Source organism: Virgibacillus dakarensis, from assembly GCF_900155625.1.
GTDB lineage: Bacteria > Bacillota > Bacilli > Bacillales > Amphibacillaceae > Lentibacillus_C > Lentibacillus_C populi.
The window spans coordinates 1,671,682-1,729,352 of the sequence record NZ_LT732554.1; the positions used below are offsets into that span (position 1 = coordinate 1,671,682).

Annotated in this window: 55 protein-coding genes, 2 pseudogenes and 1 riboswitch (2 of these 58 only partly in view); of the genes and pseudogenes, 43 read left to right on the forward strand and 14 right to left on the reverse strand. The window is 36.0% G+C overall.

What is annotated here, in order from left to right:
- The 15 genes from CZ382_RS17745 to CZ382_RS17815 all read left to right on the forward strand — a co-directional run.
- Positions 1 to 668, forward strand: the 3' portion of a protein-coding gene (locus CZ382_RS17745; RefSeq protein WP_088053533.1) for a nucleoside-diphosphate sugar epimerase/dehydratase. The gene continues 370 nt to the left of window position 1, outside the view; 668 of the gene's 1,038 nt are visible here — the last part of the coding sequence; its start codon lies beyond the left edge, outside the window; the stop codon is at positions 666 to 668.
- Positions 669 to 683: 15 nt separating this feature from the next.
- Positions 684 to 1,793, forward strand: coding sequence for a capsular polysaccharide biosynthesis protein CapF (locus tag CZ382_RS17750; RefSeq protein WP_088052514.1), 1,110 nt, complete (start codon positions 684 to 686; stop codon positions 1,791 to 1,793).
- Positions 1,794 to 1,796: 3 nt separating this feature from the next.
- Positions 1,797 to 2,927, forward strand: coding sequence for a non-hydrolyzing UDP-N-acetylglucosamine 2-epimerase (gene wecB / locus CZ382_RS17755; RefSeq protein WP_088052515.1), 1,131 nt, complete (start codon positions 1,797 to 1,799; stop codon positions 2,925 to 2,927).
- On the forward strand, positions 2,924 to 4,135 hold the full coding sequence (locus CZ382_RS17760) for a glycosyltransferase (RefSeq protein WP_088052516.1): 1,212 nt from the start codon (positions 2,924 to 2,926) through the stop codon (positions 4,133 to 4,135). The genes wecB and CZ382_RS17760 overlap by 4 nt, the downstream gene beginning before the upstream one ends.
- Before the next feature lie 66 nt (positions 4,136 to 4,201).
- Positions 4,202 to 5,347 (forward strand): glycosyltransferase, encoded by a 1,146-nt coding sequence (locus CZ382_RS17765; RefSeq protein ID WP_088052517.1) that lies wholly within the window; start codon positions 4,202 to 4,204, stop codon positions 5,345 to 5,347.
- Between the two features lie 102 nt (positions 5,348 to 5,449).
- Positions 5,450 to 6,676, forward strand: a complete 1,227-nt coding sequence (locus CZ382_RS17770; protein ID WP_088052518.1) for an O-antigen ligase family protein — start codon at positions 5,450 to 5,452, stop codon at positions 6,674 to 6,676.
- A 31-nt stretch (positions 6,677 to 6,707) separates the two neighbouring features.
- Complete coding sequence (locus CZ382_RS17775) at positions 6,708 to 7,916, forward strand: polysaccharide biosynthesis protein (protein WP_088052519.1); 1,209 nt, start codon at positions 6,708 to 6,710, stop codon at positions 7,914 to 7,916.
- 59 nt (positions 7,917 to 7,975) lie between these two features.
- Positions 7,976 to 9,298 (forward strand): nucleotide sugar dehydrogenase, encoded by a 1,323-nt coding sequence (locus CZ382_RS17780; RefSeq protein WP_088052520.1) that lies wholly within the window; start codon positions 7,976 to 7,978, stop codon positions 9,296 to 9,298.
- A gap of 12 nt (positions 9,299 to 9,310) precedes the next feature.
- Positions 9,311 to 10,396 carry a Gfo/Idh/MocA family protein gene (locus CZ382_RS17785; RefSeq protein WP_088052521.1) on the forward strand — a complete coding sequence of 362 codons (1,086 nt, stop codon included), beginning with the start codon at positions 9,311 to 9,313 and terminating at the stop codon, positions 10,394 to 10,396.
- Between the two features lie 48 nt (positions 10,397 to 10,444).
- On the forward strand, positions 10,445 to 11,341 hold the full coding sequence (locus CZ382_RS17790; RefSeq protein ID WP_088052522.1) for an LbetaH domain-containing protein: 897 nt from the start codon (positions 10,445 to 10,447) through the stop codon (positions 11,339 to 11,341).
- Positions 11,342 to 11,377: 36 nt separating this feature from the next.
- The gene (locus tag CZ382_RS17795; protein WP_088052523.1) at positions 11,378 to 12,505 is read left to right on the forward strand and encodes a DegT/DnrJ/EryC1/StrS family aminotransferase; all 1,128 of its coding nucleotides are present in this window, start codon (positions 11,378 to 11,380) and stop codon (positions 12,503 to 12,505) included.
- Between the two features lie 202 nt (positions 12,506 to 12,707).
- Positions 12,708 to 13,694, forward strand: a complete 987-nt coding sequence (locus tag CZ382_RS17800) for a GDP-mannose 4,6-dehydratase (protein WP_088052524.1) — start codon at positions 12,708 to 12,710, stop codon at positions 13,692 to 13,694.
- 297 nt (positions 13,695 to 13,991) lie between these two features.
- Positions 13,992 to 14,876 (forward strand): ParA family protein, encoded by an 885-nt coding sequence (locus CZ382_RS17805; protein WP_088052525.1) that lies wholly within the window; start codon positions 13,992 to 13,994, stop codon positions 14,874 to 14,876.
- Positions 14,873 to 15,247, forward strand: a complete 375-nt coding sequence (locus CZ382_RS17810) for a hypothetical protein (RefSeq protein WP_088052526.1) — start codon at positions 14,873 to 14,875, stop codon at positions 15,245 to 15,247. The genes CZ382_RS17805 and CZ382_RS17810 overlap by 4 nt, the downstream gene beginning before the upstream one ends.
- Entirely contained in the window at positions 15,234 to 15,908 is a 675-nt protein-coding gene (locus CZ382_RS17815) for a hypothetical protein (RefSeq protein ID WP_088052527.1), read from the forward strand. Before CZ382_RS17810 ends, CZ382_RS17815 begins: the two co-directional genes overlap by 14 nt.
- Positions 15,909 to 16,288: 380 nt before the next feature.
- On the opposite strand, the pseudogene CZ382_RS17820 reads toward CZ382_RS17815, so the two are convergent.
- The 3 genes and pseudogenes from CZ382_RS17820 to CZ382_RS17830 form a co-directional block, all read right to left on the reverse strand.
- Positions 16,289 to 16,450: pseudogene (locus tag CZ382_RS17820) on the reverse strand (transposase domain-containing protein); the annotation flags it as partial.
- Positions 16,451 to 16,927: 477 nt separating this feature from the next.
- Entirely contained in the window at positions 16,928 to 18,301 is a 1,374-nt protein-coding gene (locus CZ382_RS17825) for an IS4 family transposase (RefSeq protein ID WP_159457808.1), read from the reverse strand.
- 296 nt (positions 18,302 to 18,597) lie between these two features.
- Positions 18,598 to 18,855, reverse strand: a pseudogene (locus CZ382_RS17830) (IS66 family transposase); the annotation flags it as partial.
- A 247-nt stretch (positions 18,856 to 19,102) separates the two neighbouring features.
- Here CZ382_RS17830 and CZ382_RS17835 point away from each other — a divergent pair.
- The 9 genes from CZ382_RS17835 to CZ382_RS17875 all read left to right on the forward strand — a co-directional run bounded on the left by CZ382_RS17835 (position 19,103) and on the right by CZ382_RS17875 (position 29,795).
- Positions 19,103 to 19,780 carry a GntR family transcriptional regulator gene (locus CZ382_RS17835; RefSeq protein ID WP_088052530.1) on the forward strand — a complete coding sequence of 226 codons (678 nt, stop codon included), beginning with the start codon at positions 19,103 to 19,105 and terminating at the stop codon, positions 19,778 to 19,780.
- 599 nt (positions 19,781 to 20,379) lie between these two features.
- Positions 20,380 to 21,510 (forward strand): N-methyl-L-tryptophan oxidase, encoded by a 1,131-nt coding sequence (gene solA / locus CZ382_RS17840; RefSeq protein ID WP_088052531.1) that lies wholly within the window; start codon positions 20,380 to 20,382, stop codon positions 21,508 to 21,510.
- Positions 21,511 to 21,575: 65 nt separating this feature from the next.
- Entirely contained in the window at positions 21,576 to 22,925 is a 1,350-nt protein-coding gene (locus tag CZ382_RS17845) for a M20/M25/M40 family metallo-hydrolase (protein WP_088052532.1), read from the forward strand.
- Between the two features lie 53 nt (positions 22,926 to 22,978).
- Positions 22,979 to 24,526: an ABC transporter substrate-binding protein gene (locus CZ382_RS17850; RefSeq protein ID WP_088052533.1), complete on the forward strand. Its 1,548-nt coding sequence runs from the start codon at positions 22,979 to 22,981 to the stop codon at positions 24,524 to 24,526.
- 122 nt (positions 24,527 to 24,648) lie between these two features.
- Complete coding sequence (locus CZ382_RS17855) at positions 24,649 to 25,572, forward strand: ABC transporter permease (RefSeq protein WP_088052534.1); 924 nt, start codon at positions 24,649 to 24,651, stop codon at positions 25,570 to 25,572.
- A 2-nt stretch (positions 25,573 to 25,574) separates the two neighbouring features.
- Positions 25,575 to 26,495: an ABC transporter permease gene (locus tag CZ382_RS17860; RefSeq protein ID WP_407701330.1), complete on the forward strand. Its 921-nt coding sequence runs from the start codon at positions 25,575 to 25,577 to the stop codon at positions 26,493 to 26,495.
- A gap of 24 nt (positions 26,496 to 26,519) precedes the next feature.
- A complete protein-coding gene (locus CZ382_RS17865) occupies positions 26,520 to 27,506 on the forward strand; it encodes an ABC transporter ATP-binding protein (RefSeq protein ID WP_088052535.1) in 987 nt (328 codons plus the stop codon).
- 1 nt (position 27,507) lies between these two features.
- On the forward strand, positions 27,508 to 28,542 hold the full coding sequence (locus tag CZ382_RS17870) for an ABC transporter ATP-binding protein (RefSeq protein ID WP_088052536.1): 1,035 nt from the start codon (positions 27,508 to 27,510) through the stop codon (positions 28,540 to 28,542).
- Between the two features lie 95 nt (positions 28,543 to 28,637).
- Positions 28,638 to 29,795, forward strand: a complete 1,158-nt coding sequence (locus tag CZ382_RS17875) for an FAD-dependent oxidoreductase (protein ID WP_088052537.1) — start codon at positions 28,638 to 28,640, stop codon at positions 29,793 to 29,795.
- Between the two features lie 338 nt (positions 29,796 to 30,133).
- Here CZ382_RS17875 and CZ382_RS17880 read toward each other — a convergent pair whose 3' ends face one another.
- Entirely contained in the window at positions 30,134 to 30,982 is an 849-nt protein-coding gene (locus tag CZ382_RS17880) for a MurR/RpiR family transcriptional regulator (RefSeq protein WP_159457830.1), read from the reverse strand.
- 828 nt (positions 30,983 to 31,810) lie between these two features.
- Here CZ382_RS17880 and CZ382_RS17885 point away from each other — a divergent pair.
- Positions 31,811 to 32,761, forward strand: a complete 951-nt coding sequence (locus CZ382_RS17885) for an ornithine cyclodeaminase family protein (protein ID WP_407701331.1) — start codon at positions 31,811 to 31,813, stop codon at positions 32,759 to 32,761.
- A gap of 56 nt (positions 32,762 to 32,817) precedes the next feature.
- Entirely contained in the window at positions 32,818 to 33,705 is an 888-nt protein-coding gene (locus CZ382_RS17890) for a sodium/glutamate symporter (RefSeq protein WP_088052540.1), read from the forward strand.
- A gap of 38 nt (positions 33,706 to 33,743) precedes the next feature.
- Here the strand turns inward: CZ382_RS17890 and CZ382_RS17895 are convergent, their stop codons facing one another.
- From CZ382_RS17895 to istA, 3 genes are read right to left on the reverse strand one after another with little or no spacing between them, the layout of a single operon-like run.
- A complete protein-coding gene (locus tag CZ382_RS17895; protein WP_088051617.1) occupies positions 33,744 to 34,070 on the reverse strand; it encodes a hypothetical protein in 327 nt (108 codons plus the stop codon).
- 36 nt (positions 34,071 to 34,106) lie between these two features.
- A complete protein-coding gene (gene istB / locus CZ382_RS17900) occupies positions 34,107 to 34,886 on the reverse strand; it encodes an IS21-like element helper ATPase IstB (RefSeq protein WP_088050154.1) in 780 nt (259 codons plus the stop codon).
- Positions 34,883 to 36,433: an IS21 family transposase gene (gene istA, locus CZ382_RS17905; protein WP_088050155.1), complete on the reverse strand. Its 1,551-nt coding sequence runs from the start codon at positions 36,431 to 36,433 to the stop codon at positions 34,883 to 34,885. The genes istB and istA overlap by 4 nt, the downstream gene beginning before the upstream one ends.
- A 147-nt stretch (positions 36,434 to 36,580) precedes the next feature.
- On the opposite strand from istA, the gene CZ382_RS17910 reads away from it, so the two are divergent.
- Positions 36,581 to 37,204 carry a sodium/glutamate symporter family protein gene (locus CZ382_RS17910; RefSeq protein WP_088052541.1) on the forward strand — a complete coding sequence of 208 codons (624 nt, stop codon included), beginning with the start codon at positions 36,581 to 36,583 and terminating at the stop codon, positions 37,202 to 37,204.
- 397 nt (positions 37,205 to 37,601) lie between these two features.
- Here the strand turns inward: CZ382_RS17910 and CZ382_RS17915 are convergent, their stop codons facing one another.
- Positions 37,602 to 37,826 carry a helix-turn-helix domain-containing protein gene (locus tag CZ382_RS17915; RefSeq protein ID WP_088052542.1) on the reverse strand — a complete coding sequence of 75 codons (225 nt, stop codon included), beginning with the start codon at positions 37,824 to 37,826 and terminating at the stop codon, positions 37,602 to 37,604.
- Between the two features lie 117 nt (positions 37,827 to 37,943).
- Here CZ382_RS17915 and CZ382_RS17920 point away from each other — a divergent pair, with 117 nt between their 5' ends.
- Entirely contained in the window at positions 37,944 to 38,177 is a 234-nt protein-coding gene (locus tag CZ382_RS17920) for a hypothetical protein (protein ID WP_088052543.1), read from the forward strand.
- A 118-nt stretch (positions 38,178 to 38,295) separates the two neighbouring features.
- On the opposite strand, the gene CZ382_RS17925 is transcribed toward CZ382_RS17920, so the two are convergent.
- The 3 genes from CZ382_RS17925 to CZ382_RS17930 form a co-directional block, all read right to left on the reverse strand.
- Entirely contained in the window at positions 38,296 to 38,853 is a 558-nt protein-coding gene (locus CZ382_RS17925; RefSeq protein WP_159457831.1) for a DnaD domain-containing protein, read from the reverse strand.
- Positions 38,834 to 39,268: a hypothetical protein gene (locus tag CZ382_RS23825; RefSeq protein ID WP_159457832.1), complete on the reverse strand. Its 435-nt coding sequence runs from the start codon at positions 39,266 to 39,268 to the stop codon at positions 38,834 to 38,836. Before CZ382_RS23825 ends, CZ382_RS17925 begins: the two co-directional genes overlap by 20 nt.
- Before the next feature lie 244 nt (positions 39,269 to 39,512).
- Positions 39,513 to 40,061, reverse strand: coding sequence for a sigma-70 family RNA polymerase sigma factor (locus tag CZ382_RS17930; RefSeq protein WP_088052545.1), 549 nt, complete (start codon positions 40,059 to 40,061; stop codon positions 39,513 to 39,515).
- 84 nt (positions 40,062 to 40,145) lie between these two features.
- Between CZ382_RS17930 and CZ382_RS17935 the strand changes: the two genes are divergently transcribed.
- Positions 40,146 to 40,442, forward strand: coding sequence for a hypothetical protein (locus CZ382_RS17935; protein ID WP_140392751.1), 297 nt, complete (start codon positions 40,146 to 40,148; stop codon positions 40,440 to 40,442).
- Here the strand turns inward: CZ382_RS17935 and CZ382_RS17940 are convergent.
- Positions 40,439 to 40,696 (reverse strand): helix-turn-helix domain-containing protein, encoded by a 258-nt coding sequence (locus CZ382_RS17940; RefSeq protein ID WP_088052547.1) that lies wholly within the window; start codon positions 40,694 to 40,696, stop codon positions 40,439 to 40,441. The genes CZ382_RS17935 and CZ382_RS17940 overlap by 4 nt on opposite strands.
- Before the next feature lie 343 nt (positions 40,697 to 41,039).
- Between CZ382_RS17940 and CZ382_RS17945 the strand changes: the two genes are divergently transcribed.
- The 7 genes from CZ382_RS17945 to CZ382_RS17980 all read left to right on the forward strand — a co-directional run bounded on the left by CZ382_RS17945 (position 41,040) and on the right by CZ382_RS17980 (position 47,777).
- A complete protein-coding gene (locus CZ382_RS17945; RefSeq protein WP_088052548.1) occupies positions 41,040 to 41,288 on the forward strand; it encodes a hypothetical protein in 249 nt (82 codons plus the stop codon).
- 156 nt (positions 41,289 to 41,444) lie between these two features.
- The gene (locus CZ382_RS17950) at positions 41,445 to 42,239 is read left to right on the forward strand and encodes a DeoR/GlpR family DNA-binding transcription regulator (RefSeq protein WP_088052549.1); all 795 of its coding nucleotides are present in this window, start codon (positions 41,445 to 41,447) and stop codon (positions 42,237 to 42,239) included.
- Complete coding sequence (locus tag CZ382_RS17955) at positions 42,214 to 43,500, forward strand: four-carbon acid sugar kinase family protein (RefSeq protein WP_088052550.1); 1,287 nt, start codon at positions 42,214 to 42,216, stop codon at positions 43,498 to 43,500. The genes CZ382_RS17950 and CZ382_RS17955 overlap by 26 nt, the downstream gene beginning before the upstream one ends.
- A 12-nt stretch (positions 43,501 to 43,512) precedes the next feature.
- Positions 43,513 to 44,526, forward strand: a complete 1,014-nt coding sequence (gene pdxA / locus CZ382_RS17960) for a 4-hydroxythreonine-4-phosphate dehydrogenase PdxA (RefSeq protein ID WP_088052551.1) — start codon at positions 43,513 to 43,515, stop codon at positions 44,524 to 44,526.
- 102 nt (positions 44,527 to 44,628) lie between these two features.
- Complete coding sequence (locus CZ382_RS17965) at positions 44,629 to 46,005, forward strand: GntP family permease (RefSeq protein ID WP_088052552.1); 1,377 nt, start codon at positions 44,629 to 44,631, stop codon at positions 46,003 to 46,005.
- Between the two features lie 969 nt (positions 46,006 to 46,974).
- The gene (locus CZ382_RS17975; RefSeq protein ID WP_088052554.1) at positions 46,975 to 47,532 is read left to right on the forward strand and encodes a DUF3990 domain-containing protein; all 558 of its coding nucleotides are present in this window, start codon (positions 46,975 to 46,977) and stop codon (positions 47,530 to 47,532) included.
- On the forward strand, positions 47,526 to 47,777 hold the full coding sequence (locus CZ382_RS17980; RefSeq protein WP_088052555.1) for a hypothetical protein: 252 nt from the start codon (positions 47,526 to 47,528) through the stop codon (positions 47,775 to 47,777). Before CZ382_RS17975 ends, CZ382_RS17980 begins: the two co-directional genes overlap by 7 nt.
- A 325-nt stretch (positions 47,778 to 48,102) precedes the next feature.
- Here CZ382_RS17980 and CZ382_RS17985 read toward each other — a convergent pair whose 3' ends face one another.
- Positions 48,103 to 48,456: a SpoIIAA family protein gene (locus CZ382_RS17985; protein WP_088052556.1), complete on the reverse strand. Its 354-nt coding sequence runs from the start codon at positions 48,454 to 48,456 to the stop codon at positions 48,103 to 48,105.
- 335 nt (positions 48,457 to 48,791) lie between these two features.
- Between CZ382_RS17985 and CZ382_RS17990 the strand changes: the two genes are divergently transcribed.
- A complete protein-coding gene (locus CZ382_RS17990; protein ID WP_088052557.1) occupies positions 48,792 to 49,160 on the forward strand; it encodes a VanZ family protein in 369 nt (122 codons plus the stop codon).
- Positions 49,161 to 49,391: 231 nt separating this feature from the next.
- Here the strand turns inward: CZ382_RS17990 and CZ382_RS17995 are convergent, their stop codons facing one another.
- Positions 49,392 to 51,815, reverse strand: a complete 2,424-nt coding sequence (locus CZ382_RS17995) for a transglycosylase domain-containing protein (RefSeq protein ID WP_088052558.1) — start codon at positions 51,813 to 51,815, stop codon at positions 49,392 to 49,394.
- A 720-nt stretch (positions 51,816 to 52,535) separates the two neighbouring features.
- Between CZ382_RS17995 and CZ382_RS18000 the strand changes: the two genes are divergently transcribed.
- The 6 genes from CZ382_RS18000 (at position 52,536) to CZ382_RS18025 (ending at position 57,479) form a co-directional block, all read left to right on the forward strand.
- Entirely contained in the window at positions 52,536 to 53,234 is a 699-nt protein-coding gene (locus CZ382_RS18000; protein WP_088052559.1) for a Crp/Fnr family transcriptional regulator, read from the forward strand.
- 332 nt (positions 53,235 to 53,566) lie between these two features.
- Positions 53,567 to 54,175, forward strand: coding sequence for an ECF transporter S component (locus CZ382_RS18005; protein WP_088052560.1), 609 nt, complete (start codon positions 53,567 to 53,569; stop codon positions 54,173 to 54,175).
- Positions 54,168 to 54,908: an energy-coupling factor transporter transmembrane component T gene (locus tag CZ382_RS18010; RefSeq protein WP_088052561.1), complete on the forward strand. Its 741-nt coding sequence runs from the start codon at positions 54,168 to 54,170 to the stop codon at positions 54,906 to 54,908. The genes CZ382_RS18005 and CZ382_RS18010 overlap by 8 nt, the downstream gene beginning before the upstream one ends.
- Positions 54,905 to 55,759, forward strand: a complete 855-nt coding sequence (locus tag CZ382_RS18015) for an energy-coupling factor ABC transporter ATP-binding protein (protein ID WP_088052562.1) — start codon at positions 54,905 to 54,907, stop codon at positions 55,757 to 55,759. Before CZ382_RS18010 ends, CZ382_RS18015 begins: the two co-directional genes overlap by 4 nt.
- Positions 55,760 to 56,572: an energy-coupling factor ABC transporter ATP-binding protein gene (locus CZ382_RS18020; protein ID WP_088052563.1), complete on the forward strand. Its 813-nt coding sequence runs from the start codon at positions 55,760 to 55,762 to the stop codon at positions 56,570 to 56,572. It begins immediately after the preceding gene.
- Positions 56,553 to 57,479 (forward strand): nucleoside hydrolase, encoded by a 927-nt coding sequence (locus CZ382_RS18025; protein WP_088052564.1) that lies wholly within the window; start codon positions 56,553 to 56,555, stop codon positions 57,477 to 57,479. Before CZ382_RS18020 ends, CZ382_RS18025 begins: the two co-directional genes overlap by 20 nt.
- A 172-nt stretch (positions 57,480 to 57,651) precedes the next feature.
- Positions 57,652 to 57,671: riboswitch (SAM riboswitch) on the forward strand; it runs 78 nt beyond the window's last position.

Below are 57,671 nucleotides of genomic sequence, written 5' to 3' on the forward strand. Positions count from 1 at the left end.
CTGATAAGGCTGCGTATCCAATTAATGCAATGGGAATATCAAAAGCTATGATGGAAAAGGTCTTTGTTGCAAAATCAAAAAAGGTTTTGCCAGAACGGACATTAATCACTGGCACAAGATATGGAAATGTCATGGCCTCACGTGGTTCGGTAATTCCATTATTTATTGAACAAATTAAAAATGGAGACCCTCTAACTGTAACAGATCCAAGTATGACAAGATTTCTTATGAGTCTTGAAGAGGCAGTTGAATTAGTCATATTTGCTTTCCAAAATGCTGAGGCTGGAGACATTATGGTACAGAAATCTCCTTCAAGTACCATCGGTGACCTTGCCCAAGCGGTAAAAGAATTATTTAACGCCGATAACGAAATTAAAATCATTGGGACTCGGCATGGGGAAAAGAAATACGAAACCCTTCTGACTAAAGAAGAATATGTTAAGGCGGAAGATTTAGGAGGTTTCTTTAGAGTGCCCGCAGATCAAAGGGATCTTAACTATGATAAATATTTTGCGGATGGAGACCAAAAGCTTACTACTGTAGCGGAATACAATTCCGACAATACACAGATTCTCAATATTGAACAGATTAAAGAAAAGCTACTTGAATTAGACTATGTTCAAAATGAATTAAAGGAATGGAATACTAAAAATCATGTAATGAACTAAAGGACGGTTTAATTAATGAATATTCTTGTGACCGGCGCAAAAGGATTTGTTGGGAAAAACCTCATTGCCGAACTAAAAAATAAAGGATATAACAATATATTAGAATTTAGTAGAGAAAGTGATCCTGCATTGCTTGAGGAATATGCTGAAAGATGTGATTTTGTGTTTCATCTTGCAGGGGTAAATAGACCAAAGGATGAAAGTGAATTTATGAAAGGTAATTACGATTTTACATCTACATTACTAGATTTACTAAAAAAATATAAAAATAAAGCTCCAGTGCTTATTACATCATCTATTCAGGCATTAAGGGACAATCCTTATGGTAGAAGCAAAAGAGCAGGGGAACAATTATTATTTAATTATGACAAGAAGACTGATGCAAAGGTTTATGTGTATAGACTGCCTAACCTATTTGGTAAGTGGAGTAAACCTAATTATAATTCAGTTGTAGCCACATTCTGTCATAATGTAGCTAGAGATATGGATATACAAATTAATAATTCCGATGCGGAACTTAACCTCTGCTATATAGATGATGTATTAGAAGAGTTTGTTAGAGCATTGGAAGATAATCCAACCGTAGACAATGGTTATTGTGTTGTACCTATAACGCATTGTATTAGACTTGGTGAACTAGCTAATCTCATTAAAAGCTTCAAAGATAGTAGATCAAACTTAAGTGTTCCGAACATGGATGATGCATTGACTAAAAAGCTTTACAGTACTTATTTAAGCTTTTTACCAGAGGATAAATTCTCTTATGATCTTAAAATGAATGTTGATAATAGAGGTTCTTTTACAGAATTTATGAGAACACCTGAAAGAGGACAGGTCTCTGTTAATGTTTCAAAACCGGGCATAACAAAGGGCAACCATTGGCATCATACAAAAAATGAAAAGTTTTTAGTTGTAAGTGGAGAAGGTCTAATTAGATTTCGGAAGATAGACTCTGATGAGATCATTGAATATAGAGTAAGCGGAAAAAAGTTGCAGATTGTGGATATACCAACCGGTTATACGCACTCTATTGTTAATGTTGGAGAAAGAGACCTTGTAACAGTAATGTGGGCGAATGAATGCTTTGATCCGGATAAGCCTGACACGTACTTCTTGGAGGTATAATTAATGAAGAGATTAAAAGTCATGACAGTCGTTGGGACTAGACCAGAGATTATAAGATTGTCGGCTGTTATAAACAAATTAGATGAATCAAATGCGATTGAACATACACTTGTCCATACGGGACAAAACTATGATTATGAATTAAACGAAGTCTTCTTTAAAGATTTTAATTTAAAAAGGCCGGACTATTTCCTTAATGCTGCTATTGGATCAGCGGTTGAAACTATTGGTAATATCTTAGTTAAAATAGATCCCGTCATGGAACAAGTAAGGCCGGATGCTTTTTTAGTGTTGGGGGATACCAATAGTTGTTTATGTGCAATAGCGGCTAAGCGAAGACAAATACCTATTTTCCATATGGAAGCAGGAAATAGATGTTTTGATCAAAGAGTACCGGAGGAAACGAATAGAAAGATTGTTGATCATACCGCTGATATTAATTTAACTTATAGCGATATCGCAAGGGAATACCTTCTTAGAGAGGGATTTCCAACGGATAGAATTATTAAAACGGGAAGTCCAATGTTTGAAGTTTTAAATTCTAGAAAAGATGACATTGGGAACTCAGATGTACTAGACAGATTGGATCTGGTAGCTGGAAACTATTTTGTAGTATCAGCTCATAGAGAAGAAAATATTAATTCAGAAGTTAATTTTCGAGATCTAGTTGACAGTATAAATCATATTGTAGAAGAATATAGCATGCCTATGATTGTAAGTACGCATCCACGAACTCAAAATATGATTAATGCTAATGGGATAGAATTTAACCCTTTAGTTAAAACGATGAAGCCTTTAGGATTTAATGATTATGTGAAATTGCAAACCAAAGCAAGAGCGGTACTTAGTGATAGTGGTACTATTAGTGAAGAATCTTCTATTCTTGGATTTAAGGCTCTGAATATCAGACAGGCCCATGAAAGGCCAGAGGCGATGGAAGAAGCATCGGTTATGATGGTGGGGTTAAAAAAGGAGAGGATTTTACAAGGGTTGAAAGTTTTGGAAACACAAGAGGAAAAATCTTTAAGGGCTGTTGGGGATTATAGTATGCCCAATGTGTCAGAAAAAGTATTGAGGGTCATATTATCATATACAGATTATGTGAATAGGGTTGTTTGGAGGAAACGTTGGTGAGAGTTTTACAAATAAATTCTGTTTGTGGCATTGGTAGTACGGGAAGAATTGCCACTGATATCCATGCAATTTTAAAAGAGCAAGGACATGAAAGTTATATTGCGTATGGAAGGGATAATCCAATAAATTGTGAAACTGCTATAAGAATAGGGAATAAAATTGATAATTATACACATGTAGCTAAAACAAGAATATTTGATAAACATGGTTTTGGATCAATAAAGGCTACAAAGAGATTTATTTCTAAGATTAAGGAACTTAATCCCGATGTTATTCATTTGCATAATATTCATGGGTATTATATAAATGTAGAAATTTTATTTGATTATCTGAAGGAAGCTAATAAACCAGTGGTTTGGACTTTACATGATTGTTGGGCATTTACGGGTCATTGTGCATACTTTGACTATGCGGGATGCGATTGCTGGAAAATAGATGGTGATCACAAATGTATTCAAAAAAGAAGTTATCCTGCAAGCTTATTTAAAAATAATTCCAGAAAAAATTATAAAAGAAAAAGGAATTCCTTTATTGGAGTTAAGAATTTAACAATTGTCACTCCATCAAGGTGGTTAGCTCAACTCGTAAAACAGTCCTTTTTGGGTGGATATCCAATAAAGGTAATTAATAATGGTATCGACTTAGATCTATTTAAGCCAACCCAGAGTGCGTTCAGGGAAAGGCAAAACTTAAATAATAAGTTTATTATCCTAGGCGTAGCAAATGTTTGGGATGAAAGAAAGGGGAAAAACTATTTCAAAGAGTTGTCTCAGCGTATAAGGGGAGACGAAATTATCATATTGGTCGGTCTCACTGAGAAACAACTAAAAGTTCTACCAAATAATATAATCGGTGTTACACAAACAGATAGTGTGAGAGAATTGGTAGATATATACTGCTCAGCTGATGTCTTTGTGAATCCAACACTTGAAGAGGTTATGGGTTTAACTAATGTCGAAGCATTAGCATGTGGAGTTCCGGTTATTACTTTTAATACAGGTGGAAGTGTTGAATGTGTAGATAAAAAGACAGGAATTATTGTAAAAAAAGGGAACTTAGAGGAAATAATTGATGGAATAAAAAAGGTGAGGGAAAATGGAAAATCTTCTTATTCAGCACACTGTATAGATCGTACAAATAAATTATATAATAAAAACCATAGATATAACGAATATACAAAAATATACAGCAAGGTATTCCAACAATAAGTGAACTAAACCCTATAAGAAAAGATCGCCTATTGAGTCAGTGTAAGATGTAAAGGTGGAAATGTTGTGAAGATAATACTAGTTGGCTTAGCTACAAGGTTTACAGAAGGAATGACTTATCAAGATAACCTATTGGCAAATCAGTTAAGAACCGATGGAAATGAAGTAATAGTAATCTCGGATTGTTATAAATATGACAATGGTTCAGTTGTAAAAACAGAAGAAGAAGATAGGATACTAGACAATGGAATTCGACTGATAAGAATGGAATATAGAAATATTCTAGGTGGATTTATTTCGAATAAAGTAAGAGCGGTAAATGGTCTATATGAGTTTTTGGAAAAAGAAAAACCCGATATTGTGTTTCACCATGGTGTACAGTCGTATGAGCTTTTAACAGTTGCAAATTACAAAAAAGATCACCCTAAGGTTAAATTTTTCGTCGATAACCATGCTGATTTCCATAACTCTGCTACTAACTTTTTTTCAAAGTATATATTACACAAAACCTTTTATAGATATATAATACAAATATCCTTACCTTATATCGACAAGGTATTCTACATTGGTTATGATGGGCCTGTTTTTTTAAAAAAAATATATAATGTTCCTAATGATATGATGGAATTCTATCCGTTAGGTGGTATAGTACCAACAGAAAAGGAGAGAAGAGAAAAAAGACAAGAAATACGAAATAGTTTAAGGCTAAAAGAAGATGAGGTATTACTAGTTCATACTGGAAAGATGGATAAGCTTAAACGAACAGTAGAAATTTTAGAAACCTTTATTCAGGTGCCAAGTGAAAGATTAAGACTTGTCCTTATAGGTTCTTTAAGTGACGATATAAAGGAAACTGTAGAAAACCTCGTTTTGTCTGATAAAAGAATTAGTTTTTTAGGCTGGAAAAATGCCAATCAGTTATTTAAGTATTTGTGTGCCAGTGACTTATATTTACAGCCCGGAAGTAAATCTGCAACTATGCAAAATGCTCTTTGTTGTGGAAGTGCGGTGGCAATATATCCATATCAAAGCTATGAATATTATCTTAATAAGGAAACTGTGTTTTACATTAGGACTACTAACGATATGAAGGATGTTTTTGAGAGTATATCTATAGACCCAAGGCAGCTCGATGGAAAAAGGAAAGCATCGGGTAAAATAGTTCGTGAAACTCTTGATTATAAGGTTTTAGCTTCAAGACTATATAGATAAACCGAATCTTCAATTATTGTTTTGGGAGAATCATCACAAGTAATCATAATAGTGTTCTCTCTACGCAAAATAGAGTGGCTTTTAAAGGAGTTATAAAATTGTATGTTACATTTTAAGGAAAAAGTATTTAATTATGGCTCTTTAAATTCGGATAAGCTTGATAAGAAGATTAGTTTTGCTATAGTATTTCAATTATGTATCCTAATTACAAATTATACGATTAAGGAGGTTTTTGGGGTATACAATTCCTCCTTTCGCGAAATTATTAGCCTCTTATTTATGATATTGGTTGGTTTGGTTTTCCTAAAAAATTTACCAATCATATTTAATAGAATAGGTAAAATCTTCTTATTTACGTATATTATATGTATCATTATTTTTTTAATCAATATATTACTTTATTTTCAAAATTTAAATTATATAATCAGTGTCTCTTTCTGGTTTTTTCTTATATGTCTACCTACAGGATTATTTTATATTGCAATTAAAAATAAAACTATATTCCTTAATATGTTAATTAAATCAGCTTATTATCAAATTGTTATGGGATTAGCCTTTATATTAAGTTCTCTTACTAAAGATCCCAGTTATGATATGGTCTTTTCTTATTTAATTTTATTACCTTTAATTGTTCTCGTTTATAAGAGCTTTTACAAATTTCTAATAGTAGATTTTATTTTAATATTATCTGGTTTGATTTCAATAATTATAATTGGATCAAGAGGGCCGCTTCTTTCACTTGCAGTTTTTTTTGTTATATTACTAAGTAACCGTTTATTTAGAGATCGAAAAAAAATTAAGGATATATTTGTATTCCTGTTAACTTGCTTAAGCTTAATCCTTTTGTTTGTTTTTTATGACTCATTTTTATTAAGGTTCGGAAATATATTAGGAAATTATGGTATAAGTAGTAGAACTCTATTTTTGTTCACAAATGACAATGCGAATTTTTTAACGGGTAGGTCCGATTTATATAATACAACTATACAAAAAATAACTGAAAAACCTTTTTTGGGATATGGAATAGCTGGAGACAGAATTTTTTTAAATGGAACTTACCCTCATAATCTAATTTTAGAATTATTATCTCAGTTTGGGGTAATATTAGGTGCTTTTATTATTATTTTATTATTATTTTATTGGATCAATGGTATTTTAAATAAAAATAGAATAGAAAGAGACATAGCAATAATCTTTTTGGGGATTGGTTTAATCCAATTGTTTATATCAGGTTCATATTTAACATCTAGTAACTTTTGGCTATTTATGGCAGTATGTATCTCTGCTTTACACTTTAATGACAAAAAATACATGAAGGACACAGTTTAATGGGTATGATTAATCTAGAAAGGTAATTTTTATGAAAAAAAAAATAATATCGGATGTATTACTTAACATACTGGCATCTGTATTTCCAATATTTATACTTCAGTTTATACTTTTACCATTGGTTGCTTCGGATATAGATGCTAATTCATATGGGTATCTCATAACAATAATTGCATGGATAAATTTGTCAGCATTGACTTTAGGAAGTGTCTTGAATAATTCTAGATTAATTTACAATTCTACTTACGAAGAGTTAAATTTTAAAGGTGATTATAATATATTATTATTATCGTTTTTATTAATAAATATTTTAATTACCCCTATAGGAGTTTGGTATTTTGAAAAAGAATTTAATTTAATTAACATTGTTTTAATGCTTTTCATTTCAATTTTTATGTTTGTTAGAGGGTATGCGATAGTCGAATTTAGAATCAAATTAAACTATAAGTATATTTTGTTGGACAGTGTTTATGTGATGGTAGGTTATGGTGTAGGGTATGTACTGTTCATAATTAGTGATTATTGGCAACTAATTTATTTGTGTGGCTTTGTCTTTAGCTTTTTGTTTGTGGTAAATAAGACCAATATATTAAGAGAACCGTTTAATAGGACACCTCTTTTTAAAAAAACAAGTTTAAGAACATTTACGCTATTGGTCTCAGCCCTTTTAAATGGGGTTACCGTATATTTGGATAAGTTACTTTTATTTCCATTATTAGGGGGCTTAAGTGTATCAATTTATTACACGGCGACCATACTGGGGAAAACAATTACATTGGTGATTGGTCCGACAACGGGAGTGTTTCTTAGCTATTTAGCCCGTTTAAAAAAAATAGAGAATAAAAGCTTTTTAATATTACTTGTTTCATCTTTTATAGTTGGGGTAATCGGTTACTTCTTCGTAATACTTATTAGTAAACCACTGTTGGGATTTCTATATCCACAATTTGTGAGTGAGGCCTTAAATTATATTTATATTACCACATTGTCTATAATAATTACGATTACAAGTAACATATTAAATCCAGTCATTTTAAAATTTTGTGGAGTAAAATGGCAGGTGATAATAAACTTTATCTACCTAATTAATTATACAGGTTTATCGTTAATTTTGCTTAATTACTATGGTTTAATGGGTTTTTGTATTGGTATTTTAATAGCAAGCATTATAAAGTTATTTTCTATTATTATAGTTTATTTCCTAACCTTTTCGAAAAAAAGAGGAACCATCAGATGTTAAGTGTAAAGATTAAATTATTTTAGGAAAAAATTTAAGTTTAAAAAAAGGAGCCCTTATTCATGAAAAATACTGTATCGCATACATTAAAGAAAAAAATTGAAAACAAAACTGCCACACTGGGTGTTATAGGTCTCGGCTATGTTGGATTACCTCTTGCGGTTGAAAAAGCAAAAGCCGGGTACAAAACCATTGGCTTTGATGTACAAGAAAATAAAGTTGAGATGGTAAATGCAGGAGAGAATTACATTGGTGATGTTGTCAATGAAGACCTTCAAAATATAGTAAAGTCAGGATTCCTAACAGCTACAACGGATTTTGCACAGGTAGCTGAGGCGGATTGTGTGAGTGTTTGCGTCCCGACACCACTTGATAAGCACCAGCAACCGGATATTAGTTATGTTAAAGCATCTGCTGAAAGTATCGTATCCTACATGCATAAAGATATGCTAATTGTCTTAGAATCAACCACATACCCGGGTACTACTGAAGAGGTTCTAAAGCCTATTCTTGAAACTTCGGGGCTAGAATGTGGTAAGGACTTTTATCTAGCTTTTTCTCCTGAACGTGTTGATCCTGGTAATTTGATATATAAGACTAAAAATACACCGAAAGTAGTTGGAGGAATTACGTCTGAGTGTACAGATGTAGCTGCTGCACTTTATGAAAATATATTAGAAGCACCTATCCACCGTGTTTCATCGCCAGCTATAGCGGAGATGGAGAAGATCCTGGAAAACACGTATAGAAATGTAAACATTGGTCTTGTTAATGAACTTGCTATTTTAAGCGATAAGATGGGTATTAATTTCTGGGAAGTTGTGGATGCTGCTAAATCTAAGCCATATGGTTTTCGTGCATTTTATCCAGGCCCAGGGCTTGGGGGACATTGTATTCCACTTGATCCTTACTATCTTTCCTGGAAGGCACGTGAATATGGGTTCCACACATCAATGATTGAATCCTCTATGATGGTTAATGACCGAATGCCTGAATACTGTGTTGGGAGATCCAGTAAAATTCTAAATAGGTCTAAGAAGGCTATGAATGGATCAAAGATTCTTGTTCTTGGTGTCGCATATAAACAGGATATCGATGATTATAGAGAGAGCCCCGCCCTTAAGGTTATCGAAGAGCTTGAAAAAGAGGGGGCGGAGGTTGTTTACTATGACCCTTATGTACAAGAGTATTTTAGGAATGGAAAGGTTAAAAAAGGTGAACCCGAGTTAACGGTGGAACTCATTGAAAGTAATGATTTAGTAATTGTAACAACTGCACATACAACGGTTGACTACTCTTTTATACAGCAACATGCAAAGGCTATATTTGATACTAAAAATGCAATGAAAGATTTAAATAACAGAGAAAATATTGAGTTATTATAGGGGGCGATAGTCATGAGTTTAAGATATGCAATAATTGGTTGTGGAAGAATTTCATCAAATCATATAGCCGCTGCTATAGATAATGAACTTGAAATTGTTGCCTTATGTGATATTACACCTGAGAAAATGGAGGATAAAGTTTTAAAATTTAACCTTCCTAAATCAACTCACCAATACAATGACTATAAGGAATTAATTGAAAAGGAAAAACCTGATTTAGTAGCAATATGTACTGAAAGTGGTATACATGGTCAAATTGCATTGGATTGTATTCAAGCAGGGGCTAATCTAATAATTGAGAAGCCAATAGCTCTTTCATTAGAAGAAGCGGATGCAATTATTGAAAAAGCTAAAGAAAAAAATGTTAAGGTGAGTGCTTGTCACCAAAATCGATTTAATAAATCGGTTCAAAAAATAAGACAAGCAATAGAAGAAGGACGCTTTGGAAGATTACTCCATGGTACTGCTCATATTCGTTGGAATAGGGGAGAAGATTATTATAAACAAGCACCTTGGCGAGGTACTTGGGAACAAGATGGTGGAGCATTGATGAACCAATGCATTCATAATATTGATCTATTGCGATGGATGATGGGGAACAAAGTAGTAGAAGTATTCGGAATGACCGATAATATGAAACATAATTTTATTGAAGCTGAAGACTTAGGTATGGCACTTATTAAGTTTTCTAATGGAAGTTATGGGGTTGTAGAAGGAACAACTAATATTTATCCAAATAATCTTGAGGAAACCTTATATATATTTGGGGATAAAGGTACAGTTAAAGCTGGCGGAAAGTCTGTAAACATTATTGAAGAATGGCAGTTCGCTGATATGCTGGATGATCCAGATGAAGTCAAAACAAATTATCAAGAAAATCCACCAAGTGTATATGGATTTGGTCATAATCCACTCTATGCTGATGTAATTGATGCTATTCACAATGATCGAGATCCTTATGTTACTGCTCAAGATGGAAGAAGAGCATTAGAACTTGTGCTTGCCATTTATAAATCATCAGCAGAAGGTAAAAGTGTAAAGTTACCTTTGGATAAATGCAGTACGAAAGATTTTAAGGGGAGATTTAAAACGGTTTAATTATTTATGATGGCAAATAATTAAACTTCCCAAAATAGGAGTTGACAAATGAAATTATCCGAAATTGAATTTATAAATGGGAATTTTCAAATTAAATCTGATTGTGAGTTTGATGCCTTGGGATTAGCCACGTCACACTACGAAAAGAAAAAAGTTTTAAGCTTTTTAACTGATATTAAATATTTAGATTCTGTTATTAATAATAAAGAAATAACAGGATTAATATGCACAATGGAAATATATAACAATATTAAAGCCACTAGAAAGTTTGGCTTCATGATTTCTGAGAACCCTAAAGTTGCATTTTTCAATCTTCATAACCACTTAGTGGAACGGAATTTTTATGGGGAGGGCTTTGATAATAACATTTCAATGGATACAAAAATTTCTAAACATGCAATTATTGGTGATAATAGCATAAAGATTGGAAAAAACACCATAATAGAAGCAGGTGTGGTTATACACCCTGGTAGTATTATAGGTAACAATGTAATTATTCGTTCAGGTTCCCAAATAGGTACAACGGGCTTTCAATTTATTAAAGATAAGGGAAAAGTAATCCCTGTTAAATCCTCAGGGAGGGTTATTATTAAGGATAATGTTGAAGTACAACACAATTGTTGTATTGATAAAGGTGTTTTAGGCGGAGACACTATACTTGAAAAAGATGTAAAGGTAAGTAATGCGGTAAATGTAGGTCATGATAATGTAATAGGCGAGAGAACATTTATAACTGCGGGGGTAGTGCTTGGAGGAAGGGTTGCCATAGGTAGGGATTGTTGGATTGGGATTAATGCAACGGTATCTAATGGTATAAAAATAGGGGGTAACAGCAAAGTTTCCCTAGGGGCTGTAGTAACCAAAAATGTTGAAGCAAATAGTACAGTATCAGGTAATTTTGCAATTAACCATGATAAATTTCTTAGATTTATAAAATCTATATGATAAGCAAGCGAGACTTCAATGAGAAGGGGGATAACAGTGCAGTTTAGAGATTTAAAAGCACAATATAAAAAACATAAACTGGAAATTGATACGGCAATACAGGAAGTAATTACTAATGCAAATTTTATTGGTGGAAAAGAAGTAATTGAGCTTGAAAAAGAGTTATCGGAATTTGTTGGGGCAAAATACTGTGTTACTTGTGCTAACGGGACAGAAGCGATGACTTTGGCTATGATGGCGTGGGATATTAAAGAAGGAGATGCGGTATTTATACCTGATTTTACATTCTTTTCAACAGGTGAAGTTGTTTCATTAAAAGGCGCGACGCCTGTTTTTGTTGATGTAGACAGGGAAACATTTAATATTGATACGGTTAAATTAGAAACGACAATTATAAAAACAATTGAAGAGGGAAAATTAACTCCTAAGGTTATTATTCCTGTAGATCTGTTTGGTCTTCCATCAAATTATTTTGAAATTAATAGAATTGCAAAAAAATATGATTTATTCGTGTTAGAAGATAGTGCACAGGGTTTTGGGGGTAATATTAATGGTAAGAGTGCATGTAGCTTCGGCGATGTAGCGACTACTTCTTTCTTCCCTGCTAAACCTCTAGGATGCTACGGAGATGGGGGTGCCATTTTTACAAATGACGACCGTATAGCGGAGTTAATTAAATCTTTTAGGGTTCATGGTAAGGGAATTAATAAATATGACAATGTAAGAATTGGAGTTAATTCAAGACTTGATACTATCCAGGCTGCAATATTAAAAGTTAAATTAAGGGCATTTATTGAACATGAATTAGAAGACGTAAACCGTGTATACCAATTATATAATGAAAGATTAGCTGGAATTGTAGAAATTCCATTTATACCGGAGGGTTACTATTCAAGTTTTGCCCAGTACACCATCAAGCTTAAGAATAAAGAACAGCGTAAAATTTTACAGACGAAACTGAAAGAGAATGGAATTCCTAGCATGATATATTATGTTAAGCCAATGCATAAGCAGGAAGCCTTTTCGTATTTGGAGTTTGATGAGAGGGACTTTGTAATAACTAATGAGCTTTGCGATAAAGTATTGTCATTACCTATGCATCCATATTTAAGTGAAGAGGAAATAAACACAGTGTGTGATGTGATAATAGGGTTTATTGAATAACTAATACCAATATGCCTTAGTTTGGCTACTTGCATTTCCTTATCACTTTCCGAGTCTTGTTAAACAGTTTATCTTGTCGAGGGATGGGCAGCCTTATACTAGGTGTATGTTTAGTCGAAATAGGCCTTCGAGTAACCTGTGTAGGAATTGAGGAGCATTCTTTGGAAATTAGGACGGTAGATCTCCCAGTAAAGTATACCTCATTACAGGAGCATCAGGTTTTATTGGTTATTACTTATCTAAAAGACTCCTTCAACAGGGCTGCACAGTTGTGGATATTGATAATATCAATGATTACTATGATGTAAACCTTAAATATACTCGCTTGGAACAACTAAAACCTTATGAGAATTTTACTTTTATCAAAGGTGATATTTCTAATAAGGAGATGGTTACTAAAACCTTTGAAGAATACAAGCCAAATGTTGTGGTAAATCTGGCTGCACAAGCCGGAGTGCGCTATTCGATTGAGAATCCGGATGTTTATATTCAAAGCAATATCATTGGGTTTTATAATATTCTTGAGGCTTGCAGATATAACCCGGTAGATCACCTGGTTTATGCTTTATCAAGTTCTGTCTATGGAGCAAATAAGAAGGTTCCCTTTGAAGAATCCGATTTTGTGGACAATCCGGTGTCTTTTTATGCCTCTACTAAGAAGTCAAATGAGTTGATGGCACACACCTATAGCCATTTATATAAGATCCCAGCAACAGGACTAAGTTTCTTTACTGTTTACGGTCCAATGGGCAGACCAGATATGGCGTACTTTGGATTTACGGATAAGTATTTTGCTGGTGAGCCGATTAAGATATTTAATAATGGCGATTTTGATAATGATCTATATCGTGATTTCACTTATATAGATGATATTGTTGAGGGGATTGTACGACTTATCGGGTTACCACCTGTAGAGAGTGTTCCCCATAAGGTGTATAATGTTGGGAACAATAGCCCAGAGAAATTGATGGTATTTATTCAAGCATTGGAAAAAGCTTTGAGTAGTGCTTTGGAAAAGAACGTGGAGTTTAACAAGGTTTATGAGCCTATTAAGCCGGGGGATGTTCCTGCAACTTATGCTTCGACTGATTTGCTGCAGAAGGCTGTTGGATTTAAGCCGGAGACTTCGATTGAGGATGGATTGAGGAAATTTGCGGAGTGGTATGTGGGGTATTATGGGATGAGGTAATGGGACCGGAAGGCTTGCTTACCACTAACCAAAACACTGCAAATTTAAATAGGCCAATAATATTTCAGTCTCAGAAATTGTATGCGCCTTCAACTAGGGCTTTATTGGTAGAAATTGTTCATTGCAGGAGGAACGTAGGGACAAGACATCATTTGATGGAAGATTATTCATGAACCTAAATAAAGGTTATGCTGAAGTGACGGTTACCATGCCTTTTCTTGACAGTACTAGCTTCCCCGCCGTTAACAACTAGCATTTTTTAAAGTGAAAGTATAACAAGAATTGGAGCGATTAATTATGAACGGACATATAGAATTACCAAGCGATAATGAAAAAAATGGTAAAATAATATCTTTTATTAATATGAAAGGGGGAGTTGGTAAAACAACTTTAAGTGTTGGGATTGCTGATTTCCTAACACATTACAGGGAGGAATCAAATCTAAAAGTCTTATTAATAGATGCAGATCCTCAATTTAATGCTACGCAAGCTTTATTAGATAGTTACTTTGATGGTGATTATTTTGAAGATATCTTGCCTAACGAAAAAACTATCAATAAATTATTCAAGCCTCAAGTTCAATTTTCTCAACAATATAAATCTCCTTTTCCTGATGAAATGATTGTTGAGCTATCAGATAACTTACATATTGTTTGTGGAGATTTGAATTTGGTCTTAGCAAATAAATCAAGCGATTATACACATGTGAAAAGGTTGAAAAGGTTTATTAAAGATAATAGTCTTAGGGAAATTTATGATTTGATTATTATTGATTGTCCCCCCACCCTAACAATCTATACTGATAGTGCGTTAATGGCATCTGATTATTATCTTGTCCCAAATCGAATTGATCGATATTCAATCATAGGTATCTCATCTCTTCAGAAAGCTATAAATAATTTAACGGGAGAGGAAGATATAGATTTGGAATGTTTAGGCTTAATTTATACTATACTTGATGATGAATTGACTCTTAAACAGCAGGAAATGAAATCTAACTTTGAATCAAAGGAAGAAGTTCAACAAATATATATATTTACTGGTTATACTAGTAATGTGAAGGATATTCAAATAGGAAAACAAGGTCCAATCCCAACTAGGTATAAAAAATCCAGAACCGACCTTGCAGACATTTGTGCAGAACTATTAGATAGAATTCAACAAGGAGATAATATAGTATGAGTACCAGACTAAATTATTATAGAAGTGAGCTTAAATCCAAAAATGTTGCAAAGTATAAATTAATAGGTATCAACTCCGAACTTATCTTAAACACAACTATTTTCCCTAGAAATAAGGATATAGTAGCTTTCTTGAAGACTATTTATAATCTTACTTATAGAATATACATTATCAAGTCAAGAACATTGATATTAGCTAGAACTACTAGAGATATTTACGAAATGGACAGTAAGGAATATGAAATTTCAAGAAAGAAACTGTTGGATTTTGTAAATGGATACCTGGAGCTTTCAGCTAAAAATAAAGAAAGTATAACAACAAATAATGACTTTAGTAAGTGGATGGATGGAATCAAAGATGCTGACAGTTGATTTTACTTTTAAAGAATTGGATTCTATAAAGTCTGAGATTAATAGTTTCATAGAAGTTGAATTTAACATACTCGACGAATTAGAAAGAAACAATTTAAGGTTTGTACTAAAAAAGCTTGTCTTTCTAAAATATTTAGTTAGGCAATCGGATGGGGATTTCAGATATCAGGCATTAATCTCGGATATTATGTATTTAATTAGCTCTATAAAAAAGGGTGAAACAAGATACTATTATTTTAATTTGAGATCAATAATTGAACAAGCACTTCGAATTATTAATAATATTAATTCAACTGATACTATAACTAATTCCGATATAATGGAAAAGACAAAGGAGTTAATAGAAGCAAATAAATTAGTTATTAATCTAGATATAATTAAAGATGAATATAAGACATCTTGCCTTTATGTACACGGAAGTGAAAATGCGAACATGAACTTAGCAGAGTTTTACGATAGTTGTATCAATCATAATAATCAACTTGAAAATATACATCAAAAACTAACGGTACTTATAAAGCTTTTGAAAAAGTTATTTGATCTAATATTAATAATTCAAAATCCTATAGTGGATGCAGCCTTTCACAGAAGAAAATCCATATTAAAGTTTTTGGTCGGCGATCAATCATACTCAAACTTTAGACAATTTAAGGCGGTATAAACAATGTTTGGGTGCTGTCACTTCCTGAATTTTTTCGAATGAAACCAATGGAATCGATGAGATTTGCCCAATGTTTCGTAAAAATGTTCCCGCAACAAGTATTACTGTCGCCTGCAATAAGATTGATACACTTACCAAGAAATTGCTTTAGGATAAGAACAGTGATTATTTATTTAGAAATGCACTGAAAAAGACAAAGAATAATACCACGCTTGCCATCTTTCCAAGCTATTTGCATGGTTTTGGGGTCAGCCCCCGCTACGTTAATGCGTTAACGTAATAAAGTGTATTAAATTAATAATATTTGAGGAAAGCCGTGTGATCTATTGCATCTTGTAGCGTAAAATAATCCCACCTTCAGATGGGGATTTCATGATGCTTTATTTAGATTTATGTTGGACGCGACATCCTTCTGGGAGTGTCTGGGACCAAGGAAGAAGTTGATCTATTTTATTTGCATCTGTTGTATCCATATTGGGAAGCTCCTCAAATAAGTAGCTAAGATAGTTAAATGGGTTCAATCCATTTTCTTTGGCTGTCTGATTATTTCACATAAACAGATCCACCAATATCCATATCGAGTCCATTGGTTTTTCCAATTAGGTTTATCTGAACTAAAATTGAATATACACATGGAGTCCGCTGTTTCATGATTCAAGTCCATTTAACAGCTGAAATAAAATAAGCCCATTGTTTCAGCATAGGAATGGAGCAACGTCGCCACCACCCTTGACCATTGTTTGTGTCCGTGGCGGTGAATTTATGACGGATGGAAAAAGCAAGCCTTTAAGGCTCCTTCCGCATCAATAGCGTACCACGGACAATCCATTCTAAGTTCCGCTGGCGGGGCCCCCACCCCATAGCCATCAAGTTAATAAAAATGAAACCGTGCAAAGACCCTTCTTTTGCAGCTTTCCGTACAAGCTTCATAGTGTGTCTCTAAAATAACGCATGCCAAACTAAGCCCTATAAAAAGGGCTTAGTTTTAGAAATATTTGCAAGGTTTTAGTTTCATAACTTTATGCTGTAGGGGATATACTTTGTTTATATGCAATATGAAGAATGTCAAACACGGTTTTCTTTTGTTTTTTATGACACTTCCTTCCGTTCATGCGTATACTTTTGTATATTCGTTTGAGCACCTCGACAAGACTCCTGCCCTTGTCGATCATTCCTTGCTGTGATACAGTCAGGCTCTCCTTTGCGATATCAATAGATTTGTATTCACTTACCTCCATATGGTACTGCTGATAAAGCATCCTACGACACTGGAAGGCTACGGTTGAACATATAAGCAGTTGGATGAGTGTGCCGTATAAATGGCATTCGAAACGTTCTTTTTTCATTTTCTTTACTTTTTGTATCTCGAATAATGATTTCCATGTCTTAAAAAGAATTTCAATTTGCCACCTTAAGGAATAAAGTGGGTATATTTCTTCCTTTTTCACCTGTTCCTGTGGTATATTGGTGGCAAATATATTTACAGATATATTTTTCTGAGCAGAGAGGGATTTTTTCCTTCTCTTCTTTTTTTGGTTTAAATGCTCCTGCCGCTTTTCTTTTTGTTCTTCGGTTAGTTTTGTAACAACTATCCGTGCCAAAAGTGGATCCTTGGTTTTCGCACCAACTCGTACCTGGGTTAACTCGATTACCTCTCCCGGTTGTAATGGTTCCATCATTTTGGTTACATTTATCTTTTGCCATTGTCCATCATCGTTTTTTTGATAAAGGTTCGTTTGATTCCTTATTCTAGAAACGTAATAACCGCCTTTTTTGTCAATGGCCAATAAATTATCTTGAGAAAAATAGCCTAAATCACGTAAGCATAAATCTCCTGGTTGAATATCATCTTGAATGCTTTTTGCATAGCTAATGTCACTTTCTTTTCCGTTTTGTATCTGAAGGTGACGGAACACTCCTTCATATAATTCATACTCAAGTTGAATCTTCACTCCCGTACCATTTGGCCCATCGTATCCTGTATAATCGGAAGGCAAATCAAATGAGGAGGAATCCAAAATTCGAATCCGCTTAAACAGATGCCTTTCCACAAAAGGGAGGGATCCGGATACCTGATTCAACCATAAAGATTGGAAGATTCGTCTCATGAATTCTACTGATTCCTCATTGAAGCGCTGATTTAACCCTTCTGCTGAAATTTCTAAATTAAAATATGAACAAAGCTGCGCACAAAGCTGAGTGAGACTCTTATTCCCAAACGATTCACCCAAAATAGAACACAGTTGACAAAAATATTCTGGTTTCAACTTTGTACTCCTTTGCATGAAATCCACTTCTTTTGCCAATTGACGAATTTGCTCACTAGATAGTTTACGCTCCATCTCCCGAGCAAACAGTTCGAATTCGTTTTCTACATTTACTTTGGTAGACATCAAAATGCTCCTCTCAGGTTTTTTATCTCTTAAGAGGATCATAAGAAAAAATTGGCTTATATACCAAATATTGTGCTTAACTTGATGGCTATGGGCCCCCACCCCTTCCAGCGGTCACTAAGAATTGGCACAATGGTAAAGGGCAAGCAGCTAAAGCTGTGGTTAAAAATTGCTATACTCCAGTAAAATAAATCATTATTGTCATAAGTGGACTTCAATTGAGAATTAATGGACTCCTATTGAATATTAGAGGATCTCTTCTTGTGAATCCATGGACTTATTCTTGTGAAATAATCAGCTGTCTCCACAATACTATAAGTCATCGCACTGGACTCTGCTTCCTTTGCGGTGTTGCTAAAGAGCCAATTCTTTCTGCCGATCACGAAAGGTTTAATCGAGCGCTCAGCACGGTTGTTATCTATCTCCAAACGTCCATCCTGTAAAAATCCACTCAGTCGCTCCCATTGGTTACGACAGTATTTGATTGCTTCTCCAAGCGCGCTTTTGGGCAGCACACGTGGTGTTTGTTCAACGATTTGTGATTTGAATTCGGGTGTATATCTTTTTCGTTTCATATACTACCTTAACATCTCCTTTTTTCGTATCTAAAATCTTGGGTCCATTATAGTGACAAATCAGCCTGCCATAATACGTTAACTCTATCATAGCGTTTGCGTTCCTTTTCCGGATGAAAACTTATATGATTTCTGCTCTTAACAAATTTTTATTTACTTTTCGAATTTTTGTTGTTATAATAATTGTATACAATTATTATAATATACAAACAGGGGTGATAAGAACATGCCAACGAGTAAACAATCAAGGCGGTCAGTGGCAGATATTGCTTATAATGAGCTGAAAGATAAAATTATTAAATGTGAATTTACCCCGGGTCAACCAATTGTCGAGGATGAATTAACGAGTGACTTGGAAGTAAGTCGGACCCCATTAAGGGAGGCTTTGAAGCGACTCGAATTAGAAGAGTTGGTAATTCGTGCTTCTAATGGTAGGTTACGTGTCACGGCAATATCTGAAAAGGAAGTTCGAGAACTTTTCACCGTTAGGAGCCACCTAGAGTCTATAATAATTTCCGAGGCAATCGATAACATTAATGAAGAGGAAATCAAGCATTTATCCTACCTGGTCCGGATGGTGAAAATGACATCACGAATCGAGGATGTAGAGGAAGTCAATTTCTTTGGTAGTGAATTTCACAACTTTTTATACAGCATAAGCAAGAACAACACGGTCACCAAAATCCTCAGACAACTCAATGATCGGATCACCAGATATCGACGACTGGCATATATCCATATTACTGACACGAAAAAGTCATCCGATGAACATGAAGTTATACTCGATTTCATTATAAAAAAGGATAAAAAAAAAGCCGAACTTACGATAAGAAAACATGTCCTAGACTCAATGGAACAAGCATTAAAAGCAGTGAGGCAATACAAGAAAATTACTGGGATTTAAATCATTCTGAAAATGATAATCTAAATTACATCTTACGATTTAACCTACGATCAAACGCCAATCCCGACAAAGCCCAGGAAAGAAAGGGCCTACATCGCAGTCTACTATGGAAGTACTAAACAAATCATAAAACGGTCAATCATCAACAGGAATTACATCCAAATAAACATGTAACTTACTCATATTACACATCATTAACAACTTGTTGAACATACAACACAATTACTCGACAAAAACAACCAGTTATAGAACTCGAGTACTATCACTCTTAAGAATATTCGTTTTTATAGGATAATAGTGCCGTTATAAACATGAATACTACCCGTTTACATACCGGAAGAAGGGAACAGCATGAAGTATACAGTTTTTGTGGCTGGTTATATAAGGATATAATTAATAATCTATTTAAAATTATATAATAATACATTTTATCCTAAATATATTTTCGAATAAAACTACTCAGCTATAATGAAATCTAACTATTAGATTTATATATAAAAAGATGTATCTTTAAACATTTTTATTTAAATTAATATTAGGTAAATGTCATCAATCAGGTAATTATTTTAATTAATATAATTTTTGTTAGGAGGGATTTTATGGATGCAGATGTTGCTGTAATTGGAGTTGGAACGATGGGAAGTATGGCGGTTTGGCATCTAGTCCGCAAAGGTGTTTCAGTCTTAGGTTTTGAACAGTTTGGGATTGGTCATGATCGTTCTGCAGTTGGAGGGGGATCAAGGATTTTTAGAACTGCTTACTTAGAAGGACATGAATACGTTCCAATTCTGAAGGAGTCTTATCGTCAATGGCGAATGCTGGAAAAAGAAAGTAACCAAGAATTATTAACGATTAATGGTGGTTTAATGATAGGAGATAGCAATCTAGGTCCAATGAAAGCTTTGATGGAAAGTATAGATAAATATAACCTAGAACATGAAGTTTTAAACGAAGAGGATGCTAAAGAGCGTTATCCACAGCATCGCCTGTTGACTGGAGAAAAAATGGTTCTGGATAAAAACGCTGGCTTCCTTAGACCAGAACTATCAGTAATTTCTGCTGTTAATCTAGCTGAAAACTTAGGTGCAAAAGTATTTAGCTATACTAAAGTAACTAACATAGCCTATGATGGTACGGGTGTAACGATTACTACAAATGATAATGAGTATAGAGTAGGAAAGGTAATCATAACTACAGGACCTTGGGTAAAAAATATTGTTCCAGAATTTAATGATGTAATAAAAATTCGCCGATTAATAATGGCGTGGTTTGCACCTAAAGATGTTTTCCAATTTGAACCCGAAAATTTCCCTGTGTTTGCTAGAAGGAGTAGAAATGAAGTAATTACAGGTGCACCAGTAATAGATGGTAATATGGTGAGGATTTCCAATAATACTACTCTTGCTAACGTAGATAAACCAGAATTATTTGATAAGAATATACCGATTGAAGACGTGTTACCTATTAGAAATGCGGTTCAAGATTATTTTTCAGGTCTTCATCCAGATCCTGTAAGAGTCAATGCATTTATGGAGGGGTATACAGAGGACAAACATCCAATAGTAGGTAAAATGCCAGGGAAAGACAATACAATAATACTATGTGGTTTTTCAGGCCATGGTTTTAAGATGTCACCAGTTATGGGGGAAATTGCAGCCAATTTTGCTTTAGACATTGAATCTCCTTTTTCGGTAGATTTTTTATCTCCCACTAGATACGCAAATGCTTAGCGACAAATGGTTACTATTAAACAATTCACATTGGAATGTAAAAGAATGAGAGGGGATAAATACTAATGGAAAAAGTTTTTCAATATATTGAGGAAAATCAGGAAATGTATGTTGAATGGCTTCAGAAATTATGCCAGCAGCCAAGTGTATCAACGCAAAATCGAGGGATGGAGGAAACGGTTCGATTAGTCAAGGAATTTCTAGAGATAACCAATTCCAACATTGAGATAATTGAAACGAAGGGATATCCAGTTGTTTATGGTGAATTAAAAAAGCCAAATTCTAAAACATTATCATTTTATAATCACTATGATGTTCAACCAGAAGACCCAATTGACCAATGGGATGATGACCCTTTTTCGGCAGTCATTAAAGATGGAAAAATGATTGCTAGAGGTGTAGCTGATAATAAGGGCAGTCTATTGTCTAGGATTTGTGCAGTACATGCGTATCAGCAAGTTAAAGGGGAATTACCAGGTAATATTAAGTTTATATTTGAAGGGGAAGAAGAAATCGGTAGTCCAAATATAGAAGAATTTAAAGAAAAATATCCCGAAAAAATTAAAACGGATGGTTTCATATGGGAAGGTGGAGGAGTTAGAGAAGATGATGGTACGATGCAAGTAGCTTTAGGAGTAAAGGGGACTTGCTATGTAGAATTGAAAGCAAAAGGTGCCAAAACAGATATTCATTCCTCTGAAGCGGCAATAGTTGAAAACCCTGTATGGAGATTAATATGGGCATTAAATACGATTAAAAATGAACAGGAAGAAATTCTAATTGACGGTTTTTACGACCAAGTAAAGAAACCAAGTGAAACTGATTTGAAACTTATCGAAGAAATGCAATTAGACGAGAATGGAAAATTAGCCGGTCTGGGATTAGACAGCTTCTTATTAAATTTAGAAGGGACCGACTTGAAGGAAAAGTATTATTTTAAGCCAACCGGTACAATTTGCGGCATCCAAGCGGGATATACTGGGGAAGGAACGAAAACGGTGTTGCCATCAGAGGCATTTGCAAAAATTGACTTTCGTTTAGTACACAACCAGGAACCGAATGAAATCACACGGTTATTGCGAAAACACTTAGATAAACATGGATTTGAAGATATTGAAGTGGAGTTATTAACGGGAATCCAACCGTTCAAAACCGATCCGGATACGGAGTTAGCACAAATAGTTATGAACAATATCGAAGAAATTTATGGGAAACCTCCAAAGGTATTGCCGGTTCTTGCAGGTTCCAGTTCTATATATAAACTATGTAAGGATGATAACATACCAGCTATATTAGTTGGGGTTGGAAATGTGAATTCCAATTTTCATGGTCCAAACGAAAATATTTATATCAGAGATTATATTGATGGGATTAAGCTTACAGCATCAGTGATTAATGACTTTTTAAATACTTAATAATAATTTCAATCTTTAACAAAAATAACGGGAGATTCAAGGAGGGAATATGAATGAGAAAGATATCCTTTTTATTAATACTTTTAGTGTTAATGCTGTTTGGCTGTAGTAGTGCTGATGATGGTAAGGCAGAGGGGGAGACCACAAAAGATGATAATAGATTAACGATAGCACAAGGTGCAGACTTATTATCTTTTGATACCGCCAACAATAGGCATACACCATCTGATGTGATTTTAAGAAACATGTTTAATCGTTTGTTTAAAAGAGAAAATCCAGAAACAATGAAAATAGTTCCTGAATTAGTTGAGGAATATGAAATGGTAAGCGACGATACATGGAACTTTAAACTAAAAGAAGGAGTAACTTTTCATAACGGGGATCCACTAACAGCTGAGGATGTAGCATTTACTCTTAATAGGGTAGCAAGTGATGATCAAGTATCGGAAAATGTTTATTTTGGTCCAGTAATTGATAGTGTCAATGTAATTGATGACTATGAGTTCGAAATAATTACAAATGGACCATCACCAACATTACTGACTTTACTATCAAAAAGCGGTAGTGACATCTTACCAAAAAATTATATTGATGAAGTTGGAATGGAAGAGTTTCAAAAAAATCCAGTAGGTTCTGGACCGTATAAATATGTAGATTGGATAAAAGATGACCGTGTTATTTTGGAGGCAAATGAAGACTATTTTGAAGGAGTAGTAACTTGGGATGAAGTTGTCATTCGCTCCATTCCTGAGGATTCTACTAGAGTATCTGAGTTATTAACTGGTGGCGTAGATATTATCATGAATGTACCTCCAAGTGAATGGGATAGAGTCAATGATAATGAAGATTTGAGTATTGTGAACTCCAATACTTCCAGAGTGATGACCTTAATTCTTCGTTTAGGAGAAGATTATATTACAAGTGATCCAAAGGTTCGTGAAGCAATCGATTTGGCTATTGATAAGGAAGTATTGGTAGATGAAATATTACAAGGATCTGGAACCCCGCTTAGGACACGTGTTATAGATGCGTCATTTGGTGCAAATCCTGATTTACAAAATACTTCAGTATATGACCCGGGTCGTGCGAAGCAGCTTTTAGAAGAGTCTGCATACTCTGAAGATGAACTAACACTAACCTTACAAGCACCACAAGGAAGATATTTAATGGATAGTGAAGTTGCTGAGATGATTGCCAATATGTTAACAGAAGTAGGATTTACAGTTGATTTGCAATTGATGGAGTCTAGTAGTTTCTCTAATGTCTATTCCTCTGCTGAAAATGAAGAAATATTGCTTGTTGGGTTAGGTGATCCAATGATGGATGCCTCTTATTCACTAAACCATTTTCACTCGGATAATGCAGTTCGTTTAATGGATTATAAGAACGAAGAAGTAGATGAACTGTTTGAGGCTGCTGGTTCTAATATGGATCCGGAAAAACGTGCAAAACAATATCATAGAATTCAAGAGATTATAGCTGAGGAAAGACCACAAATAACGCTATATTCAGAAGCGGCTAATTATGGTGTTAACAATTCAGTTTCTCTAACTCCTTTTATGAATGATGAAATAAGATTTAATGAAATTGATAAAAAGTAAAGTCTAGTTATAAGAAAGATAGGAAGGTAGATTCTAAATAACACTCTGGTTGATTTTGTATAGCTGTTGTCTTTCTACCTTTCTACTCCATTTTTTAACATACATTGGTGGTGAAATCATTTATGAAGGGTTTTTTATTAAAAAAGGTATTTGAAATAGTATTAGTCCTCTTTATAGTATCATCAGTTGTTTTTGTGTTAGTATTTATTGCTGGTGACCCTGTAGCTTTAATGTTGCCAGATGGTGCAACACAACAGGATATTGATGCATTAAGAACAGCTTTAGGTTTAAATGATCCTTTCATTGTGCAATATTTTAGGTACCTCAGTGACCTCCTGCAGGGGAGCTTTGGTGAGTCATGGAGATATAATGCAGGGGCTCTTCCAATTGTTTTAGAACGATTACCAGCAACTTTTGAATTGGCGTTTTACTCCTTACTAGTGGCTATATTTATTTCCATTCCATTGGGAATCTGGTCAGCTACGAAACGTAATTCAATTATAGATATTTTTATAACTGGTGGTTCAGTACTTGGGAAAGCGATGCCTAATTTCTGGCTTGGTATCATGTTGATTTTGTTTTTCTCTGTTACATATCAAATCTTCCCGGTATCAGGAAGGGGATCATTTGCTCATATCGTACTTCCGGCTATTACCATGGGGACAGGAATGGCATCGGAGATGACTAGATTGCTGAGGTCTAAGATGATTGAAATTTTAAGCCAAGATTACATTAGAACTGCAAAAAGTAAAGGACTTAAGAAATATGTTGTTATTTATAAACATGCACTGAAAAATGGCCTTAATCCCGTGATAACCATCTTGGCTTTGCAAACGTCAACAGTAATTGGTGGTGCCCTTATTACGGAAACGGTTTTTGCCTGGCCGGGGCTAGGGCAGCTATTAGTTCAGGCAGTGTATCAAAGGGATATGGCAATTGTGCAGGCAGCGGTGTTTGTGGTTGCATTTTTAGTTATTATCATGAACCTCTTAGCAGACATTATTTATAGAGTTATTGATCCAACAATTAAGTATTCAAGGGAGTGACTATTTTGCTTTCATCAAACACTCAAACTGAGGTTAAAGGAGAATTAAGCAATCCTAACGTAAAATCTTATAAGAGATGGTTATATCAACTCTATAAGAGTAAAACAGGAACACTAGGGTTAATCATAGTATTTTGCATTATTATGACAGCTATACTTGCTCCCTTATTATCTCCACATGACCCTACTCAAACCTATACATCTAAGATATTAACGCCGCCAATTTGGAATGAGGATGGAAGTGCAGAACATATACTGGGTACAGATAATCTTGGCAGAGATGTCCTAAGTAGAATCATTTATGGAACAAGAATCTCGTTATTAGTAGGTTTGTTTTCGGTCTTTGTGGCTGGAATAATCGGGATAATAATTGGGTTGATTGCAGGTTATTACGGTGGGTTAATCGATAAAATACTTATGCGCTTGGTCGACTCATTTTTATCTATTCCAAATATATTGTTCATAATTGTGATATTAACGGTCTTTACTCCTGGTGTTCTAACTTTAATATTTGTAATTGGTGCTACTACTTGGGTGCAATATGCACGGATTATTCGTGGAGAAGTACTGAGTATCAGGGAAAGGGATTATGTAAAAGCAGCAAAGTCTATCGGAGTAAAAACACATTTAATATTAATGAAACATATAATTCCAAATGTTTTCTCCACATTTATCGTTATCGCAACGTTAAATGTTGCAACTACAATTATATTGGAAGCTTCTTTAAGCTTTTTAGGAATTGGTATTCAACCACCTGATATATCTTGGGGCATGATGTTAAACGATGGTAGGGATTATCTTGCTACTTCATGGTGGCTAGCAACATTTCCGGGGATTGCAATCACGGTAACAGTATTAGGAATTATCTTCTTAGGTGATTGGTTGCGAGATGTACTTGATCCTAAATTTTACAATGAAAAATAAATGAAGGAAGGGGACGTTAGTATTATGAGTGATATTTTATTAGATATACAAAATCTGAAAACTTCCTTTTACTCTCAAAAAGGAGAAATCCCTTCTGTAAATGGTGTCAGTTTTACTATTAAAAAAGGAGAAACTGTAGCTCTTGTTGGGGAGTCAGGTTCAGGTAAAAGTGTTACCTCTTTGTCTATAATGAGGCTTTTAGAATCACCAGGTAGAGTAAAGAGTGGAGGAATATTATTTGAAGGAAAAGACTTATTAGGTATTCCCGAGAGTGAGATGCTCAAAATTCGAGGGAATGATATATCCATGATTTTCCAGGAGCCATTATCTTCTTTAAATCCTGTTTTTACGGTTGGTAATCAAGTAAATGAATCGATTCTGGCCCATCAAAATATAAGCAAGAAGGAAGCAAAAGCAAGAACAATCATGCAGTTAGGTAAAGTTGGAATACCAAATCCGGAAAAAGTATTTAATATGTATCCCCATTCTTTAAGTGGTGGGATGAGGCAAAGGGTTATGATAGCAATGGCTTTATCCTGTAATCCTAAATTATTAATTGCTGATGAACCTACGACAGCATTAGATGTAACTATACAAGCTCAAATATTGAAATTAATGAAAGCCTTAATAAAGGAATACGATACTTCTATATTAATGATTACACATGATATAGGGGTTGTAGCAGAAATAGCGGATCGTGTATTAGTTATGTATGCTGGAAAGTTAGTCGAGGAAGGGGATGTTTATTCTATATTTAAGAATCCAAAACATCCTTATACAAAAGGTCTATTAAATAGTACTCCAAACATTAACTTGGTAACTGATAAATTAGAATCTATCAAAGGGACTGTCCCTCCGCCGAACCAATTGCCAAGTGGATGTGCTTTTCATCCTAGATGTGAATTTGCTACAGAGGAATGCAAAACCCATGAACCCCCAATGTTTCATATAGATGAAAATTATTTAGTAAAATGTTGGCTGCACAAAGAAATAGAGAAGGGAGTGAAATAATGTGACGAAAATTGATGAACAAGACAAAACCATACTCGAAATTAAAGGAATAAAAAAATATTACGATGTATCGAACAGTTGGCTTAAATCTAAAAAACAATACTTACAAGCTGTTGATGGGGTAGACCTAACAGTTAAAGAAGGCGAAACATTAGGTGTTGTAGGAGAATCAGGCTGTGGGAAATCAACTTTAGGAAATATTATTATGTCATTGCTTAAACCTACTGAAGGGAAAGTGGTTTTTGATGGTATTGATTTATCAAGTTTAAAAGAAAAAGAGATACGAGAAATGAGAAAAAATATACAAATGATATTTCAAGACCCAGTTTCTTCCCTAAATCCAAGAATGAAAGTCTTTGATATTATTGCTGAACCATTAATTACACATAGTAATTTATCAAAAAAAGAATTAGAGATTAAAGTATTGGATTTATTAGAAAAGGTCGGTTTGGATAAATCCTACGCTCAAAGATATCCACATGAATTCAGTGGTGGACAAAAGCAAAGGATTGGTATTGCAAGAGCAATTGCTCTTGAGCCCAAAATTATTGTTTGTGATGAGCCTGTATCTGCACTGGATGTATCAGTTCAGGCGCAAATCTTAAATCTTCTTTCAGAGCTACAAAAGGAATATAATCTAACGTATATCTTTATAGCACATGGAATACCAGCAGTAAAACATATAAGTGATCGTATAGCAGTTATGTACTTGGGTAAAATTGTAGAAATGACTACAAAAGAGAAGCTGAATACAGAACCAAAACACCCTTATACAGAGGGGTTAATTAATGCAGTACCAATACCAGATCCGACTCAACGGGACAAAAGAGAAATTATAATCTTAGACGGGGATAATCCAAGTCCTATTAATATACCAGAAGGTTGTCGTTTCCAAAAAAGATGTCCTTACGCTCAAGAGATTTGTAAAGTAAAGGATCCGACTTTGCAGGATATCGATAAAAACCATCAAGTTGCCTGTCATTTCCCGTTAACTAGTAATTTACAAACTATTAAACAACTACAGGAAAACTATTAATGAAAGAAATGGTAGAGCAGCTCACATTTTAGGACCAATAGTAATATTTAGGTAATCTTGTAAACAATAAAAATACGGAGAAGGGGCGAGATATAATGGATGCTGATGTGGCTGTTATTGGATTAGGAACAATGGGGAGTATGGCAATATGGCAACTTGCAGGCCAAGGTGTATCTGTATTAGGGTTTGAACAATATGGAATAGGTCATGACCGCTCTGCTTATGGTGGTGAGTCAAGACGTTTTAGAATTGCTTCTCCTTTAGTAGGAGAAACTCCATTCATAAAGGCTTCGTATCGTAAGTTTAGGGAACTTGAACAAGATACAGGAAAGCAACTCTTATCTGATAGTGGAGCTTTGACAATAGGAGATCCTAATACGGGACGAATGAAAAATGTAATGATTAGTATTGAAAAATATGATCTGGATCATAAAATTTTTGAGGGAAACGAAGCCATGTCACGTTATCCACAGCATCCATTACTACCTGGTGAGGTCATAATCTGGGATGATTTAGGTGGCATTCTTCGTCCAGAGCAAATTGTGATTTCTGCTGTTAATCGTGCAAAATCATTGGGTGCTAAAATACATTCATATACTCCAGTAGTTGATATCCAAGCTGATTCCAATGGTGTTACTATTCATACCAATGATTCTACTTATAGAGTAGGAAAAGTTGTCGTAACAACGGGGCCATGGGCAAATAAATTAGTTCCAAGTTTGAATAATGTTTTCTCTGTACATCGTTTATTGATGACATGGTTTATGCCTGAAGATCCAGAACTATTTAAAGAAAGTAAGTTTCCTAACTTTTCAAGATTGAGTGATGGCGTACATATACAAGGCACTCCAGCATTGGATGGAAGAATGGTTAGAGTAAGTGATAATTCAATAAAAGCAGAAGTGAAAGATGCAAACTTTTTTGATAAGAATGTTGCAGTAGAGGATATTCTAGGAGTAAGAGAGTCTGTTAAAAAATTGTTACCAAACCTAAATCCTGATCCCATGCGTATTAGCGCATTTATGGAAGGCTTTACTTCTGATGGGCTACCAATTGTGGGGAGCTTACAAGAAAATAAGAATATTATATTGGTATGCGGCTTCTCAGGTCAGGGTTTTTCGCAATCACCTGCAATGGGGGAAATAGCAAAAGACCTTGTTATATATAATAATACAGACTATCAAATTGATCATCTTTCACCTTATAGGTTTGGATTAGTAAACTATGATTATATACAGACTGCCAGCGAATAAATTTGAATAATATTCGGGGAACAAGTAGTTGATGAGTGAATCTAACTGGAATCCATTGGAGTGGTTATAATTAAGATTGAACTTAAAGATGATTACTCTTTACCATCTACCTATTGAATGGCGATGGCAATTTAATGCATGTCGTCGAACACTGTTGTGGCGTATAGAAATCCATACTACATAAAGCCCTAGGGCCACCTACTGGAAGAACCAAGGGTTAAAAGGTATGGAACTTTATATTTTATGTAATCTGGGACCACCGTTAATGTTTAATGGAACCTTACATGAGAGTGTGAGAGGAGGGGATTAGTCACCCCCTCTATTTTTTCACCCTTACTTTATTCCGTTATACCGAATCTTTCATTTAGTATCTTAATATCCTCCAGCTGTCTTAATAATTCACCTTTGCTTCTGACTGTTAGTAAATATATGAGTATATCAATTATAAAAATTGTTCCTAAATGTGAATTTGAAAACGAAAGGGAGTCAACTCTGGTTAACAGCAAGACATCTGCGTTTTTACCAATATGATGCAAGTGTGAATTTGTTATAGCAATTTGTGGTATCTCTTTTTCGCTTAAATAATCACTATAAAACTTCATTCTTTTAGAGTATGATGGAATTGATATAAATATAACTAAATCCTTATTAGTAAATCCACGAATATAATCTAAGGCTTCAACACTTTCTCCATCCAATATTTTTGACTTGGCAAAAACTTCATTTAGATGGACATTTAACAGATAAGCTGGGCCAAATGAGTTTTGTCTTGCTAATATGAGAATTTTATTTGCCTCCAGAATTTTATCTAAGAATTTGATATACGTGTCAATAGGGTTTTTATTGAATATTTCATCAATGTTCCTTATAGATTTGCTGTAAATATCCAACAAATCGTTATTAGTAATTTCATGGTCATTTGTATCACTAGGTATTTCAATAATGGGATTGACAAGTCGAGACTTAAGTATCTTTTGTAATTCTTTTTGAAGTTCTGGGAAGCCTGAGAAATTTAGGTCTTGTGAGAATCTAACTACTACCGACTCACTAACTCCGGCATTTTTTGCAACTCTAGAAGCAGATAGAAAAGCAACTTCTACCCAATTATCTAATATATAATATGCTACATTTTTTTTCGCATCACTAAGTGAATCTATTGCAACTTGTATATTGTTAAATAAAGACATTTTTTCCTCCATATAACGTAAAATTAATATATCATGGTTTTAAATTAATTTGATGACTTGCTTGATAAATTTTCATATAGGTGAATTTAAAGTAATATCCATTTAGTCGAGTGTTATACCTTTTTCCATAAAGTCATAATTATAAATTGCTGAAGCTAAGTTGATTATGGAATCTATTTGTAGTTTTAACATAATTTAATGGGCCAGTTCTTTCATAGGAACAACACTCATAGGAATGTCCTCCATTACATATTTTCACGAATTTCAATGGGTGCATATATTTCATCATAGCTAGAATTTATCTGGATTATTTCGTTTACCCACATAGATATACTTTGTAATTATAACTTAACCAATTTTTTGCCTAAAGCAATTTAAGCTCAAATTCTTAGGTGATTGCTAATCTTTCTTCATCTAATGATTCAAGTAAACTAGTGATAGTTGGATAATTCCGTCATGTTAATGTATTGCTGTCTTTTTCAAATTTGGTAGAACAGAATGGGAAATTGCACCAATATGCTAAGAGTAGTTGAGAACACGGTTTCACTATTATGGAAATAAATTTATCGAATAGGTTAAATGCCACTCCTTTCTTAAGTAATTTTACACCAAATGCTAAACCACGATTTCAGAATCCTATAATTAAATTTTTAATTTTATCATCCTCTCAGCAACAAATATTGTTGTTAAGCAATAAAAATTTTGTTAATATAATTATATATTAATTCTGAAAGGGAGGAAAGTATTTTGAATTCGAATATTTTATTTTTGAGTCAAGAGGATATAAAAAAATGTGGAGGTGAAGATATATCACTTGCAATTGATACAATGGAGAAAGTTTTCTCTTTACACCAAAAAAAGAAATATGTTCTGCCAAACAAAACAGTATTACGATGGGGGGATATTGACTCGGAAAATACTAGAGGAAGAATTAATTCGATGCCTGCTTCAATTGAAGGAGATTTTAATTCAATAGGTATCAAATGGATTTCTAGTGCACCTCAAAATCCGGATAAATATGGATTACCGAGGGCTTCCGGAATTATAATCCTAAATGATTACGAGACGTTTTTTCCAAAAGCTATCATGGATGGGATGCTATTAAGTGCAATGAGAACCGGAGCCAATTCAGGCGTTGCTGCAAAATATCTTGCAAAAAAAAATTCCAAAGTATTAGGTTTAATTGGTGCCGGTCCCCAAAGCAAAACACAACTTTTAGCAATGAATCATGTTTTAAAAGAAATTAATGAAATAAAGATAAATGATCTTAATATTGAATGCGCTTACAAATTTGCTGAAGAGATGGGCAAAAAAGTGAATTTACCTATAAAAGTTGTAGATACAGCAGAAAAAGCGGTCAGAGGGTCAGATGTATTTATAACAGCAACTGTTACAAAAGTTCCTATTGTAAAACCAGAATGGATTGATAGTGGAGCTTTGTACATTCATGTGGGAAGTCATGAATGTGAATTTGAGGTTATAGAGAAGGCAGAAAAGATTGTTGTTGATGACTGGGAGGAACTTAAGCATCGAGGGGTTGAAACAATTTCAATCATGTATAAAGAAGGAAAGTTTAAGGATAGTAAAATTGATGCGCAATTGGGTGAAGTTGTAAATTCCATAAAAAGTGGTAGAACAAATAATGAAGAATTTATATATTTTAATAGTGTTGGAATGGGAATTCAGGACGTAGCGTTAGCATCTGTTATTTATGAAAAAGCAATGAAGGAAAAAATTGGTATAGAATTTAACATGTATGGGAAGCCATCGTTTGTCTAAAAGCATAAATTTCACATCTAAGATCTGCCTTCTATAAATAAAAAGGGGGAATAAGAATGATACCAACAGAAGCCATATCTTCTGAGACACTTAACAATTTATTATTTTATTTTATCGTTATGGGCTTACTTCTAGTTTTAGCCACATTTATAAGATTAAGGTTCAAAATACTCAAAAGATACTTTATACCAGCTTCATTAATAGCAGGTTTTATAGGACTGGCTTTGGGTCCATATGGTGTAAAGATATTTTCATCAGAAATGGTTAGTACTTGGGGGTCATTGGCAGGTATCTTAATATCAATTGTTTTTGCACCAATGCTGATGGGGATGAAACGTCAAAAACACGCAGGGGCAACTAAACTAGTAGCGAGACATATAATGTATAGTTATACAGGTAGTCTTCTACAATTATCTATACCTTTAATAGTTGCCGGTTTAATCTTAATACCATTATTTGATTTAAATGAAATGTTTGCATCAATTATTGAAGTTGGATGGGCTGGAGGACATGGAACAGCTGCTGGAATGACAGAAGTTTATAACGATTTAGGATGGAGCGAAGGAGCATCATTAGGAGTTACATCTGCTACCATGGGTATCGTTATTGGTATCATTTCGGGTATTATCATGATTAATCATGGTGTTAAAAAAGGATACACTTCCATTATTAAAAAACCTGAAGATATGGCCAAAAATAGTAAATCTGATGTGATTCAAGCAAAAGAACAAAAACCTAACTCACTAAATACACTTAATCCTGATCTGGTTGAAAGCTTTGCTTTTCATGCAGGCTTGATTTCAATTGCGATTTTAATAGGTTGGTTTATGGAAAAAGCAATTGAATGTGTACGGCGGACTATTTTTACCACTTGTGCGATCTTTTTTACCACCTTTTGCGGCGGGATGTACCACTCACTGCGGAACACTTTACCACATGTATAAAGAAATCCCCCGACTGTTTGGGGGGATTTCTTTATACACTAAAACGGAAGAATTCCTAATTGAAGTTCAAGCTTTAATTTCTCACAACGCAGTCTATCAATCTCTTTCTGTAACTCCTGCACCATTTCCTCGAGTCTTTCTATTTTGGTTTTATCATCAATTCCTTTTTCATAGGCTGTTCCAACACGACTTAAATCTATCAAGAAAGATAACACAGCTGGTTCATAAATATGGTAGTTCCCTTCAAATTCTGTTGCTTCGATTTCACCTTTAGCTATCCATTGCCTAACATCTTTTTCATCACATTCCAACTCATAGTTGTGTAAGAGATCAACCGTTTCTGATATTGTCATGTAATCCTTCATTTAAAACTCCCTTTCTGTTCTTATTCTTGGTATTTATTAAAGGCTGCTGTTCTCTTCATCGTTTTTCTTTTGATGGTGCACACCAAGACGTTCACGCATCGATACTTTTCCGTCAATAAAAATATCATAAGAATCATGAACAATCCGGTCTAGAATGGCTTCTGCCAGGGTTCCGCCTCCCAATTTTTCATACCATCCATCAAGATCAAATTGGGAACAGAATATATTGGATTGTTTTGCCTGACGTCTTGTATTAATCACTTCAAGAAGGAGAGCTGTTTCTTCATCCGTTAATGTATAAAGCAGCCATTCATCAAGAATAAGAAGGTCAACCTTCAGAAGCTTTTTCATTAATTTGGTGTAGCTGTCATCCTGTTGATATTTTGCTATTTTAAATGCTTCTAATAAATCTGGAAGTCGTGTATATTGAACCTTGAAGAATTGACGGCATGCTTGTACACCAAATGCGATAGCCATCCAAGACTTCCCGGCTCCAGACACTCCTTTAAAGATAATATTTCTCCCATCCAGAATATAACTGCCACTGGCTAGACGTAAGATTAAATCCTTATCCAGTTTTCGATCTTCATAGTAGATGATTTCCTCCATAGAGGCAGACTCAGGAAATGCTGCCTGTTTAAGAAGTCGATTGATTTTATTGCTTTTCCGCCGGGATTCCTCATGGTCAATCAAGATGCCGAATAATGTATCAAAATCCATCTCTTTATTTTCTCCCTTGGTAGAAATAGTTTCATAGGCTTCTGCCATCCCTGATAGTTTCAATGCTTTTAGTTTATCTATATTCTGTTGATTCATTTATTTTTCCCTCCAAAATAAGAAGCCCCGCGAGTGAAACCGTGCTTATTTTGCACATTATCTTTCTTCTGTGTGAAAGTTTTCTCTGAGTCTGCTTTTTTATTGTTTTTGATAAGTGTTTGAATACTTTTCACGGTTGGTCGATTCGTGATTTCATGCACCATTTTACACGCACGTTCGATTTCATAAACAGTATAGGTACGCTCCAGTTTCTTTAGGGCAAAGACGGACTTCATTGCTTGTTTTTCAACTTCGTAGCTATCCAATAGAAACTTCACCACAAATAGCGTATGTTCTCCAATATTCTCCGCCCAATCCAATGCGTCTTGCGGTGTTTGTTCCACGTAAAGTTTATGATTATCCGGCATATGATCATGTACAGTAGAAAATTGCCCGTATTTCCCATGCAGTGTTGGATGAGAAGCGATTCTCATGTAATTGAAATAAACTTCAATCGCCTCATCTGAGACTTTCACATCGACTTGTTTTCCTATATACTCATAGGGAACGGAGTAAAACATACTTTTTACAGAGATATGATAATCAGGCTGCACTTTGGCTGTTCGCCACTCAGACATCTGGTAGGGCTTAGCGGGAAGAGGAGTAAGGGCGTACTTCTCTTCTTCTATAAATGCTGACCAACGGGAGCCTTCTTTTTTTGTGAAAGGCCGGTGGTTAAACTCCTCCAGTTTCTTTCGAATCTCCTGGTTTATTTCCTCTATCGTAAAACATTGAGTATTCCTTAATGCGGCAATAATCCAGGTTGACACCGTGTTCACGGAACCTTCTACATTCGGTTTATCCTTTGGTGAACGCACGCGTGCTGGCATGACCACCGAGTGATAGTGGCGGACCATTTCTTCGTATGTTTTGTTTAACACCAGTTCTTTGCGGGTATGTTTGGTCACTCCTGTCTTTAAATTGTCTGGAACAATGATTTGAGTGCTTCCTCCCATGTATTCAAACGTGTGTTGATGAAGCTTTATCCAAGACGCTAAATCCATGGATAAAGAACCTTCGACATAGGAAAGCAGCGAACATGGTAAAGTTGCCACAAATACATACACTTTCACTTTTTCCCCTGTATCGGGATCAATGATAAATAAAGTAGAACCTGCCCAATCTACTTCTAACAATTCCCCTGGTTTCCGTTTGATTCGCAAGGTTGCTTTATATTTTTGGGCAAAGTTATGGTAATGCTCCGTGAATGTCCGGTAGGCATAGGGAATCTTTTCTTGTTCCTCGGATTTCCTCACATATTCTTCATGAAGCAATGTCAATGTAACATGTGGTTTGGCCAACTCTTTATGCAGATAATCAAAATCAATCATTTGCCGACCTGAAGCTTCCAGTTTTTTCTCAGGATAGAGAAAATCTTCAATCCAAGAATCTGTCATTTCTTCATCTAATGGACATTTCAATCCCCTTTTTTCCGCTAATCGTATGACTTCTGTGACTTTTTGTCGTGAATGGCGAGTCATCGCTGCGATATTTCGTAAACTCCTTTCCTCGTCATATAATTCCAGCATCTGTCGATATGGAAACATAAAAAACCTCCTGTATTCCTAATGTCATGCCGGTTGGCATGCACATTAAGTATACAGGAGTCGATAAAATGGTAAAGACTTCCGCAAAAGGTGGTAAAATTCTCCGCATTTAGTGGTAAAAAAGATTGCAAGGCTGGTACATATTGAATGCCATACTCAATTGAAATATATGTTCCGGGTATACCACTTTTCCCATTAGCGATGATTGGTGGGTTAATAGTAAATGTAATAGTTTCAGAAACTAAGTATTTCGATATGATTGACGTTAATACATTAAATAGAATACAAGGAATTGCTTTAGATTTTCTTATAATAGGAGCAGTTGCGGCTATTAAAGTTCCGATAGTGTTGGAATTTGCTATACCGTTGGTTATTCTAACTCTAGTGACTATGATTATTATGCTCTGGTTCTTTTATTACCTTGGAAAAAGGTTTTTTCCCGAAAATTGGTTTGAAAGTGCAATTGTACATTACGGAGCATATTCAGGTGTAACCGCTGTAGGATTAATGCTCTTAAGAACTTCAGACCCAGAAATGAAAACGAATTCAAGCATGGGGTTTGCTTTGAGAGCACCATTCTATAGTCCCTTTCTAGGTGGAGGATTAATTACATCAATTATTCCCGTGTTAATGATCAAAAGTAATTCTTTAATCGTTGGACTTTCAAGCTTGGCAATATTGATTTTATTACTTGTAGTAGGTAAGTTTACCGGGTTAATTGTTAAACCTAAAAGTCATTCCAAATCTCAAATAAAACAAAAAGTTGTTTAACTTTTTGGTAATTTAACCAATACGCAATTTAATAAAAGCCTGCAAAAGCATATGATTGTAAAACCTTTGCGGGCTTTTTAGTATAATATTACTAGCTCTATAATCTAACATTAAAGAATTCTAAGGTGTCTTGAAACTAAGATTACCGAGTATATGACGATGTTAGTAAATACTTCTGTCCTTTGATCAATGGATTGTCAAGTAGAGCACCCGAAAATCATATGGGGTGGGGGGAGTTCACTCAACGAAGGAACAACTTTAGTCAAGAATCCTTAACCAAATCCTTTTTGTTGATTGTTAAGTGAGATGGAGATGAAATTACGCGATGAATGGTATCTGCGTACTTTTCGTTTGTAAGCTTGAACTCAAACCATTTTTCCCTTCCGACAGCCGTTTGTCAGTTCCATTCATTTATTCTACTAAGCCTTACAATCTCATTAATATCTTCAATTCCCAACGCATTAGCAATCTTTTCAATATGCTCCAACTGAATTCGTTGCCGCTTTCCATTCGCCAATTCGCTTAGCGTAGCCCGGCGAATTCCGGTTAACAAATGCAACTGGTTAATGCTTAAATCATATCGACTTAGCAATTCATTTAGAATAATCTCTACCTTAACCAATCTTTTTCCTCATTTCCATACTAAAGGTTGACTGTACTTAAAAGCGTACTATATAATATAACCAATAGTTGTACGTATATAAGTACAGATTTTAAAAATATGGGGAGGGATCGGTACATGGAAAAGCTAGAGGTAACCCAACATAACCTACTAAACGAACTACACACAAAATGGACCCTAACCGACATGAAAAACAGAATCATTCAAACCATATGCAGCTTGATAGACGATCAGGTATATACAAAGAATGATGCTGTTTATTCTTTGCTGGAGGTAGTGGCGCTGATCGAATTAGAAGAGAAAAAGGTGAAGCCAGGTGAGGCAGTGCAGTGTTTAGGGAACGGAAAATAGAATGATTGTGGACATGTATTTATGTACCGCCATTACAATTTGCTAACTACGAAATACCGCTTCATCCGCTATTACTTGTTCAAAAGGGACAGTGCATCTGTCCCCGATCCCTTTTCTATTACTTCCGACCACCCCTAAACTCTGCCAGCAGCTTATCAAATTCCTCTCGTTCCTTAGCCTCGGCAGCCGGGTCCGGTTTCGGTTTGGGCGGTTTTGCCTTTCTCATTTGTGCTTGCTTGTGTTTTCGCTCGATAAACCAATCCGGAACAACTGCTTCTCTGGTGCCATTCTCATGATAGGGTCTGCGTTTTTGCCTATTCCTGAACGCCCTTGAATCGGCATCCGCTTGTTTAATGGTTGTAATTCCCTTTTTGTCCCATGCCCTCAGTATTGCCTTTACGTAGCTCCATGTTGCCTTATTTTGCTCCAGGGCCCGTTTCATGGCATGCAAAACGAGCGGATTTCCTACGTCCTTGATCCAACTATTCATTTCCTCAGCAACAAACGAACGAATCACACCGAAATTTTCCTGGTAAAAGCGGATAGCGTCTGCAGTTGTTGTTTGTTTCGTATTTGTTTGGTTTGGTTTATTGTTTTGTTTATATAATGGGGCCGGACTGTGGTCCACATTGCCGTCCGTGTTGACTCCCGTATAATCAGCCACACTTAATGCCATATTGTTCTCCGGCGCGTGGGCTTCGGCAGAGATAACGGTGGTGTTGGGTGTTGTTTGATGATGCGGCGTTTTCGTTTCTGTTTGGGGCTCGACATAAAAATGTTTGAACAGGGGTATCACTTTGCTCTGAATTGTGCTGCTGGGAAATGATCTGATAGATTGCTGCCTGATTTCCGCCTCTTGATGTGAAACGGATATATCCTTTCTTCTGCAGTTCATCCCGTGCCCGCTTAAACGTGGTTCCTTTGATTCCGGATTTTAGATGCAAAAGAGAAACGGAAGCAGTGAATTCTTTCTTCCATCCGCATAAATTGTTTATATGCATTAGCGCGTTCCAGAGAGTCATAGCTGATCCGGAAAGTGGGTTAATAAGGACTTGATTATAAAATGCATTCAGTTCTTTTATGTAATTCATATTTTTTCCTCCATTAGATGTGTGTTTTTGAAAAAATTTTTAGTAGAATTGCACGCCGCCCGAAACAGATGCAACGCATGTGAAAAGGAGCCATCACCGCCCATGAGAATCCAGTTTGTATTTCTTGATTGTTCAAAACCATGATGAAGTGGGAAGCGTTAGTTGGATACATAGTGAAGACGGTGGCGGTTATGGGCTCCGTCAAGCGGGAGAGCGACTTGCTGCTTGTGGATGTTCTATAAGGCTAAAGAGATTTACGAAATGCTTCATTGCATAATTTTTTTCTGACCTGTTTTCCCCAGCTTTTCACTGCCTCAACGGTGGTATTTTCCTGAATTGCAATATCTTTTACGGACATGTCGCAGGCGATGTAATAATACACCCATTTCCATTGGTTTTCGGTAAGACGGGATTCAAGCTCTTTCCAAAGGGAAGGGTCGGTTAGCGGAAGCTCCGAGAGATGGGGAAGCGGATGATTGGTCGATTCTTTGCTCCGGAGATAGTTTCCGTCGCGGACCTGCGGGATTTGCTTAAGCAGGACTTGCTGTTCGTTTTGCTTTATCCTTGTTTCTTTGCGGATCTTGTCAATTAGCCGGTTGCGGATGGTAAAGTTAAAATACGTAGCCATTGGGCCTTTGTCAGGCTGATATGTTTCATAGGCATTCCACATCGCAACGAGGCCTTCCTGAAAATAATCGTGATGCGGATCGTGGATGTTCAGTTTATGAAGGTGATAATAGATTCGTCTTTCATTTTGCTTGAAGATCACTTCGAATGGTATTTTATTGTCCATATGAATTCCCCTTTTTTGATAGATTTACTGGCAGGCAAGTTGTCATTATTATCGTGTTGCGGGATCTGACGGTTGATATGTGTTTTGGAAATTTTATTAAAAAGAAAGGATTCAGAAACAGGGAGCTGGGATGTTCTACTTTTTCCAAGGAATAAAGAAGCTTATGTGACGTTTCAGTGGCAAATGGTGTCATGGGAATGGGGTTTACATGTATTTGAATTGCTTCATGGGCATCACTCCTTTTGGTGGGGGGCAGGTGTTGGAATTTGTGAGGAGAATGAATCTGTTTCGTGGATACAGGCTTTCTATGGGTGGGAAAGGCGTGGTAACAATGGTTTTTTTGACATCACACGGATTAGGGATAGATCGGTTTTAGTCTAGTTTCGTTTGTTTTCTTCAATTATGATCTGATCTATTACCGAGTCAACACTGATACCGAGGTGTTTCCTTAGTTTATAGAGAGTCGTTATTTTCGGAAGCCTCTCGCCGCGTTCATTCTTTCCCAAGCTTTTGTCATCGATATCAGCTATCTCAGCGAGTCTTTCCATTGTTAATTCCTTTACTTTTTTCCTTCTGTATCGTATGTGATTTCCTAATTCAAGGGCAAGCAGTTTTTCAAGCTCTTTGTCTTCCAACCCGATTTCTCCCTTTTTAAAACCTATTATCAAGTTGGAATGATAGAATGAACACGCCTTGGGAGACGCTTTTTGGGGTGATTGATTTGGCTAATGTGGAGGTTTTGGGGTTAGACTCCCACAACGTTTAAACAAAAAGATAAACAAAACAAGACAATACAAAACAAACCAACTACAACAGACGCGATCCGTTTCTATTAGGAAAATTTTAGTGTCGCTAGTTCATATGTTCAGGATGACATTGTCGATTGGATAAATGACATTTGGGAGAAATTAGTGCTGCGTGTGATGAATATTGATTGGAACGGAACGAGGCCATTGTCGTTTTTCAAAGAGGATATTGTTGCAGTGGGCAAAGAAGGGCATTGCTACAGTGGGGCCCGCGGTTAATGAAATGGCGTTTCGGAATCAGTACAGTCAGGGGCGGCGTGATCGGGGTTATGGTGCTAAGGATGAGGTTGTGCCGGAGTGGTTTTTGGAGCAGAAGCGGAAGGAAGGAGAAGGAGCGGGTAAAGGATCTGGAGCAGTTGTGATGACGGATGAGTGGTTGTTGGGAGAGTTAGGGGGAAGAAAGCTGAAGAGAGTAGCTTAAAGCCACGGAAAAGGAAAAATATCCTGACCTCACATCTTCTCTCATTCTATCAATTTGTTAATTATAAACATAATTTAAATTTAATCTCTTGACAAAAGTGTTATAAATGAACATAATATAATTACAAAATGTTTAAAAATAACAAGGGTGATAGGAATGGTACCGGTAGATCGCAGAAAATGGATTTTAGACCTATTAAGTAAAAGTGAAAAAATAGATATTGATCAATTAGCGGAGCAATTAAATGTTTCAGCAATGACCATTCGTAGGGATTTGACTTATTTAGAGGAGAATGAGAAGGTCATACGGACTCACGGGGGAGCAATTTTGAATAAGCCCACGGTTCTTGAAACACCTTTTCAAGCAAAAGAAGGAAAATTCAGTAACGAAAAAAGGGAAATTGCCAAAATTGCGTTGAACTATATTCAAGACCATTCAACCATTTTATTAGATTCAGGAACAACGACTCTTGAAATTGCAAAACGGATTAAAGATAAACAGAACATAACAGTAGTTACAAATGATATAAAAATTGCAGCTGAACTAATGGATAGTGAGGCAAAAGTAATTGTGACCGGTGGGGAGATTCAAAATAATATCGGGACATTATTTGGTCCTTTAACAGAATATACCCTTGAAAATTTGCATGTTGATTTATTTTTCCTTGGGGCACATGCTGTTGATCTGGAAGCGGGGGTCACGGTACCAACTTTTGAAAAGGCATCCGCAAAGCGGTTAATGATAAAAGCAGCAGAAACTACATGGTTAGTAGTCGATTCGAGCAAATTTGACCAAAAATCTTTCGCCAAAGTTTGTGATCTTTCATTGATTAATGGCGTGATTACGGATGATGGGGTAAATAATGTAATGGAAAAAAAATTAAAAGAGTACTTGACAGTTATCAAACCTGAAGGGAGGGTACCTTTTGAAAATCGGGGTTATTGCAGATGATTTAACAGGTGCAAATGCAACAGGAGTAAGGCTTACGAAGCAAGGTTTTTCGGCAGCTACAATGGTGTATTTTGACCAACCACCCATATCTGGTCCTTTTAACGCTGTTTGTATAGATACAGATAGTCGTTATGTCAAAGAAAATATTGCTCAAAAGAGAGTCCGGAAAGTACTAGAAAACTTTACAAAATGGGGAGCAGATGTCATTTGTAAGCGCATTGATAGTACGGTGAGAGGGAATATTGGAATTGAGATTGATACATTATTGGCTGAACTTGGCGAAAAGGCTATAGCAGTGGTTGTTCCTTCTTTTCCGGATTCAGGAAGAATTACATCAGGAGGCTATCTATTAGTGAATGGTGTGCCAGTACAGGCGACAGATGTAGGAAGGGATCCGGTTAGACCAGTTAAACAATCATATGTACCGGAAATTGTTCAAAAGCAAAGTAAATATCCAGTTACACACATTGATCTTGATAAGGTCTTAGCTGGAGAAAATGTAATTGAACAAGCGCTTAGAGAAAAGATAGCGTTAGGAAATCGTATTATCGTTTTAGATGTCGTAACAAATGATGATATCGATGCTATTGCTAATGCTATGAAATCTATTAAAGAATATCAAATGATTCCAGCCGATTCAGGACCACTAACGGCTACCTACTCTAGAGTGTATACCCGCCAACATAAAACAGATAAAAAAATCATTGTAACGGTGGGAAGTGTTACCTCTAATAGTAGTATGCAGCTACATTATCTAATGGACAAAACTAATTCCAAGCCTATTTATGTAGATCCGGAAAAATTGGCTACCTTAGATAGTGCATGGGATGAGGAGGTAGAAAGGGTCATAAATAGGGCCATGGAGGAAATGGATAAGCAAGATATATTAATTATTACTACAGATTCTCCAACGGCTAAAGTAATTAACCTTAAAGAAGTAGCAAAAGAACTGGGTGTTAGCCAGGACTATTTAGCAAAAAGAATAGCTGATGGATTAGGGAAAATTACTAGAATGGTCATTCAAAATAGCAAGTATGAAATTGGTGGATGTTTCTCTAGTGGTGGAGATGTAACTGCCTCCTTATGTTCGGTTGGGCTAGCAGAAGGAATTAATTTGAAAGATGAAGTTCTATCTCGTGTGGCTTATGGCCAGTTTATTGGGGGTTATTTTGATGGGATTCCGCTAGTCACAAAAGGTGGCACGGCTGGAGATAAAAAAGCAATCTATACGAGCGTTAAATATTTGGAGGCAAAATTTTAAGGAGGAGTTTATATGGCAACTGAAAGAGTAATAATCTCAATTCCAATGGGTGACCCGGCAGGTATTGGACCAGAAATTGCAATGAAATCTCTTACAAAAAAAGAAATATATGATGTTTGTAAACCATTGATAATTGGTGATACAGCTGTAATCAAAAAGGCAATTTCTATTGTGAATGCTAATTTAGAAGTGAATGAAGTGGCTTCACCAGCTGAAGGTAAATATGAGTTAGGTACAGTCGATGTAATAAATTTAAATAACATTGATATGGATAAACTTGCGTATGGCCAAGTGTCTGCACAATGTGGTCAAGGAGCTTTTGAATATATTAAAAAAGCAGTGGAATTGGCTATGGCAGGTGAAGTTAAAGCGCTTGCGACAACACCAATAAACAAAGAATCATTAAAAGCTGCAAAAGTTCCTTACATTGGACACACGGAAATGCTTGAAGATCTAGCAAGTTCAGACGACCCACTAACAATGTTTGAAGTAAGAGGAATGAGAATCTTCTTCTTAACTCGTCATTTATCATTAAAAGATGCTATTGGACAGATGACAAAAGAAAGAGTTCATGACTATTTAATCCGTTGTGACAAGGCCCTTCAACGGCTAGGTGTAGAAGGTAGAAGATTCGCTGTTGCTGGCCTAAATCCTCACAGTGGGGAAGGCGGATTATTTGGATGGGAGGAGGTAGAAGAAATTAAACCGGGTATTGAAGCTGCCTTAAAAGATGGGATTAATGCAGAAGGACCTGTTCCAGCTGATTCCGTATTTTTCCAAGCATTAAATGGAAAGTATGATGCTGTGCTTTCTCTTTACCATGATCAAGGGCATATCGCTGCTAAGATGACGGACTTTCACAGGACTATTTCGATCACTAATGGATTACCGTTCTTAAGGACATCTGTCGATCACGGTACTGCATTTGATATTGCAGGTAAAAATATTGCTGAAAGTGTAAGTATGGAAGAGTGCATCATGCTTGCTGCTCAATATGCACCAAATTTTACAAGAAATACTTTATAGAAAAATACGGATTGTAGTATGTAAAACCAAGGATGGATAACATCCGTCCTTGGTTTTTACACGATGGGATGAAAGCACTTACAAATAAAGGGGAGTAAAGATATGGATGCAGTTTCAGGCACACAAATGGTTACTGGACTTATACTAGGGATTGTTGTATTAATTTTGTTAGTTTTAAAAACGAAAATACATGCTTTTATAGCACTTCTTGTAGGAGCTTCGATTGCAGGTATTGTTGGTGGTATGGTTCCCGGGGATGTAGCTGGCGCTATTTCAGGAGGATTCGGGAGTACGCTGGCATCTATTGGGATTGTAATTGGACTTGGTGTTATGATGGGGCGGATTCTTGAAGTAACAGGAGCCGCTGAGACATTAGCCTACTCGTTAATAAAATTTGTTGGACAGAAAAAAGAAGAATGGGCGATGGCAATAGCTGGGTATATTATTTCTATTCCAATTTTTGTTGATTCAGCTTTTGTTATTTTAAACCCTTTAGTTAAAACGCTTTCTAGAAAGACAGGGAAATCAGTTATTTCTATCGGTGTCGCATTAGCAGCTGGACTTGTTATTACACACTCATTAGTTCCTCCTACACCAGGTCCATTAGGGGTAGCAGGGATTTTCGGAGTCGACATTGGTATTATGATTGCATTGGGTATGGTGTTTGCTATCCCTCTTATAATTGTAGGGGTTCTATATGCGAAATGGTTAGGAAAGAAAATTTATCAAATTCCTGATGATTCAGAATCCGGATATACTAGACCCGAGAAACAAGCTTCATATCCAGACTTGTTAGAAGTTATCAATGAACGAGGAAAAGATCTCCCGTCGTTTGCAAGATCAATACTGCCGATTCTTATACCAATTATTCTCATTTTCTTGAACACAACACTGTCAGCTTTAGAGTTAACAGAAGGATTTTATGGAATTCTATACTTTTTAGGTCAACCAATTGTTGCCGTTGCCCTAGGTGTAATTATCTCCATCTACGCACTTACTGGCGGATTAGGTCGTAGAGAAACACTTGAAGTAATGGAAAAAGGAATTCAGGATGCTGGTATCATTCTGCTTGTTACAGGTGCAGGTGGGGCGCTTGGAAATGTACTACGTGAAAGTGGAACAGGGGACTATATCGCTGGGCAAATTGCTGACTTACCATTACCAGCAATTTTAATACCTTTCCTTGTCGCTAGTCTTGTTCGTTTAGTTCAAGGAAGTGGTACGGTAGCTATGATTACAGCAGCATCGATTTCAGCACCAATTTTAGCGCAATTAGATGTCAATATGGCACTTGCTGCCCAAGCTGCTGCATTAGGTTCACTCATCTTCTCTTATTTTAATGATAGCTTTTTCTGGGTAGTAAACCGTATGCTAGGAATAAAAGAAGTGAAAGAGCAAGTTATGGTTTGGTCCGTTCCAACGACACTTATGTGGTTTGTAGGTTTAATTTGTTTACTAATTGCCAATATGTTTTTTTAAGATGTAATTAAGTGAATAGGATTGTTTTTTCTTTCCAGATGTTTTTGTTAACGTTAACACTATAAGGGATAAACATACGTTGCCACATGGTATGGTAGCGTATGTTTTATTTATTTTGCGGGCTCACCAATGACTATACATTCAATTTGAAGCAAGGGGGACGGGTTCCACTACTTTCTTTTGATACAGTTGCGAGCCCCCACCTAAAATGCAAGGAATCTAGTGCGAAGGGCGTGAACCATAGAAGACCAATGCGAGTAGACTGACACTTATGACTGCAGGAAAAGACAGGAGCTGGACAAGAGCCAAGATGGGCTGATGCCAGGGTGGAACAAACGGGTACACCGTCTATCACCTAAATGAAGATATAAGGGATTGCGATGTGCTATTCTATTACCCTTGAGTTCCATTTCATGGGAAAAGCAGAAACAGAGGAAGAAACGAAAGTAATGACGTACTTTAATGTGCAACAGAGCTTGCCCAGGTACGCTAAAGTAAGGGTCCTTCCTGAGTTTTGTCGAATGCAATCGATGTTGTTTAATCCAATGTTCCATAAGGTTAGCGTTATTCTAGTATAACCTTCCTATGGAACAGCTTTTTCCTTTAAATAGATTAAAATTAAATTTTGATGTTTATTTTAAGCTGATTTACCCTACTTACCTTTGTCAAAATTAATTTTTGTTATATTTAAGTCCTATAATCATGTAATTTTGGAGAAAAAAATCAATTTTAGCATTTTGACCTTCCTATCAATCTGACTTATCGTATAGATAACAAACACAAAAGGTTGTGAAACGATGGCGACTGTAGTATCAAGTATTGGTTCAAATGGGATGGAGGGTTACTGCAGACAGGTGGAGTTACTATTAATTTCTGGTATTGAAAGAGAGCGGTTACCCAGATCTAATGAAATGTTAATGAATCCATGTTATAATTTAACTAGGTGGATTCTGATTGGGGTTATGACTATTGCATATTCATTATGAATCGAATCTTCCATTGTATCATGGAACAATTAATTTATACTCCGACAGTATCGCTAAACATGGGATAGAGATATTTCCGAGGAAAAAAGGTGGGGTTGATTTCGGACCCGGTTTTTATTTAACAAACAGTTTTGACCAAGCCAAGGAATGGGCAGAACGCAGAACCGATAGACCAGTCCTTCCGAATAAACGAATTTTAGAAATATCCGGTGTTACCATTGGAGATTTTCTTGGAATGAAAAAGGACTTCAAACCAGTTGTTCTTAAGTTTGGGATTAAGGATTTAATTAAATGGGCACAATTAAATTATAAAATCTATGAACTTAATGACAATGATTGGAAACATTTTGTTTGGAATATGCGGCAAGATAACCTGCAAACTAAAATTAATTTGGATTGGATTTATGGTCCAGTTGCTGATGGTGGTTTAGTATCAGTGAATTATAAAGATATAAAAGCATATAATAATAAAAATCAATTGGCTGTATTAACAAACGAAGCTGCTAGATATTTAGAGATATTGGAGGTGATACAATGTTAAATATAAATAATGGTCCGGAACTTCGCAATGAGATTAATTTAATCATTAATCGTATTTCCAATGAATTGATTAATGAGTTCGGTAAAAGTAAAGATGAAGCTATGGATTTAATAAATAGGTCTGAAGTAGAAGCATCTTTAATCAAGGACAAAATGGGGTTTCATGAATCTCCATATAATTGGGCAATAAGCATACTAACAGAGCACAATGATTATGAAGCACTGGAAAAGTATTTGGACCATTGATAAGGAAGTAAAAGCAATTAATTGTTGTTTTTGCCTCCTTTTTTATTTGACGCTTGCATTGCAGGTATAAGAGAAAATGGAATATGAACACTTCAAACCGGATAGTATAGTTGGATGATCAGCTGCGGGGGAGGTGTTATCATTTATGGTTGCCGGGACTTTTAGGTTACTACTGCAGACAAATAATAATTTAGTCAAGCGGGGATTTTTTAGGGCCACATTAATGGAGGATGAGTATTATTCTTTTAATGCAAATTTGTCCTGTTTCAAAAAGAAACCCGGATAAGAGGAGCTAATCCCAAGACTTATCCGAGTGTCGATTATCTTATTCCGCCAACCATTTTCTTGCTGTTTCCAGTTCGCCCGGTGAATACTGGGCGACTTCTACTCCAGGGATGATATTTGCAATGGTTGCATCCACTTTTGTAAACGTGTCATCCGCAACAATGGCGCCTTTTTTGATGCTTTTCATATATGGAAAAGTTTTCATATCTTCCATTAGTCCTTTGGGTGTGATACCTTCTATATTTTTGAAAATAAACAAGATGTTGAGCGGTTCCTCCTGCAGTATTTTCATACGTATTGCTTCTTTGAATTTCTGTAAATCCTCTTGTGTGGCTGTACCCTGTGTGGTAATCTCCAACAACGCACCCTGTTCCTGTCCTTTAACTTCCAACATGTTTCTCATCCTTTCGTTTTCATGTCTTAGTAAAAGGATTCCTCTTGGGATAATGTTTAAAACATGTTGCAAGTTCGATAGCGATTTTTCCATATGGGTTGACAAGGGGAAACCGGTTGACCTGTAACAGGTATAGACCCGGAGACTGATAAACCATATCTAAAGGTGAAACAAGGCTTGTATTTGCCGAAGTAACACCATTTGGCAAGTTAATTAGAATAAATATAAAATAGATGATAGAGTGGGTTTTTTTTACATTATATTTTCCATCAGTATGTTTATTTAAAGGGATGGTAGCGTTGAGGATTATTTTTATGTGTGGATGGTCGCTAATAATGGCAGCATTTTTGTTCACTTCAGATATAAATGCACTACTTTCTCACAGTGCATTGGATATACACATGACATCACATCCAGATTTTGTTTTTTTCGAAATATATGAGCTTAGTCCGAATTTATTGATACAAAAGGTTGGGCACCTTCTTATGTTTGCAATGTGGTTGTTATCTATCTTTCTAGGTATCAAAAGGTTGAAAACAGCTGTCTGGATCACTTTGGGACTTGCCGTGGTTTCCGAGCTGATTCAACCCTATTTCTCCAGGGATGGGCATCTGTTGGATGTTGCCTTTGATAGCATAGGTATCCTGCTGATGGAATTCTTTATTCATATTTTTTTATCAGCGACATCTGATATTAATAGATAGAGTGACTGCCGGGTTTAGAAGCGAGTGCAAGTTTATGGGTAATAAAAAAGGTGCGATTAACTCAAGTGAAAGTGCAATGACAGACGACCAGGATCTACATGTGGGATCTGGTCCCGCTTTTTTTACTCCGAAACTTGAATGTGTAAGTAAAGACGCGTCCGATTCTTACTTACACAATTCAGTTTAATTTACTCACTTTATTGACAAACCCGATCAACCATTATTTTTTTCTTAGGAGCTATTGTTTTCACCATCGCTTCCGCTATCATCATCCTTTTGCTTATCCTTGTCATTTTGCCCGTTGTCGTTATCGCCTCCGTTACCGTGATCGTCCTCTTTATTCTTTTGTTCATCTTCTTGGTCCTGATTTCCCTTGTCATTTCCCTGATCAGGTTGTTCCTTGTTCTGTTCGTCTTCTTGTTTTTCGTTATCCTTGTTTTCTTCTCGATTAGATTGTTCCTCGTTTTGTTTATCTTCTTGTTTTTGGTTTTCCTGATCTTTCCCTTGATCGGCTTGTTCCTCGTCCTGTTCGTCTTTTTGGTTTTGTTTTTCCTTGTCTTCTTCTTGATTAGTTTGTTCCTCGTCCTGTTTGTCTTCCTGTTTTTGATTTTCCTCGTTTTTTCCTTGATCCGCTTGTTCCTCGGTTTGTTGATCTTGCTGTGTACCCCGTACATACAGTTCCGAGCCAATAGAGATCACCGTATCCGGTTTCTCGAAATCACCCATATTCGGATCCGAAATTTCGGACATTAGATTCCGAAAAAGTTGCATAGCAATATTCTGTGTGCCGTCGTATCGGATATATTGTACATCGCCGTCTTTATTTTTTAACGACGGGTAACCGGTCCAAATAGCAAGGGAATATTGAGGCGTATATCCAACAAACCACGAATCAAGCAAACCATCCCCGAGCCCGTATTGGTCTTGGATCTCTTTCGGAATATTGGTCGATCCGGTTTTTCCTGCCACAGGTATTCCAGGGATGTTTGCTTGTGTCCCGGTTCCGCTTGAAATGACAGTCTTGAGCATATCGGTGATCATATAGGCAGTATAATCATTTATTGCATCATGTGACTTTGGTTCTGGCTTCCATTCCTTTCCACTCGGGAAAACGATTTTTTTAACCGTGAATGGTTCGTGATAGGTACCGCCATTACCAAATGCAGCATAAGCCTCCGCCATTTGTAAGGGGGAAACGCCGTCAAAACCGCCAATCGCAGCCGATTCATAGATCGGATCAATATCGATACCCAGCTCTGAAGCAAACTCTTGTGCTTTGTCTTTTCCGACAGCCTGCAATGCCTTCAGGGCAGGAATATTTCGCGACCATTCCAAAGCACGCCGTATGGTAATATCACCCCAGTATTCGTTATCCCATTCATTGATTGGTGTTCCGTCGCTATACTGGTATTGCTCGTCACGCAGTATGTGGGATGTCGGCCATTTCAAGTATTCAATCGCTGGACCGTAATCCAAAATTGGCTTGATCGTTGAACCTGGTTGATTTTGGACATCAGAGCCGTAATTGGTATATCCGATCGCTTCGAAATGGCGCCCACCTCCGACGGCTTTGACGGCACCCGTTTTCGTATCTACAAGCGAGATCCCTGTTTCAAAATTTTCATCGGGATAGGGGATATCCTCTGATCGTATCAAGTTATAGACAGCTTGTTGTGCTTTTGAATCGAGCGTCGTATAGATTTTCAACCCGCCTTGGTAAAACTCTTTTTCAGAGACGATCTTTTTTTGGTTGACCAGTTGTTCATATACCGTATCGATAAAAGCATTATAAGGGTCGTTGTTCTCCTGCCTTTTTTCTTCTTTTCTAAGAAGTTCTGAGATCGGTTTGTCTTTGGCCTTTTCAGCCTGCTGTTTGGAAATGAAATGGTTGCTTACCATTGCCGACAATACCTGGTCGCGGCGTTCTTTTGCCCGTTCAGGATGCTTGAAAGGATCGTCAGCGCTTGGCGCATTTGGCAGGCCGGCGAGCAAGGCTACCTGCGACAAATTTAATTCGGAAAGATCCTTGCCGAAATATATTTCAGAAGCTGTTTTTATGCCATACGCTCCGTGTCCGAAATAGATATTGTTTAAATACATTTCTAGAATTTGATCTTTCGAGTATTTCCTCTCCAATTGTGAAGCAAGCCATGCTTCTTGTACTTTTCGCTTCAAGGTTTTTTCCGGTGATAGGACACTCCGTTTGATAACTTGTTGTGTAATGGTCGAACCACCTTCTGAACCCCAGCCGTTTTTGATATTGGCAATCACCGCCCCGAACAAACGACGGATATCAATACCACGATGATCGTGAAATCTTTTGTCTTCTATAGAAATGACAGCGTCTTTTACCATTTTTGGAACATTGTCGATATCGATTTTGATGCGATTTTCCTCGTGAAATAACGTACTGACAAGTTTTCCGTCCTGATCATATATCCGTGTGGACTGCGGCGTCTGTAGATCACTTGCTTTCAATGTTGGTGCATCATGGAGCATGATAGCGATCGTGATACCGCATGCGATTACCACAAGTATAAAAGCCGCACACAAACTGAGCAGAATCCATTTCCACCAGCTTCTTTTTTGTCGATGTGATCCTGTTTTCTTCTGTTGTTTCCGTCGTTCTTGTCTTGAAGTGTATTCGTTAGGCATATGCAGTACTCCTACCTTGTCTCATAATCTATCTTCCGTTAAATAAAGGACATCTACAGGGTATATGTAGAAATCCTTTCATCATTTTACTTTTTTAAAATGGAGTTCCCTCTTTTGGTATATGGTGGGACGGGAACATCTGTTACTTTTGCGAAGTCACTTGCCCTCATTCTTCTTATTTCCCGTTTTTCATTCATTTTTAACTTTTTTTGTCTTGGGTTATGGCATTAGGCAAACTTAAGAGACGTCAAAATTGATTTGACGATATATACTATGTCGTTGTGGGCTTATAAATTACTTAAGTTTGGGTGGGAGTTGGGCGGGGGGCTCTTGCTCATTGTCGAGTGAAAGGAACTGGGCGAGATCACTGCTAAGTCGGGAGAGAATGGGTTGAAATTGGTGGAGCCACGGAAATTGCCGAAATGCCCTTTTCATGGATGATGGTGACTTCAAGTCATTTTTTCATAAATAGGGAAACATTTATGACTGGTGAGGATTTTGATTCTGTAATTAGTAGTTTCTGTAATTGAAAAAGGGGATTTACCCGATTGGATAAGTGAGTCTTTACCGACCAGCGTATATAAAACTGCCGTAACAAAGGAAAACATTACTTTTGAAAAAGGCCATTTGCCACGTTATAATTTGTAAAAGTATATCTGCTTTGTTAGTTAAGTATTTTACAAATTATAAATCACTGTAAAGATACAGGAGAGAAGTTGGATGGACTTAAAAAAGATGTGGGAGAAATATGCGGTTGAGACAAAACTTAATTTCTCCGTTATTTCTGATTTTATAGGTGAACATGGGACAGAGTTAGTTTTTAAACCAAATTCAGTGATCATTTCCAGAGGGGAATTTCCCAATAATGTCTATTTCATGAAAGAGGGCATAGCTATTGGATTAAGGGATTATGAGGATGGAAGGGATTATAGTTATTTTCAGGTAGATAAAACAAATGGAAATATCGGGTTGCTGGAGGTGCTTTCCAGGAAAGAGCAATACATTGCAACAATAACATGTTTAACAGAGGTAACTGTACTCAGAGTAGATTCAGCATTCGTTTACCAGCTGATTATGTCTAATTTATCGCTTTTAAGAAGATGTTCTGTATTATTAGCCGAAGACTTATATAGTAGGTCTGGAAATGATGGGATCCTTTACCACTATAAAGGTATTGACCGTCTTAGATATTATTTAATTCTATACTATGAAAATAACAGGAGACAAACAGAGTCCGTTTGTATAAATAATTATTATAAGGATATTGCCAGCCAAATAGGGGTAAGTGTTCGAACGGTTGGCAGAAGCATAAATAAATTAAAAAAACTTAATGAGGTATCTAGCACTGATCGAAAATTAACCATGTCAAAACAGCAATATGAGAAAATGAAACAGAGTATAGTTTATATGGATTATTGACGATGCCGGAACATAAAGGGTAAATCATTATAGAGTATATAACACTTGCAAAGGGGAATCCGAACTAAAAAACAAATCTTATTGGAGGATTTGATAATAGTTCGGATTTTTTGTGTTCGCTTTTAGGATTGAAATAGTGTCTGAAGGGACATCTGTCCTTTCTTGCCTTTTACTGAAGACGATATACTAAATTTAATCCCAAATATCCAGTTTTATAAATAAATGACAACGCTTAAAAGGTTGTTTATTGCTGGTATTTGAGGAAGTTATATTTTTATGTGGAATACTATTTACACATTACAGATTTTGTAATCTTTAAAAGGAGCGGAAAGATGAAAAGAGGGATAAGGTACGATTTTTCATTGCTGGCACTGTTGTTGATTCCAGTGGGTGTTTCATTGAATGTAGTGGGTTATCAACTATCGACTATTTTAAAGCTTCCGGTTTTTATTGATCAAATAGGTACCATTATGGTATCGATGATTGCAGGGCCATGGGTTGGATTACTGACAGGTTTACTGGGAAACGTTGTAAACGGGATGATTAATCCCATTGCAATAGGGTTTAGTGTTGTCTCGATGAGTGTCGGTATTGTATCAGGATATTTATCAAAGTGGAGATTTTATACAAATATTTTTGGCATTATTATTTCTTGTGTACTTTTAACAATTGTGGCAGCCTTTCCTGCGGCCATCGTTACTGTTTTTCTATTTGGTGGAGTAACTGGTGCAGGAACAGATTTACTTACAGCAACATTTCTAGCTACGGGTAAAGAATTATGGAATTCCATTGTGTCTACAAATTTAATTACAGGTTCTATTAATACCATTATAAACTTTGGTATTAGCTGGCTGATTATTAGAAGGGTTCCAGACAGATTTTTAATTAAGTTAAATTACGGTGAGCCTTATATTAAGAAAGGGGTGCATGTCAATGGATAGCCGCATAGGTAAGCTGTATCCCTCATCTAAGTTTGCGTTTATCATACTAATTATTTTATTAAGTATGTTTACACCCGGATATACAATGCAATATATGGTTCTTCCGCTTATTTTAATCATCAGTGTTTTTTCCGGAACAGCTGTTAATTTTTTAACCACGTTTATAAAATCGATTTTTATTCTTGTGTTATTTATTTTTATTCTCCAGGTTTTTATTATTGTTAATGATGATTCTGAGAAAATTTGGGGCTTTATTCACTTTTCGCAGATGGGCTTGATGACAAGTTTAAGTATGACATCCAAAATTGTTGCGATTAGTTCATGTATTATTTGGTTTTTCCAGGTAACAAGTGTAAAGGATATCATCTATGCTTTGGAGAAATCAGGGGTCTCCCGGAAAGTGACCTTTGTGATAGCTTCTACCATTCAGCTTATTCCGCAAATGTTAAATTTGTCTAAAACGATTACGGATGCCCAAAAGTCACGGGGAGCCGAAACAGAGGGAAAGATAATCGTTCGGTTGAAGGCGTTTGTTCCAATGATCGGCCCTTTGGTTCTATCATCTATTCAGCAAATTGAGGAAAGGGTGCTGGCATTGGAATCGCGTGCTTTTTCTTCCCAAGCAAAAAAGACATCTATTTACGAACTAGAAAAACAACCCGCTGATTATATGATTGTGACATTTTGCGTGCTAATTTTAATCGGTTATATAGTTTGGAGGATACTGTCATGAGTATTATATCTTTAAAAAATATTAGTTATAAATATCCTTTAGATGAAAAGGAAGCGATTCGCGATGTTTCCTTTACGTTTGAAAAAGGACGCGTTTATGGCTTAATGGGTGCGAATGAGTCAGGAAAAACAACAATCTGCAATATCATCAGGGGCTTTATTCCGGGGCTGTACAAAGGTCAATTAACAGGCGAGGTAACGATCAAAGAGAAACATATTAATGACTATAACATCGGTGACCTTGCAACCATTATCGGTTATTCATTTCAAAATCCTTTCACCCAATTATCTGGGGTAAAAGATAATGTTTATGAGGAGCTTGCCTATGGTATGGAGAATATAGGCATCCCGCGCAATCGGATGATAAAAAAGGTTGATGAACTTGTAGAAATGTTTCAGCTAGATGATTTGGCTGATAAAAATCCGTTTGAATTATCAGGCGGTCAAAAACAAAGGGTGGCCATAGCGTCAATGATTGCATTGGATCCAGAAATTATTATTTTAGATGAGCCAACCTCACAACTTGATCCCAAAAGCAGTGAAGATATTTTTAAAATCCTTCATCTGTTAAAAGACCAAGGCAAGACCATTTTGCTTGTGGAGCATAAGGTGGATTTATTAGCGGAGTATTGTGATGAAACATTATTAATGAATAAAGGGGAGCTTGTTATGACAGGTCCCGTAAAGGAAATTTTGTCTAATCCGATGGTATTGCAGTACGGCGGACAGCTGCCGCAAGTCGCATTATATTATATAAAAAAAGCGAAGGATACGAATATGAAAACAACAAATCTGATACCATTAACAGTCAAGGAAGTCTATGAAGGCTTGCAAAAGGATGGTGAGGTATAAGTGGCTTTTTTATCTTTGAAAAATGTTTCGTACGCCTATCCGAACGGCTATGAAGCTGTCCAAGATGTTAATCTTGATTTCGAATTAGGGGAATCTGTTGCCATTATCGGGCAGAATGGTGCGGGGAAGACGACAACAGTAAAACTAATGAATAGGTTGTTAACACCAACAAAAGGTGACGTGTTAGTGGATGGTGTCTCTACTAAGGGAAGAACAACTGCGGCGATTTCCCGAATGGTTGGTTACGTGTTTCAAAATCCTGACGACCAGATTTTTCAGGACACGATTTATAAAGAGATTGCATATGGCCCGAAAAATCAGAAATTGGGGGCTAGTGAAGTTGAAGAAAGGATAAAAGATGCTGCTGACATTTGCGGATTAACCGAGTCATTGCAGGAACATCCTTATAATTTACCTTATTCAAAGAGGAAGTTTATAACCATTGCTGCGGTATTGGCAATGGATCCGAATGTGATTATTCTCGATGAACCTACTGCTGGACAAGACAGGGAATCACTTAAACGTTTAGGCAATATTATTAACTATTTATCGGAAAATCATAAAACAGTGATTACAATTACACATGATATGGAATTTGTTGTGCGCGAATTTAAACGGGTGATTGTTTTTGCTGCTAAACAAAAACGAAGAGATGCATCACCCAAGGAAATATTTTGGGATGAAAAACTGCTGGAATTCAGTGATTTAAAACAACCTTACATTTGCCAGCTTGCTGCTATTCTAGGGTATAAAGATGTATTAACGATTGAGGACTTATTGGAAAGGGAGAAAAATGAAAAACATTCTAATTGATTGTGATCCAGGACACGATGATGCATTAGCTATATTAACAGCTATTGCTAATGCTGAGAAAATAAATATTTTAGGAATTACTACTATAGGCGGTAACCAAACATTAGAAAAGGTCACTGCAAATGCAAAGAATATATTGGAGTTTGTGAATTCGGATATTCCGTTAGCAACAGGACAATCAGGTCCTTTGACAAAAGAGTTACGAATTGCACCAGAAGCTCATGGTGATAGTGGAATGGATGGCCCTTACTTTAATGGAGAAGATTATCCAATCTCTTCAAAGAATGCTATTACATTTATGTATGAAAAAATTATGAAGTGCGATCAAAAGGTGATTCTAGTTGGGTTAGGTCCATTGACAAATATAGCGTTATTAATCAAAGTATTTCCAGAGTTGCAGGAAAAAATAGAATACATTAGCATTATGGGCGGAGGACTTAACCATGGCAATGTAACACCTCTTTCTGAATTTAATACGTATGTAGATCCTGAGGGGGCACAAATTGTTTTCCATTCTGGCATTCCCGTGGTTATGTCTGGTTTGGATGTTACGGAGAAGGCGGAAATAACAGTAAAGGAAATTGATTCACTAAAAGATAAAGGTAGGGTTAGTCATTTAGCTTACGAACTGCTACATTTTTACAACAAATCCGGAAGACAATTTGGCTTTATACACAGTCCTATTCATGATTTATGTGCAGTTGCTTATATAGTAAACCCAGAAATGTTTTCTGGTACTTCTTATTATGTCGATGTTGTGACAGATGGGAAAGCAAGAGGTTTAACTTTTGCTGATAAAAGGTTAGTGACTGATAAAGGTAAAAACACGCTAGTATTAGAAGGTGTTGATCGGGAAATGTTTGTATGTTTATTGTTAGATGCATTGGAGTTGTTGGATGGAGAGTAGGTTGTGAGAAAATGTGGTGGGCATTTAGATAAATCATGCTTGTCTTACCATTGGAAATCATGTATCATGTGACCCCAGCATATATAGCGGAAGTGCTGTTTGAAAAATTAAATTCTTTCCCTTGACTAAATCCTATTATAAAGCTAAAATTAGACAACAACTACATATTCATTTCTTATCCAGAGAGGTGGA

What these genes read in the sequence shown, in the direction of transcription:
- CZ382_RS17770 (WP_088052518.1), top strand. Translation starts at nt 5,450, where the DNA reads ATGTTACATTTTAAGGAAAAAGTATTTAATTATGGCTCTTTAAATTCG.
- CZ382_RS23825 (WP_159457832.1), bottom strand. Translation starts at nt 39,268, where the DNA reads ATGAATTACATAAAAGAACTGAATGCATTTTATAATCAAGTCCTTATT.
- CZ382_RS17885 (WP_407701331.1), top strand. Translation starts at nt 31,811, where the DNA reads ATGGAGAAAGTTTTCTCTTTACACCAAAAAAAGAAATATGTTCTGCCA.
- CZ382_RS18005 (WP_088052560.1), top strand. Translation starts at nt 53,567, where the DNA reads ATGAAAAGAGGGATAAGGTACGATTTTTCATTGCTGGCACTGTTGTTG.
- CZ382_RS17750 (WP_088052514.1), top strand. Translation starts at nt 684, where the DNA reads ATGAATATTCTTGTGACCGGCGCAAAAGGATTTGTTGGGAAAAACCTC.
- CZ382_RS18025 (WP_088052564.1), top strand. Translation starts at nt 56,553, where the DNA reads ATGAAAAACATTCTAATTGATTGTGATCCAGGACACGATGATGCATTA.
- CZ382_RS17890 (WP_088052540.1), top strand. Translation starts at nt 32,818, where the DNA reads ATGATACCAACAGAAGCCATATCTTCTGAGACACTTAACAATTTATTA.
- CZ382_RS17855 (WP_088052534.1), top strand. Translation starts at nt 24,649, where the DNA reads ATGAAGGGTTTTTTATTAAAAAAGGTATTTGAAATAGTATTAGTCCTC.
- CZ382_RS17930 (WP_088052545.1), bottom strand. Translation starts at nt 40,061, where the DNA reads ATGGACAATAAAATACCATTCGAAGTGATCTTCAAGCAAAATGAAAGA.
- solA (WP_088052531.1), top strand. Translation starts at nt 20,380, where the DNA reads ATGGATGCAGATGTTGCTGTAATTGGAGTTGGAACGATGGGAAGTATG.
- CZ382_RS17920 (WP_088052543.1), top strand. Translation starts at nt 37,944, where the DNA reads ATGGAAAAGCTAGAGGTAACCCAACATAACCTACTAAACGAACTACAC.
- CZ382_RS17825 (WP_159457808.1), bottom strand. Translation starts at nt 18,301, where the DNA reads ATGTCTACCAAAGTAAATGTAGAAAACGAATTCGAACTGTTTGCTCGG.
- CZ382_RS17990 (WP_088052557.1), top strand. Translation starts at nt 48,792, where the DNA reads ATGGCAGCATTTTTGTTCACTTCAGATATAAATGCACTACTTTCTCAC.
- pdxA (WP_088052551.1), top strand. Translation starts at nt 43,513, where the DNA reads ATGGCAACTGAAAGAGTAATAATCTCAATTCCAATGGGTGACCCGGCA.
- CZ382_RS17865 (WP_088052535.1), top strand. Translation starts at nt 26,520, where the DNA reads ATGAGTGATATTTTATTAGATATACAAAATCTGAAAACTTCCTTTTAC.
- CZ382_RS18010 (WP_088052561.1), top strand. Translation starts at nt 54,168, where the DNA reads ATGGATAGCCGCATAGGTAAGCTGTATCCCTCATCTAAGTTTGCGTTT.
- CZ382_RS17850 (WP_088052533.1), top strand. Translation starts at nt 22,979, where the DNA reads ATGAGAAAGATATCCTTTTTATTAATACTTTTAGTGTTAATGCTGTTT.
- CZ382_RS17845 (WP_088052532.1), top strand. Translation starts at nt 21,576, where the DNA reads ATGGAAAAAGTTTTTCAATATATTGAGGAAAATCAGGAAATGTATGTT.
- CZ382_RS18015 (WP_088052562.1), top strand. Translation starts at nt 54,905, where the DNA reads ATGAGTATTATATCTTTAAAAAATATTAGTTATAAATATCCTTTAGAT.
- CZ382_RS17895 (WP_088051617.1), bottom strand. Translation starts at nt 34,070, where the DNA reads ATGAAGGATTACATGACAATATCAGAAACGGTTGATCTCTTACACAAC.
- CZ382_RS18000 (WP_088052559.1), top strand. Translation starts at nt 52,536, where the DNA reads ATGGACTTAAAAAAGATGTGGGAGAAATATGCGGTTGAGACAAAACTT.
- istB (WP_088050154.1), bottom strand. Translation starts at nt 34,886, where the DNA reads ATGAATCAACAGAATATAGATAAACTAAAAGCATTGAAACTATCAGGG.
- CZ382_RS17875 (WP_088052537.1), top strand. Translation starts at nt 28,638, where the DNA reads ATGGATGCTGATGTGGCTGTTATTGGATTAGGAACAATGGGGAGTATG.
- istA (WP_088050155.1), bottom strand. Translation starts at nt 36,433, where the DNA reads ATGTTTCCATATCGACAGATGCTGGAATTATATGACGAGGAAAGGAGT.
- CZ382_RS17780 (WP_088052520.1), top strand. Translation starts at nt 7,976, where the DNA reads ATGAAAAATACTGTATCGCATACATTAAAGAAAAAAATTGAAAACAAA.
- CZ382_RS17910 (WP_088052541.1), top strand. Translation starts at nt 36,581, where the DNA reads ATGCCATACTCAATTGAAATATATGTTCCGGGTATACCACTTTTCCCA.
- CZ382_RS17810 (WP_088052526.1), top strand. Translation starts at nt 14,873, where the DNA reads ATGAGTACCAGACTAAATTATTATAGAAGTGAGCTTAAATCCAAAAAT.
- CZ382_RS17790 (WP_088052522.1), top strand. Translation starts at nt 10,445, where the DNA reads ATGAAATTATCCGAAATTGAATTTATAAATGGGAATTTTCAAATTAAA.
- CZ382_RS17880 (WP_159457830.1), bottom strand. Translation starts at nt 30,982, where the DNA reads ATGTCTTTATTTAACAATATACAAGTTGCAATAGATTCACTTAGTGAT.
- CZ382_RS17925 (WP_159457831.1), bottom strand. Translation starts at nt 38,853, where the DNA reads ATGGCATTAAGTGTGGCTGATTATACGGGAGTCAACACGGACGGCAAT.
- CZ382_RS17995 (WP_088052558.1), bottom strand. Translation starts at nt 51,815, where the DNA reads ATGCCTAACGAATACACTTCAAGACAAGAACGACGGAAACAACAGAAG.
- CZ382_RS17985 (WP_088052556.1), bottom strand. Translation starts at nt 48,456, where the DNA reads ATGTTGGAAGTTAAAGGACAGGAACAGGGTGCGTTGTTGGAGATTACC.
- CZ382_RS17965 (WP_088052552.1), top strand. Translation starts at nt 44,629, where the DNA reads ATGGATGCAGTTTCAGGCACACAAATGGTTACTGGACTTATACTAGGG.
- CZ382_RS17835 (WP_088052530.1), top strand. Translation starts at nt 19,103, where the DNA reads ATGCCAACGAGTAAACAATCAAGGCGGTCAGTGGCAGATATTGCTTAT.
- CZ382_RS17785 (WP_088052521.1), top strand. Translation starts at nt 9,311, where the DNA reads ATGAGTTTAAGATATGCAATAATTGGTTGTGGAAGAATTTCATCAAAT.
- CZ382_RS17980 (WP_088052555.1), top strand. Translation starts at nt 47,526, where the DNA reads ATGTTAAATATAAATAATGGTCCGGAACTTCGCAATGAGATTAATTTA.
- CZ382_RS17775 (WP_088052519.1), top strand. Translation starts at nt 6,708, where the DNA reads ATGAAAAAAAAAATAATATCGGATGTATTACTTAACATACTGGCATCT.
- CZ382_RS17805 (WP_088052525.1), top strand. Translation starts at nt 13,992, where the DNA reads ATGAACGGACATATAGAATTACCAAGCGATAATGAAAAAAATGGTAAA.
- CZ382_RS17815 (WP_088052527.1), top strand. Translation starts at nt 15,234, where the DNA reads ATGCTGACAGTTGATTTTACTTTTAAAGAATTGGATTCTATAAAGTCT.
- CZ382_RS17950 (WP_088052549.1), top strand. Translation starts at nt 41,445, where the DNA reads ATGGTACCGGTAGATCGCAGAAAATGGATTTTAGACCTATTAAGTAAA.
- wecB (WP_088052515.1), top strand. Translation starts at nt 1,797, where the DNA reads ATGAAGAGATTAAAAGTCATGACAGTCGTTGGGACTAGACCAGAGATT.